56 protein-coding genes and 1 tRNA gene (1 of these 57 only partly in view) are annotated in these 57,671 nt (G+C 53.6%); 40 read left to right on the top strand and 17 right to left on the bottom strand.

Features of this window, described 5'->3' with window-relative positions; translation table 11 throughout:
* The 4 genes from LUQ43_RS03795 to LUQ43_RS03780 form a co-directional block, all read left to right on the top strand.
* Nucleotides 1-403, top strand: the 3' portion of a protein-coding gene (locus LUQ43_RS03795) for a type IV pilin N-terminal domain-containing protein (RefSeq protein WP_299963965.1). It extends 143 nt beyond the left edge of the window; only the last 403 of its 546 coding nucleotides appear in the window; its start codon lies beyond the left edge, outside the window; the stop codon is at nt 401-403.
* Between the two features lie 300 nt (nt 404-703).
* Nucleotides 704-1,918, top strand: coding sequence for a tyrosine-type recombinase/integrase (locus LUQ43_RS03790; protein WP_299963963.1), 1,215 nt, complete (start codon nt 704-706; stop codon nt 1,916-1,918).
* Between the two features lie 757 nt (nt 1,919-2,675).
* A complete protein-coding gene (locus tag LUQ43_RS03785) occupies nt 2,676-3,599 on the top strand; it encodes a hypothetical protein (protein WP_299963961.1) in 924 nt (307 codons plus the stop codon).
* Nucleotides 3,600-3,657: 58 nt separating this feature from the next.
* Entirely contained in the window at nt 3,658-4,329 is a 672-nt protein-coding gene (locus LUQ43_RS03780; RefSeq protein WP_299963959.1) for a hypothetical protein, read from the top strand.
* 73 nt (nt 4,330-4,402) lie between these two features.
* Here LUQ43_RS03780 and LUQ43_RS03775 read toward each other — a convergent pair.
* A tRNA-Ser gene (locus tag LUQ43_RS03775) sits at nt 4,403-4,474 on the bottom strand.
* Nucleotides 4,475-4,607: 133 nt separating this feature from the next.
* Here LUQ43_RS03775 and LUQ43_RS03770 point away from each other — a divergent pair.
* Nucleotides 4,608-5,234, top strand: coding sequence for a bifunctional precorrin-2 dehydrogenase/sirohydrochlorin ferrochelatase (locus LUQ43_RS03770; protein ID WP_299963957.1), 627 nt, complete (start codon nt 4,608-4,610; stop codon nt 5,232-5,234).
* A complete protein-coding gene (gene hemA / locus LUQ43_RS03765) occupies nt 5,227-6,501 on the top strand; it encodes a glutamyl-tRNA reductase (protein ID WP_299963955.1) in 1,275 nt (424 codons plus the stop codon). The genes LUQ43_RS03770 and hemA overlap by 8 nt, the downstream gene beginning before the upstream one ends.
* A gap of 48 nt (nt 6,502-6,549) precedes the next feature.
* On the opposite strand, the gene LUQ43_RS03760 is transcribed toward hemA, so the two are convergent.
* Nucleotides 6,550-7,218 (bottom strand): hypothetical protein, encoded by a 669-nt coding sequence (locus tag LUQ43_RS03760; RefSeq protein WP_299963953.1) that lies wholly within the window; start codon nt 7,216-7,218, stop codon nt 6,550-6,552.
* A 155-nt stretch (nt 7,219-7,373) separates the two neighbouring features.
* On the opposite strand from LUQ43_RS03760, the gene hemB reads away from it, so the two are divergent.
* From hemB to LUQ43_RS03735, 5 genes are read left to right on the top strand one after another with little or no spacing between them, the layout of a single operon-like run.
* Nucleotides 7,374-8,354, top strand: coding sequence for a porphobilinogen synthase (gene hemB, locus LUQ43_RS03755; RefSeq protein ID WP_299964056.1), 981 nt, complete (start codon nt 7,374-7,376; stop codon nt 8,352-8,354).
* Nucleotides 8,344-9,603 carry a glutamate-1-semialdehyde 2,1-aminomutase gene (locus tag LUQ43_RS03750; RefSeq protein WP_299963951.1) on the top strand — a complete coding sequence of 420 codons (1,260 nt, stop codon included), beginning with the start codon at nt 8,344-8,346 and terminating at the stop codon, nt 9,601-9,603. Before hemB ends, LUQ43_RS03750 begins: the two co-directional genes overlap by 11 nt.
* The gene (gene hemC, locus LUQ43_RS03745) at nt 9,594-10,478 is read left to right on the top strand and encodes a hydroxymethylbilane synthase (RefSeq protein ID WP_299963948.1); all 885 of its coding nucleotides are present in this window, start codon (nt 9,594-9,596) and stop codon (nt 10,476-10,478) included. The genes LUQ43_RS03750 and hemC overlap by 10 nt, the downstream gene beginning before the upstream one ends.
* Complete coding sequence (cobA, locus tag LUQ43_RS03740) at nt 10,475-11,233, top strand: uroporphyrinogen-III C-methyltransferase (RefSeq protein WP_299963946.1); 759 nt, start codon at nt 10,475-10,477, stop codon at nt 11,231-11,233. Before hemC ends, cobA begins: the two co-directional genes overlap by 4 nt.
* A 2-nt stretch (nt 11,234-11,235) precedes the next feature.
* The gene (locus tag LUQ43_RS03735; protein ID WP_299963944.1) at nt 11,236-11,691 is read left to right on the top strand and encodes a phosphate-starvation-inducible PsiE family protein; all 456 of its coding nucleotides are present in this window, start codon (nt 11,236-11,238) and stop codon (nt 11,689-11,691) included.
* Between the two features lie 450 nt (nt 11,692-12,141).
* Here LUQ43_RS03735 and LUQ43_RS03730 read toward each other — a convergent pair whose 3' ends face one another.
* Nucleotides 12,142-12,942, bottom strand: a complete 801-nt coding sequence (locus LUQ43_RS03730; RefSeq protein WP_299963943.1) for a hypothetical protein — start codon at nt 12,940-12,942, stop codon at nt 12,142-12,144.
* 25 nt (nt 12,943-12,967) lie between these two features.
* The gene (locus LUQ43_RS03725) at nt 12,968-14,224 is read right to left on the bottom strand and encodes an NAD(P)/FAD-dependent oxidoreductase (protein ID WP_363318478.1); all 1,257 of its coding nucleotides are present in this window, start codon (nt 14,222-14,224) and stop codon (nt 12,968-12,970) included.
* 387 nt (nt 14,225-14,611) lie between these two features.
* On the opposite strand from LUQ43_RS03725, the gene LUQ43_RS03720 reads away from it, so the two are divergent.
* Nucleotides 14,612-16,039, top strand: coding sequence for an MFS transporter (locus LUQ43_RS03720; RefSeq protein ID WP_299963941.1), 1,428 nt, complete (start codon nt 14,612-14,614; stop codon nt 16,037-16,039).
* A gap of 34 nt (nt 16,040-16,073) precedes the next feature.
* Here LUQ43_RS03720 and LUQ43_RS03715 read toward each other — a convergent pair whose 3' ends face one another.
* Nucleotides 16,074-16,361, bottom strand: a complete 288-nt coding sequence (locus tag LUQ43_RS03715; protein WP_363318477.1) for a DUF1922 domain-containing protein — start codon at nt 16,359-16,361, stop codon at nt 16,074-16,076.
* A gap of 279 nt (nt 16,362-16,640) precedes the next feature.
* Here LUQ43_RS03715 and LUQ43_RS03710 point away from each other — a divergent pair, with 279 nt between their 5' ends.
* Nucleotides 16,641-17,393 carry a coenzyme F420-0:L-glutamate ligase gene (locus LUQ43_RS03710; RefSeq protein ID WP_299963939.1) on the top strand — a complete coding sequence of 251 codons (753 nt, stop codon included), beginning with the start codon at nt 16,641-16,643 and terminating at the stop codon, nt 17,391-17,393.
* Between the two features lie 10 nt (nt 17,394-17,403).
* On the opposite strand, the gene LUQ43_RS03705 is transcribed toward LUQ43_RS03710, so the two are convergent.
* Entirely contained in the window at nt 17,404-17,568 is a 165-nt protein-coding gene (locus LUQ43_RS03705; RefSeq protein ID WP_299963938.1) for a preprotein translocase subunit Sec61beta, read from the bottom strand.
* Between the two features lie 45 nt (nt 17,569-17,613).
* Here LUQ43_RS03705 and LUQ43_RS03700 point away from each other — a divergent pair, with 45 nt between their 5' ends.
* The 6 genes from LUQ43_RS03700 (at nt 17,614) to LUQ43_RS03675 (ending at nt 23,803) form a co-directional block, all read left to right on the top strand.
* Entirely contained in the window at nt 17,614-18,663 is a 1,050-nt protein-coding gene (locus LUQ43_RS03700; RefSeq protein WP_299963937.1) for an amidohydrolase, read from the top strand.
* Nucleotides 18,664-18,692: 29 nt separating this feature from the next.
* Entirely contained in the window at nt 18,693-19,121 is a 429-nt protein-coding gene (locus tag LUQ43_RS03695; protein WP_299963935.1) for a universal stress protein, read from the top strand.
* 5 nt (nt 19,122-19,126) lie between these two features.
* Entirely contained in the window at nt 19,127-19,975 is an 849-nt protein-coding gene (locus LUQ43_RS03690) for a CBS domain-containing protein (RefSeq protein WP_299963933.1), read from the top strand.
* Between the two features lie 173 nt (nt 19,976-20,148).
* Nucleotides 20,149-20,790: an archaeal proteasome endopeptidase complex subunit beta gene (gene psmB, locus LUQ43_RS03685; protein WP_299963930.1), complete on the top strand. Its 642-nt coding sequence runs from the start codon at nt 20,149-20,151 to the stop codon at nt 20,788-20,790.
* Between the two features lie 35 nt (nt 20,791-20,825).
* Nucleotides 20,826-22,736, top strand: a complete 1,911-nt coding sequence (locus LUQ43_RS03680; RefSeq protein ID WP_299963927.1) for a beta-CASP ribonuclease aCPSF1 — start codon at nt 20,826-20,828, stop codon at nt 22,734-22,736.
* Nucleotides 22,737-22,747: 11 nt separating this feature from the next.
* The gene (locus LUQ43_RS03675; RefSeq protein ID WP_299963924.1) at nt 22,748-23,803 is read left to right on the top strand and encodes an MFS transporter; all 1,056 of its coding nucleotides are present in this window, start codon (nt 22,748-22,750) and stop codon (nt 23,801-23,803) included.
* A gap of 358 nt (nt 23,804-24,161) precedes the next feature.
* On the opposite strand, the gene LUQ43_RS03670 is transcribed toward LUQ43_RS03675, so the two are convergent.
* Complete coding sequence (locus tag LUQ43_RS03670) at nt 24,162-24,479, bottom strand: hypothetical protein (RefSeq protein ID WP_299963921.1); 318 nt, start codon at nt 24,477-24,479, stop codon at nt 24,162-24,164.
* Between the two features lie 307 nt (nt 24,480-24,786).
* On the opposite strand from LUQ43_RS03670, the gene LUQ43_RS03665 reads away from it, so the two are divergent.
* On the top strand, nt 24,787-25,422 hold the full coding sequence (locus LUQ43_RS03665) for a hypothetical protein (RefSeq protein WP_299963918.1): 636 nt from the start codon (nt 24,787-24,789) through the stop codon (nt 25,420-25,422).
* 227 nt (nt 25,423-25,649) lie between these two features.
* Here the strand turns inward: LUQ43_RS03665 and LUQ43_RS03660 are convergent, their stop codons facing one another.
* The 3 genes from LUQ43_RS03660 to LUQ43_RS03650 form a co-directional block, all read right to left on the bottom strand.
* Nucleotides 25,650-25,910, bottom strand: coding sequence for a hypothetical protein (locus LUQ43_RS03660; protein ID WP_299963915.1), 261 nt, complete (start codon nt 25,908-25,910; stop codon nt 25,650-25,652).
* 514 nt (nt 25,911-26,424) lie between these two features.
* On the bottom strand, nt 26,425-27,069 hold the full coding sequence (locus LUQ43_RS03655; RefSeq protein WP_299963913.1) for a class I SAM-dependent methyltransferase: 645 nt from the start codon (nt 27,067-27,069) through the stop codon (nt 26,425-26,427).
* A gap of 293 nt (nt 27,070-27,362) precedes the next feature.
* A complete protein-coding gene (locus tag LUQ43_RS03650) occupies nt 27,363-29,351 on the bottom strand; it encodes a S9 family peptidase (protein WP_299963911.1) in 1,989 nt (662 codons plus the stop codon).
* 368 nt (nt 29,352-29,719) lie between these two features.
* Here LUQ43_RS03650 and LUQ43_RS03645 point away from each other — a divergent pair, with 368 nt between their 5' ends.
* Both LUQ43_RS03645 and LUQ43_RS03640 read left to right on the top strand, forming a co-directional pair.
* Nucleotides 29,720-30,478 (top strand): queuosine precursor transporter, encoded by a 759-nt coding sequence (locus LUQ43_RS03645; RefSeq protein ID WP_299963909.1) that lies wholly within the window; start codon nt 29,720-29,722, stop codon nt 30,476-30,478.
* Nucleotides 30,479-30,619: 141 nt separating this feature from the next.
* A complete protein-coding gene (locus tag LUQ43_RS03640; RefSeq protein WP_299963907.1) occupies nt 30,620-31,204 on the top strand; it encodes a TATA-box-binding protein in 585 nt (194 codons plus the stop codon).
* Nucleotides 31,205-31,252: 48 nt separating this feature from the next.
* Here the strand turns inward: LUQ43_RS03640 and LUQ43_RS03635 are convergent, their stop codons facing one another.
* Complete coding sequence (locus LUQ43_RS03635) at nt 31,253-31,936, bottom strand: DUF2115 domain-containing protein (protein ID WP_299963905.1); 684 nt, start codon at nt 31,934-31,936, stop codon at nt 31,253-31,255.
* 127 nt (nt 31,937-32,063) lie between these two features.
* Here LUQ43_RS03635 and LUQ43_RS03630 point away from each other — a divergent pair, with 127 nt between their 5' ends.
* The 4 genes from LUQ43_RS03630 to LUQ43_RS03615 all read left to right on the top strand — a co-directional run bounded on the left by LUQ43_RS03630 (nt 32,064) and on the right by LUQ43_RS03615 (nt 36,858).
* Complete coding sequence (locus tag LUQ43_RS03630) at nt 32,064-33,554, top strand: 2-isopropylmalate synthase (protein WP_299963903.1); 1,491 nt, start codon at nt 32,064-32,066, stop codon at nt 33,552-33,554.
* Nucleotides 33,551-35,227, top strand: coding sequence for a biosynthetic-type acetolactate synthase large subunit (gene ilvB / locus LUQ43_RS03625; RefSeq protein ID WP_299963901.1), 1,677 nt, complete (start codon nt 33,551-33,553; stop codon nt 35,225-35,227). Before LUQ43_RS03630 ends, ilvB begins: the two co-directional genes overlap by 4 nt.
* The gene (ilvN, locus tag LUQ43_RS03620; RefSeq protein ID WP_299963899.1) at nt 35,224-35,727 is read left to right on the top strand and encodes an acetolactate synthase small subunit; all 504 of its coding nucleotides are present in this window, start codon (nt 35,224-35,226) and stop codon (nt 35,725-35,727) included. The genes ilvB and ilvN overlap by 4 nt, the downstream gene beginning before the upstream one ends.
* A gap of 207 nt (nt 35,728-35,934) precedes the next feature.
* Nucleotides 35,935-36,858: an IS5 family transposase gene (locus LUQ43_RS03615; protein ID WP_299963897.1), complete on the top strand. Its 924-nt coding sequence runs from the start codon at nt 35,935-35,937 to the stop codon at nt 36,856-36,858.
* A 169-nt stretch (nt 36,859-37,027) separates the two neighbouring features.
* On the opposite strand, the gene LUQ43_RS03610 is transcribed toward LUQ43_RS03615, so the two are convergent.
* A complete protein-coding gene (locus LUQ43_RS03610) occupies nt 37,028-37,738 on the bottom strand; it encodes a hypothetical protein (protein WP_299963895.1) in 711 nt (236 codons plus the stop codon).
* A gap of 1,390 nt (nt 37,739-39,128) precedes the next feature.
* Here LUQ43_RS03610 and LUQ43_RS03605 point away from each other — a divergent pair.
* From LUQ43_RS03605 to LUQ43_RS03595, 3 genes are all read left to right on the top strand, one after another.
* Nucleotides 39,129-39,347 (top strand): DUF2281 domain-containing protein, encoded by a 219-nt coding sequence (locus LUQ43_RS03605; RefSeq protein ID WP_299963893.1) that lies wholly within the window; start codon nt 39,129-39,131, stop codon nt 39,345-39,347.
* Nucleotides 39,347-39,754, top strand: a complete 408-nt coding sequence (locus tag LUQ43_RS03600) for a PIN domain-containing protein (protein WP_299963891.1) — start codon at nt 39,347-39,349, stop codon at nt 39,752-39,754. Before LUQ43_RS03605 ends, LUQ43_RS03600 begins: the two co-directional genes overlap by 1 nt.
* A gap of 84 nt (nt 39,755-39,838) precedes the next feature.
* Nucleotides 39,839-40,000 (top strand): hypothetical protein, encoded by a 162-nt coding sequence (locus tag LUQ43_RS03595; RefSeq protein ID WP_299963889.1) that lies wholly within the window; start codon nt 39,839-39,841, stop codon nt 39,998-40,000.
* A gap of 129 nt (nt 40,001-40,129) precedes the next feature.
* Here the strand turns inward: LUQ43_RS03595 and LUQ43_RS03590 are convergent, their stop codons facing one another.
* Complete coding sequence (locus tag LUQ43_RS03590; RefSeq protein ID WP_299963887.1) at nt 40,130-40,981, bottom strand: DUF3821 domain-containing protein; 852 nt, start codon at nt 40,979-40,981, stop codon at nt 40,130-40,132.
* Nucleotides 40,982-41,076: 95 nt separating this feature from the next.
* Nucleotides 41,077-42,138, bottom strand: coding sequence for a hypothetical protein (locus LUQ43_RS03585; RefSeq protein WP_299963885.1), 1,062 nt, complete (start codon nt 42,136-42,138; stop codon nt 41,077-41,079).
* Between the two features lie 355 nt (nt 42,139-42,493).
* Between LUQ43_RS03585 and LUQ43_RS03580 the strand changes: the two genes are divergently transcribed.
* The 3 genes from LUQ43_RS03580 (at nt 42,494) to LUQ43_RS03570 (ending at nt 46,562) form a co-directional block, all read left to right on the top strand.
* The gene (locus LUQ43_RS03580; RefSeq protein ID WP_299963882.1) at nt 42,494-44,947 is read left to right on the top strand and encodes an MASE3 domain-containing protein; all 2,454 of its coding nucleotides are present in this window, start codon (nt 42,494-42,496) and stop codon (nt 44,945-44,947) included.
* Complete coding sequence (locus tag LUQ43_RS03575) at nt 44,944-45,324, top strand: response regulator (RefSeq protein WP_299963879.1); 381 nt, start codon at nt 44,944-44,946, stop codon at nt 45,322-45,324. Before LUQ43_RS03580 ends, LUQ43_RS03575 begins: the two co-directional genes overlap by 4 nt.
* Nucleotides 45,325-45,656: 332 nt before the next feature.
* The gene (locus LUQ43_RS03570; RefSeq protein WP_299963876.1) at nt 45,657-46,562 is read left to right on the top strand and encodes a 4Fe-4S binding protein; all 906 of its coding nucleotides are present in this window, start codon (nt 45,657-45,659) and stop codon (nt 46,560-46,562) included.
* A 106-nt stretch (nt 46,563-46,668) separates the two neighbouring features.
* Here the strand turns inward: LUQ43_RS03570 and LUQ43_RS03565 are convergent, their stop codons facing one another.
* Complete coding sequence (locus LUQ43_RS03565) at nt 46,669-47,580, bottom strand: ATP-binding protein (protein ID WP_299963874.1); 912 nt, start codon at nt 47,578-47,580, stop codon at nt 46,669-46,671.
* Nucleotides 47,581-47,862: 282 nt separating this feature from the next.
* On the opposite strand from LUQ43_RS03565, the gene LUQ43_RS03560 reads away from it, so the two are divergent.
* Nucleotides 47,863-48,699 (top strand): hypothetical protein, encoded by an 837-nt coding sequence (locus LUQ43_RS03560; RefSeq protein WP_299963872.1) that lies wholly within the window; start codon nt 47,863-47,865, stop codon nt 48,697-48,699.
* A 103-nt stretch (nt 48,700-48,802) separates the two neighbouring features.
* On the opposite strand, the gene LUQ43_RS03555 is transcribed toward LUQ43_RS03560, so the two are convergent.
* Nucleotides 48,803-49,405, bottom strand: a complete 603-nt coding sequence (locus tag LUQ43_RS03555; RefSeq protein ID WP_299963870.1) for a TetR/AcrR family transcriptional regulator — start codon at nt 49,403-49,405, stop codon at nt 48,803-48,805.
* A gap of 153 nt (nt 49,406-49,558) precedes the next feature.
* On the opposite strand from LUQ43_RS03555, the gene LUQ43_RS03550 reads away from it, so the two are divergent.
* The 7 genes from LUQ43_RS03550 to LUQ43_RS03520 all read left to right on the top strand — a co-directional run bounded on the left by LUQ43_RS03550 (nt 49,559) and on the right by LUQ43_RS03520 (nt 57,441).
* A complete protein-coding gene (locus tag LUQ43_RS03550) occupies nt 49,559-50,896 on the top strand; it encodes an S-layer protein (RefSeq protein WP_299963868.1) in 1,338 nt (445 codons plus the stop codon).
* The gene (locus LUQ43_RS03545) at nt 50,886-52,100 is read left to right on the top strand and encodes an FtsX-like permease family protein (protein WP_299963865.1); all 1,215 of its coding nucleotides are present in this window, start codon (nt 50,886-50,888) and stop codon (nt 52,098-52,100) included. Before LUQ43_RS03550 ends, LUQ43_RS03545 begins: the two co-directional genes overlap by 11 nt.
* Before the next feature lie 2 nt (nt 52,101-52,102).
* Nucleotides 52,103-52,822, top strand: coding sequence for an ABC transporter ATP-binding protein (locus LUQ43_RS03540; RefSeq protein ID WP_299963863.1), 720 nt, complete (start codon nt 52,103-52,105; stop codon nt 52,820-52,822).
* A 173-nt stretch (nt 52,823-52,995) separates the two neighbouring features.
* The gene (locus LUQ43_RS03535) at nt 52,996-55,209 is read left to right on the top strand and encodes a PAS domain S-box protein (protein ID WP_299963860.1); all 2,214 of its coding nucleotides are present in this window, start codon (nt 52,996-52,998) and stop codon (nt 55,207-55,209) included.
* Nucleotides 55,210-55,421: 212 nt separating this feature from the next.
* Complete coding sequence (locus LUQ43_RS03530; protein WP_299963857.1) at nt 55,422-55,982, top strand: manganese efflux pump MntP family protein; 561 nt, start codon at nt 55,422-55,424, stop codon at nt 55,980-55,982.
* Between the two features lie 155 nt (nt 55,983-56,137).
* Entirely contained in the window at nt 56,138-56,680 is a 543-nt protein-coding gene (locus LUQ43_RS03525) for a shikimate kinase (protein WP_299963855.1), read from the top strand.
* A gap of 89 nt (nt 56,681-56,769) precedes the next feature.
* A complete protein-coding gene (locus tag LUQ43_RS03520) occupies nt 56,770-57,441 on the top strand; it encodes a PEGA domain-containing protein (RefSeq protein WP_299963852.1) in 672 nt (223 codons plus the stop codon).
* A gap of 43 nt (nt 57,442-57,484) precedes the next feature.
* On the opposite strand, the gene LUQ43_RS03515 is transcribed toward LUQ43_RS03520, so the two are convergent.
* Nucleotides 57,485-57,625, bottom strand: coding sequence for a hypothetical protein (locus LUQ43_RS03515; protein ID WP_299963850.1), 141 nt, complete (start codon nt 57,623-57,625; stop codon nt 57,485-57,487).
* Nucleotides 57,626-57,671 lie beyond the last annotated feature (46 nt).

Below are 57,671 nucleotides of genomic sequence, written 5' to 3'. Positions count from 1 at the left end.
CTTTAAATTTTCTGTTGAAAAAATAAATGGAAATCAACTTTGTATCAATGCAATGAATTATTCAAATAATGCCCCACTTTCTGATGTAATTTTTTCTATCGACACTTATGATTCAGATATCCTTTTGGCTGGTCCCCTTTTATCGAATGAATCTGGGCAAGTGATATTTGAGATTCCAAATGGCTATGATCGTGTCAATATTGTAGGGAATTACTCGGGATTACGCTCAACATATACCTATGATACTCGTTTTTATAGCGCATGGCTTTCTGATTATTTGGGCGCGCTAGGTATTGCGATAATTATTTTCATAATCACTGCAATTGGGGCAGTGATATCAAAAATTAATTGGAAAACATTCCTACAGAAAATACGAGAATTCTTTGATAGAGATACATTATGATTTTTTACCAACACTGATACAGTCAGTAAAGTTTCAATATTTTTTAAGTTTTCAAAGAAGTCTCACGATTGGAACTTTTCAATTCAAACCTATGGTGAAATTTGAACTCGCGACTTCCTCCGTACCAAGGAGGCACACTGCCGGGCTCTGTCACATGGGCATTTGTTGTTAATTTCCCAAACGAAAACCGCTTCTGCTCTCTCTTCAAGACTGACAAAAGAAGTGCGCCGACCGGGACTTTAACAAAATGTTAGAATCCCTTACATAATTTTCATATAGCGAAAAGGCCAACAATCATGTATGAAAGTGGATGCTTCGTTCAATCTGGTGCGAGAAGAGTATGCAGAAAACTCAATTCAGAGAGCACTGAAAGAAGAGCGATTCACTGAAAAAGATGCAGAACTTGTTAGGACATTCACTAATGAATTACAAGCCACCGCAGGTGTCTCAATATCCCGTGTCAATAAAATCACATTCACTCTTGTTGGCTGGCGCAAGGTGATCCCCAAGCCATTCAACCAGTGCACCGTTAACGACATCCACAAGGGCATCATGGACTTGAAGAAGACAAAATCACTCACGGGAAAAACATACAAACCAAACACCATCAGCGATTTCCTAAAGGTCCTCAAACAGTTCTATATCTGGCTTGCAAAAAACAAGTTCACAAAAATTCCCCGTGACCGGATAGAGGAGATTAAAGCACCGGGGCGGGACCCGATGACAACGGTCGCATCCGACCTTCTGACACCAGATGAGATAACTCAAATGATCAAGGGATGCAAGAGAGATTCAGACCGCGCACTTCTCCTTACCCTCTATGAAGGTGCGTTCCGAATCGGTGAAATTGGCCGGTTAAAGTGGGGGGATCTCAAGTTTGACGAATACGGTGTTATCGCCAATGTCTCATTCAAAACCGATAAACCCCGATACATACGGCTGGTCATGGCTCTTGATTATCTCTCCCGATGGCGTTCAATCTATCCCGGTACTCCCGAAGGAGACTCATTAGTATTTGTCAATAGGAATGGCGATCCATTGACCCATGCCCAAGTAAGACGACAAATTGAGAGAATTGCTGAGAGAGCAGGTATAACAAAACGGGTTAATCCCCATGTATTCCGACACTCACGAATTACTCACCTTGTGCGTGAGGGTGCAAGTGAGAGCGTTATCAAGGCCGTGGCATGGGGTTCACAAGATAGCAGGATGCTCAAAACCTATCTGCACCTGACCGGTCAGGATGTTGATAATGAGATGCTCAAACTGTATGGAATTGAAGTCCCTGAAAAGAAGAAAGAACGAGGATTAAAACCGCACCAATGCGGTCATTGTTCTACTATCAATTCCCCGACATCGACTTATTGTTCGACATGCGGCCATCCATTGACCAGCGAGGCCTCTCATAGTGTCATTGAAGGCAGTAACAAGATCCGCGAACTCCTTTCAGAGAGTCCGCAGGCTCAAACGGTTCTTCTCGAGCTCCTGAAAGAATTGCAGAGTCAACCGGCCTGATTCTTTTTTTACTTTCACTTCGTGCTATACGTTTATTAGGCAAAATATCCAACGAAAGTATTGGTATTACATAGAAAAAGAGGTAAACAGAAAACAATAGACAAGAATAGGAACTACTACAGGGTCTTTCTACTACAGGGTCACTTCTACAGGACATCTCTTACACCAGTCCGAGCCTTGAGGGGGCAATACCTCACCGAACCCGAGCCTAGGGCGGGCAACAGCCCATTTCTACCCGAGCCTGAGACGGGCAATAGTCTCAAACCGTCTGTCTTTTATTTCCGTGACTGATACTGCCGTTCTGTATCAATCTAACGTCTCTTTCTCGAAGGATACCAGGATGGCACCAAACCATGCCTCATCTGGCTCGGATAGAATGTAGTAGTAAAGACCCATACACGATTTCGAAAAACGTATTCCGTGCATTAAGCCCGCTTGACCAGCTCGCGGCTAAAGCACTGGAAAAGGTCGGCAAAGTAAAGATTGTTGAAAACGATGACGTAGCGCACGTTGGGTGATCCTCTTGAGTGGCAAAGAGGCTCATCCAATCAGCGGAGCGGATGCTCTCAACCATCCTGCCCAGCGAAGACCCGACGAGGCGTCTGAGCGGCCCCGAAGGGGAGGGGGGGATCACAAGACCGTGACGGGGGGCAGTCGGGGGCTGCCCCCCCGAGGGGCGGCGGCTTGCCGCCGTCCCTCCCTAGGCTCATATAGAATAAGTCACAGCAGACTGAAAGAAAGGTTCCAGCAATACCTGATGACAACCAAGAACTACGAGTTCCGGCTGACTGGAACCGGTCCAGAAGGAGAGGTTGCGATTACTCTCCCGTATATCCACCGATGGACCGGCATCTATCAAAAATCCGTTCTGGCAAAATTCTATGCCCTAGAAAACTGGATGAAGGATAACTCCGGCATGGTGACCATGTTCACCCTGACAACCTATCAGGGTTCAAAATCCCGGTTCAATGATGGATCATTCAGCCGCAAAGCCATAGGAAAGGACCTGGCAATCGAGGATTGCTTCAACCTCCTGAAAGAATCGCGTGGAAAGTTGCTCAACGTCCTGCGGAACCGATACAAGGGAATCAACTATGTCTGGGTCCTTGAACCACACGAGACCGGTTATCCTCATTGCCACCTCATCGTATTCCGCGAGTTCACTGAAGATGAACAAACGGCCATAAAACAGTTATGGAGTGAAAAATACCGCGCGGGATCTTTCGATAGAGGAATTGATGTAACCTCGAAAAAGACCGATGAATCCATTCACTCAATCCGGAATTACCTCATGAAATACATGACAAAGCAATTCGGGACCGGTGACGAGCCGTGGACTGATGGGGAACTCCTGTTCAATGCGATGGTGTGGGCTTCCTGCACGAGAATGTGGGGAGCCTCAAAGGAATTGACGGCTATAATGCAGAGACCAACAAAAGAATCCGAAGTAACTTGGGATACCGTTGAATTGGTGATACCAGGGGCGCGATATACGGTCTGGTCCCGTAATGATGGAACGATATTCCCGGATCTAAACAGAGAGATTGATGAAGATGATCTGACACTAGAAGGCGAGGTAACAAAATGGATATGGGAACGCGAGTTTTGGGCCGAGCGCGTTTGGCGGGAGCAATGTAAGATACAATCTGAATGGAGTAGAAGTAAGAGGACAGCCATATGAGCAATACAATTGAGATTGTATCAATATTTTTATCGCATATGACGATGACTTGCCAGTTATGTCCATCTGCGATTATATCAAGGAAGATACCGCGTACCACCGTTTGATTCTAGACATGACTTATACTAGAAACGAAAACTTGGCTTCTTACATTCGATTAACTGACGGCGCGATTTGGGGATTTCTTGGACTCGCTTTTTACAATTTATTTGACGTAAAAGGGTGCTCTAGTATAATTTTGTCATCATTAACGAATCTATTAATTTTCTTGTTTTTGTTTGTTATTTCGATGTACCTTTGGCGTAGAATTGTCATGAGTTATCAAAACGACATCGTTAAAGGCTATTGCCGAATGGCTCATTGCGAGTATAATTTGGGTGTTCCGTATAACGTATCGATTTCACAACATTTTATAGATAAATTGGACGTTTCACCAAAACCTCAAGATTTCCCTAAATTATTTCCCTTATTAAACCCTGAAAAATTCGAAGAAAAGACACATAAATGTTATAACATTTTTTCATGCTTTTTTAGCGGATTGGCGTTATCTGGAATTATCGTGATACTCTTCAATCAAAAAATAATCTCCATTTGGTATTGGATACTGTTGGTTCCTGTCGTAGCCATTATTTGGGTATTTTATTGGTATCCGATATTTGTCAGAAAAAAAAATGAAAATGAATTGCCTTGTGAAGAGGCATATGATTGTAAAAAGAGCATCAAACCATGAGTGTAAAAGTGCTGCTATGGAGAATTTGACTATTTTAAAAGAAGAACGCAGCGCCTTGAACATCAAGGCAGTATGCGCCGACCGGGACTCGAACCCGGGTTTAGGCGTTAGCAACGCCTAGTGATAACCACTACACTATCGGCGCAGTGTGCTCTACAATGTGTGTAGTTAAACGATTTAAGCGTATCGAATAATGGGAATCTCCTGCACCTTTTTTCAGGTATGAAGCAGATGAAAATCATAGGATTTTTGAGTATCATCACACTATCTAATATCAGATGATTCCCCTCTTTGTCGACTGTTCCGCACGGCGCATCGTCATCTTCGGAGGGGGGCGCGTGGCCGCACGGAAGGCCGCCTATTTTTCCGGCAAATCCGATCTCGTGGTCGTGAGCCGGTCGTTCGTACCGGCGTTTGACGATCTGGTCTTTTCCCGGCAGGAACTCGATCTCGCTGACGTATCCGATGCGAAACTCTCTGCGCTCGTCAAAGGTGCGTTCCTGGTGATCGCTGCGGTCTCCGACCCGGCGATCAATGACCGGATTGGCGGACTCTGTAAAGCGAAAGGGATCCTCTTCAACAACGCGGACGGGGAAGCGGGTGACGTGGTCCTGCCCGCAGTGACCGGTGGGGAGCGGTATACGATCGCGATCAGCACGCACGGGTCGAGCCCGGCGGTTGCCCGGTTCATCCGCGAGGAACTCGAAGATGAGTTCCCGGCGCTGGATACGATGATTGGCGTGCAGGAACGGCTCCGCGATGCGCTAAAGAATACGGAACCGGACCCGGCCCGAAGGAACGTGATCCTCCGGGACGTGCTGGACGATCCGGTTGTCTGGGAGAACCTCCTGTCCGATGAGAAAGCCGCATGGGATGACGTGAAGAAGAGGTACCTGCATGGCTGAAACCACGGCCCCGTTCGCGATTGCCGGCGTTAGCCATCACACGGCAAAGGTTGCCGACATCGAATCGTTCCGGTTCGCAAACGAGGAAGCGTTCCTTGCAGCGGCACGCGACCGGTTCGCCGGGATTATGCTCCTCCAGACCTGCAACCGCGTGGAAGTGATGGTTGAGGGCGATGCGGCCGGGCTCCGGGCATTCCTGGAAGAGCAGGGCCGCAAAGGATTCTTCGTGCACGATGGATCCGGCGCCCTGCGCCATCTCTTTATGCTGGCCTCCGGCATCGACTCGATGATCGTCGGCGAGGACCAGATCATCGGGCAGCTCAAGAAGGCGCTCATCGATGCGCAGGAAGCAGAGACTGCAACCCCGTTCCTTGAGACCTGTATCAACAAGGCGGTCCATGTCGGGGTCGAGGTACGGCGGCGCACGCTCATCAACCGGGGCTCCGTCTCTGTCGGGTCTGCCGCAGTCCAGCTGGCCGAGGCTGAGATCGGCACGCTTGCCGGCAAGCATATCCTTGTTGTGGGCAGCGGCGAGATGGGGCTCCTTGTTGCCCAGGCCCTTGCTGCCAAGAACCTGACCGCGATGTACGTGGCGAACCGCACCTACCAGCGGGCCGAGATCCTGGCGAAAAAGATCGGCGGGAAAGCAGTGAAATTCCCTGAACTGTACCATTACATCACGCTCTCCGATGTCGTGATCTCCTGCACTGCCGCCCCGCACGCGATCATCCACAAAACAGAGCTTGCTCATGCCATGCGGGAGCGCTGCTGGCCGGTGGAGGGGCATCCCCGCCCGCTCATCCTTGTTGACATTGCCCAGCCCCGGGACGTTGAAGAGGGGGCCGGCACGATTGACGGTGTCCGGCTCTACACGATCGACGACCTCAAATCGGTCAACGAGCAGACCATGAGTACCAGGAAAGCCGAGGCCGACCGGGCGCACGGGTTTGTCGAAGCCGAACTCGCCCTCTTCCTCAGGCACCTGAACCGGAAGACGGCCGACGGGTATCTTGCCGAACTCCATACCTGGGCCGAGACCGTCAGGATCCGGGAGCGGGAACGTGCCTTGAGCCGGATCGGGTGTGCCGATGAGAAGACTGCGGCGGTTGTCGATGACCTGACCCGGGTTCTCACCAAGAAACTGTTAACCGACGCAACCTTTGCCGTCCGCACCAGTGCCGAGGAAGGAGACCTGGTATCTGCCGAAGCCCTGGTGAAAGCCATCACCCGGGGCGATCGTATCCCCCCCCGTCCCCCGCAGGAATAATGCGTATACGGATGCACCGGGACGGATAAAAAAGGTTTTTTTTATTTCTTACGGGATCTTTGCGTATGCTGTCCGGGCAATGGCAGTTATCGCCTCTGCACTCGTGTGCGGTCCGGTCATACGGATCACTTCCATAGTCGTGCCCTTCGAGAAGTACACCATGGCGAAATCCTCTGTGGGCTGCGCTACGGCCGATGATGATCCTCCCAGGAGTGAATGGGTGTCAAGGGAGAGTTCCCGTTGTGCATTGATACTCATCTGCGATGGTGTTTTTCCGATGTATCCCCCGCTGTTCTCACCGAACCCGGGGGTGATGTTCGTAATGACGATGTCAGTTCCGGCCTGTTCCTGCTGGCTGATGAGAGCGACGACTTCAGGAATCCTCGTTACGGTGTAGGTGGTGAGGTTCTGGAATATCCTGTCCTGGCTTCCCGAGCTTGCGGAACTGTTGGTATATACTACCGAATACCCGCCCTGCCAGCCAAGACTAATGGCCATCGGGCTCATCTCCGCGGGGGTCCGTTCGGTGGTCGAAGTGAGGACATACCCGGCAGGTACTTCGGACGGGGTGAGTGCGAGAGATGCGAGCGCGGAGACCGGAGCCGGTGTTGCGGCAGCCTGGTCGGCAGGACTGGATGGAGTCGTGGTCGTGCACCCGGCTCCGGCAAGGAGTGCCATGACGATGACGACAAGGATCAGGGAATGAAAACGGTCCATACTAACCGGTCAACCCGGCTGAAAAAAAAGATATGCGTCCGGAATCCGGATTCACCGGGCCGGAACGATTGCCACACAGATACTGCAACCATAAATACGATGGATCAAAAAATGTATTCATCAGAACCTGCGAGATGGTGGTGGTTCACACGAGCATTTTTCCCAAACGCCGGATGAGGAGAGCACGGTCCCGGAATATCCAGCCGCTTCTCCGCGAGATCAGCCTCACCAAGAACGATCTGATCGCCCCCCTTTTTGTCGATGAGATGATCACAGCGCAAAAACCGATCGACGCGATGCCCGGGCAGTTCCGGTACCCGATCAACGGTATTGCCGGTGTTGCTGCGGATCTCTGGAAAAAAGGGATCCGGGCGGTTCTCCTCTTTGGCATCCCCAAAGTCAAGGATCCGGAAGCAACGTCCGCGTACGACCCGGAGGGTGTTGTGCAGCAGGCGGTCCGCCGGGTCAAGGCAGAGGTGCCGGGCATGGTTGTCATCACGGATGTCTGTGCCTGCGAGTATACCGATCACGGCCACTGCGGGATCGTGGGCAAGACCCGGAACGGCATGGACCTGCTCAACGATGTGTCCCTTCTCCTGATGGACAAGATCGCGATCAGCCACGCGAAGGCCGGCGCGGATATCGTTGCACCGTCCTGTATGCTGGACGGGATGGTTGCCTCTCTACGGACGGCACTGGACGATGCGGGATTCGATGAAGTCCTGATCATGTCCTACTCCACCAAGTTCTCCTCTGCCCTGTACGGCCCGTTCCGGGAAGCGGCCGGTTCCGGGTACTCGTTTGGCGACCGCTCGACCTACCAGATCACGCCCGGCAACAGCCGCGAGGCGATCCTCGAATCGCAGATGGACGCAGACGAGGGCGCCGACATCCTGATGGTGAAGCCGGCAGGATTGTACCTTGACGTGCTTTCGGAAGTGGCAACCATCGGCCTGCCGGTAGCCGCGTACCAGGTGAGCGGGGAATACTCGATGATAAAGGCCGCTGCACAGAACGGCTGGCTGAAAGAGAAAGAGACTATCCTTGAGAGCCTCACCTGCATAAAAAGGGCCGGGGCTGATCTCATCATCACGTATTTTGCAGGCGAGGTTGCCGGGTGGCTGGATGAAGCATAACGCAAGCCAGTCCAGCAGCGATCTCTTTGAAACGGCAAAGACCCTGATGCCCGGCGGTGTCAGCAGCCCTGTCCGTGCGATCAAACCGTACCCGTTCTACACGGAGCAGGCCGCGGGATCGCATATCCGGACGGTTGACGGCACGGATCTTCTCGACTGCTGCATGGCGTACGGCCCGCTGATTCTCGGGCACGCACGCCCGGCCATCAAAAGCGCGATCGAAGACCAGCTCAGTCGAGGGTGGCTGTACGGCACGCCCACACCGCTTGAACCGGCGTACGCGAAACTTATCACCGGAGACCACCCGGGCATGGACATGATCCGGTTCGTCTCCAGCGGCTCGGAAGCAACCATGGCCGCGATCCGGCTCGCCCGGGGCTTCACCGGTAAGAAAGATATCGTGAAGATCGAGGGGGGGTTCCACGGCGCCCATGATGCGGTGCTCGTCAAAGCCGGGTCCGGTGCGACGACGACAGGTGTCCCGGACTCTGCCGGTGTTCTTGCCGATCTCGTGGCTCACACGCGGCAGGTGCCGTTCAATGATCCCGATGCGCTGGAATCCCTGCTCTCGGCCCACAACGATGTTGCCGCACTCATCATCGAACCGGTGATGGGCAACATCGGTCCCGTGCTGCCGCAGGACAATTATCTTCGCGAGATCCGGGAGATCACGAAAGCCCATGATGTCCTCCTCATCTTCGATGAGGTGATCACCGGTTACCGCGTGGGTATCGGCGGGGCACAGGTGAAGTACGGTGTCCGGCCCGATCTCACCACGCTCGGCAAGATCATCGGCGGCGGTCTCCCCATCGGTGCCTTTGGCGGGCGCCGGGAGATCATGGAGATGGTATCGCCGCAGGGACCGGTCTACCAGGCCGGTACATTCTCCGGCAACCCCCTCTCGCTCGCGGCCGGCATGGCAACGATCACTTTGCTTCATGCGAAACCGGAGATGTACCGGGCGCTTGACGAACAGACCCGGGCGCTCGAAGAATCCCTTGGCCTGAAGGCCGGCGGTTCGTTTGTCCGTCTCGGTTCGATGTTCAAGTACTTCTACCGGGATGCACCCCCGCAGAACTACCGCGATGTGAAGGAGTGCGACACCGCCGCGTTTGGCACCTTCTGGAAGAAGATGCTCGCAGCCGGCATCTTCCTGCCCCCCTCACAGTTCGAGACCAACTTCCTTTCTGAAGCGCACACCGATCGCGATCTCGCCGCACTGGCACAGGCGTATACATCATGTCGATAAGAATCGGGACCCGGGGCAGCAAGCTGGCCCTTGCACAGACCGAGACGGTCATACAGAAACTCAAAGCGCTCGATATCGATGCCGAGAAGATCATCATCAATACGCAGGGCGACACCACCACGCATGTGCCGCTGCATGCCATCGGGGGCCAGGGTGTCTTTGTACGGGCGCTGGACGATGCGATCCTTGACAACACCATCGACTGTGCCGTGCACAGCATGAAGGATATCCCCGCGTACCGCCCGAGCGGCCTCTTCACGGCAGCGATCCTGAAACGCGATTCGCCAGCGGATTTTGTCGCCCACCGGGGGGAGCTTGGCCATGTCCGTGTCATCGGGACATCGAGCACCCGGAGGCGTGCCCAGCTTCTCCGGCACGATCCCACGATCACGATCAGGGATCTCCGCGGCAACGTGGACACCCGTATCCGGAAGATGAGCGGGGGCGAGTACGACGGGATCATCCTGGCCGAAGCGGGGCTCACCCGGCTCGGGATCCGGATCCAGGGCGAACGACTTCCCACCGACAAATTCGTGCCGTCGCCCAACCAGGGAACGATCGCGGTCGTCAGCAGGGCCGACCCGTCCCTGATGGAAGTCCTCTCGGCGCTCGATCACCCGGAGACCCGGACTGATGTTCTCATCGAACGGGCGGTGATGGAGCAGCTGGGTGGCGGCTGTTATACGCCGCTTGGCATCTACTGCCGGGCAGGTCATCTCACTGCCGAAGTGCTCTCGCTTGACGGGAAACGGACCGAGCGGACCGAGGCTGATGTAGCATCCATCGAGCAGGCACGGGCACTGGGACGAACATTCCGGGAAAAAGCACAGGAACTGATTGACGAGGCATACCGGCAACTGGGGATTACGCAATGAACGGCAAGGTGTATCTGGTAGGTTCGGGACCCGGATCTGAGGGACTCCTCACGCAGCGGGGACGGGAGGTGATCGACAGGGCCGATGTGGTGCTCTTCGATCAGCTCCCCGGTGAGGATATCCTCTCAACGCTCCCGGCCCGGGCCGAGAAGATCGACTGCGGAAAATACGGCGGGAAGCACACGCTTGAGCAGGATGATATCGAGGCGCTGATGGTGGACCGGGCAAAGAAGGGAAACCTAGTGGTACGGCTCAAGGGCGGCGACCCGTTCCTCTTTGGCCGCGGTGGCGAAGAACTGGAGACTGTCCGGGCGGCGGGCATCCCGGTCGAGATGGTGCCCGGGATCTCAAGCGCCCTTGCGGTTCCCGCCTCGGTCGGCATCCCGCTTACCCACCGGAAGTATGCCTCGCAGGTCACGGTCCTGACCGGCAACGAGGATCCGACCAAAGCGGAACCGGCGCTGGACTGGGAACTGCTGGCAAAGAGCCGCGGGACGATCGTCATCCTTATGGGTGTTGCCAACCTTGGAAAGATTGCCGGCGTACTGGTAAAGAACGGTAAATCATCTGCAACGCCGGTTGCCATCATCGAGCGCGGCCTGCGGAAGGACCGGCGGGTAACCGCTGGTACCCTTGCCACGATTGCGGGCGAGGCAAAAAAAGCCGGTGTGAAACCACCTGCCGTGATTGTTATCGGTGATGTCGTGAACCTGTATGATCCGTCACAACCTGACCTGATCCCATTTGAGGGATAGACATGAAATTCCTGGATTCCATTGATAAAATTGAGAAGGGTATCTATGCAGCCCTGATAATCATGCTTATTATCGTTCTCCTTGCTGCCGTTGTGGATCTCGTTATTGGCCTCTATAATGTACTGGTGAAGGTCACTCCCATCCAGGCAGAAGCCCACGAGATGATCACGTTACTCGGCGGGTTCCTGCTGGTCCTCATCGGCGTGGAACTGCTTGAGACGATCAAGGCATACTTCCATGAGAACACGATTCACGTTGAGATCGTGGTCCTCTTAGCGATCATTGCGGTGTCACGGAAAGTGATCATTATGGATCCCACTTCGATGAGTGGCTTCGAGTTCGGGTTCGAACTGATGAGCATCGGCGTCATCATTGTCGGTCTCGGGGCCGGGTATTACCTAATCAAGAAGGCCGGTATCACGATCGGGCCGGGCGGGATGCGGAAACCCGAAGAGTGAGCATTCACTCTTCCCGGATATCCCTTTTCAATACCAGAAATACTTCTGCACCAGCATTCTTTTTTCTGCGGCAGTTCATCAGCAACGATTTTGCAGTGCTCTGAATTTTTTCGCAATGAAGACGGAAGATACGGTACCATCAGCGGATATCGTGATGCCATTTCCCTGTACAGGAGAACACATCATCGCGATCATCGGGTGGTGCGGTGCTGTGCAGAAAAATCCGGACGGATCCCTTTTGCATCAGAGCTCCTGATCCTTGCAGTGAACGGTTCCCGGGCTGCCCCCGGGTCGGGACCGATCTGGTCTCTGCCCAAGAAATTCCTGCGGTCATTCCTGCCCGGGAGGATGGTTCTTTGGTTCCGGAGAACACGGGTCTCTTTTACTTCCCCGTTCAGGGTTGTGCGAGGTTGTGAAAATTAGGGATTGCAGGGGAATTGATCTGCCCGCTCATGCTTTTGTCGGGGGAGTCTCTGCCATTATTGCATCCTGCTCGTCAAAATACGTCTCAAGGAACACCAGCGTTTCCAGGTCCACATCCGCATAGGTGGTCGGGCCGAACTCGAAGGGGTTGTCCATGTCGCGGATCAGGAGCAGCAGGCCGATGAGCATCGTGCAGATGACCGCGAAGAGGATCGTGCTCTCGAAAAGCCCATCCATTTTGATGAAGAGCATCAGGAGGATGACGCCGCTCGTGGCGACTTCTGCGAGCGCATAGGCTGCGGGAATGAAATCCGTCCGGATGATCACTTCGATACGGTTACAGGTCTTGTCGATGAGACCCAGCTCGTTTCTCAGCTTGGCGACCAGGGGTGGCGCAAGGTTCTGGTACGCAAGGGTCCTGACATCGCCGTTCAGTACGTTTAGATCCCGGTTGACCTCCGCGAGACTGAACCGGTTTTCCAGGAGGCCATCCCGGATCGTGTGAAGAAGATTCCGGAGGTGTGTACGGAACACCCGGGCCGGTGCTTCATCTGCCAGCGGAAGCACCCGGCTGTCGTTATACAATGCCTTGAGAGAAGCCGCAAGATCTCCGCCAACCTTCTCGCTCTCCTTGAAGTCGGTAAACGTACCGGTGAAAATGATAGCAATCGTGAAGATCGCGCCCGTGATGAACGCGCCAACAACGGTGGTGATGGGGACCGTGTCGAACCCGAGAAGGTCGATAGCCGTCCGTATGATAAGGAGGACCAGCATCATGATCACGGCGGTGAACATGATGCCCCACTTCTTTCTGAATGATGGATCCATAGGGATATGTTTGCAGTCCGGGATGTTAGGCACTGCGGTTTGGGGGCTGGTTGCAGGCTGCCCGGATGCCCATGGCGGCGCAGTACCCGGTCGAGAATGCGGCCTGGAGATTATATCCCCCGGTGTCGCCGTCGATGTCCAGTACTTCGCCGGCAAAGAAAAGACCGGGCACACACTTGGATTCCATGGTCTTCTGGTTCACGTCATCGAGCGCAACGCCGCCTCGGGTAGCCATCGCAATGGAGAAATCGCCGAGACGGTCAACGGTCAGCGGGAACTCCGTGCAGCAGGCAATGAGAAGCGATCGCTGCTTTGCGGTGAGGTGAGCGCAGGTGAGATCATCGGGGATTCCCGAAAGCAGCAGGATCTTTTTGAGAAGCCGGTCCGGTACCGGGAACCCTGCCATAATGGTACGGACCAGCCGGGGGCCGTTTGCCTGCACGAGCCCGGTGAGTTCCCCGGCAAAGGTCTCACGCGTGAGATCGCCTGCGAATGAGATACGGATCACGTCGCCGGCCCGGATGTCCCGCGATGCATCGAGAATTCCCGGCCCGGAGAGCCCGGTATGGGTAAAAAGGATATCTCCCCGCCAGGTCCCGGCTTTTCTCCCGCTTCGCCAGACCGTGAACGGCAGGTTCTCAAACGAGATACCCGCCAGGTCGGCAAACGGGTACTCGCGGATAATGACGGGTGTGAGTGCAGGGGCTCTCTCCGTTACCGGCTGGTCAAGCGCTCCTGCCAGACGGTACCCGTCACCGGTGGATCCGGTCTTCTGGTAGGAAGCCCCACCGGTGGCAAGGACAATGGTCCTGGCCTGGTACTCGCCGTTTTCCGTGGTAATCCGGAACCCGTCCCCAGCACGTATGAGATCCTGGACCGGCTCACTATACCGGATACTTACTCCACGCTTTGTACACTCGTCCCGGAGGATCTCCAGGACGTCGTCGGATTTGCGGGTTGACGGGAATATCTTGCCGTTCTTCTCCGTCTCCATGCCAAGGCCGCGTTCATAAAAAAACTCCACAAGATCCTTATTGGAGAATGACATGAGCGCAGTTCGTAAAAATCTCCCGTGATTTCCATAATGCGTGAGGAAATCCCGGATCTCGCCGTCGTGGGTGATGTTGCACTGGCCGGATCCGGCCAACAGGAGTTTGGCGCCGGGCCGGGCATTCTTCTCAAGGATGATGACCCGGCATTCCGGAGCAGCTGCATGGATCGCGCAGAACAGACCGGCCGGCCCGGCCCCGATCACAATACAATCCGCTGCCTCCATATGCATTCTACCGGTGTATGCCGGTTCATCAGATATGAAGAATTCTGTTTGCCCGGTTCACGTTGTCCGGGGATATGGGCAACCCGCATAACCGCTCTGTCGCCAGGGAGAATGAGCGGTATAGAAACGAATCCATTGCGGGAATGACGGCTGCGGTGTCGTGGGAGGGATGCAGGAATCTATCGGTATCCGGAAAAACACGTCCGGCATGCCGTTTCCGGCCGGTTCCTCTCCCGGGAGATTACCGGGATTACCCGGCTCCCGACCAGTGAGACCGGCACGCAAGGTAACCGTGCGCGTTTTGAAATCCTTGTACCCCCGGCGTATTTACAGGACGGAACGGGATCTCTTAAGAACCAGGTATCTATAAACCGCTCTCATGAGCGGATTTTTATGGCGACCGGGCTTATAGGAGAATATTACAGAGCCGGTATCGCCATGATTGATGCACGGGAAAAGAAGACTATCCTTGTTGTTGCGGCCCTTGCAAGTTTTCTCGTCCCGTTCACCGGCTCGTCCATTACGGTGGCACTGCCTGCCATGGCCGCACAGTTCCATGCGGATGCAGTTACGCTGGGATGGATCACTTCGGCCTACATCATCGCTGCCGCCGTCTTCATTGTTCCGTTCGGCCGGTATGCCGATATTGTCGGGCGCAAGAAGATCTTCCTCATCGGCCTGTTGATCTATACCCTTGCATCGTTTGCCTGTGCTTTTGCCCCGGATGAGGCCCTGTTGATCGGAGGGCGTTTCATCCAGGGGATCGGTGGTGCCATGCTCTTTGCCACATCACTTGCTATTGTCACGCAGGTCTTTGGCCCGGGCGAACGGGGAGCTGCACTCGGCATCACCATCGCCACGGTCTATGCGGGTCTCTCGCTCGGGCCGTTCCTCGGGGGGATCCTCACCGACCATTTCGGCTGGCCGGCAATTTTTCTCGTCAATGTCCCGCTCGGCCTGCTGACCATCGCACTCACCCTGCATGGGATCCGGCACGAGTGGGCGGATGCTGCCGGTGAACTCTTTGACCGGTACGGGGCGGTCGCCTACGGCATCATGCTCTTCTGTCTCATCTACGGTATGCTCCTCTTCCCTGACCCGGCGGGTGTTGCATGGGTCCTCGCAGCGCTGGCGGCCGGAACGGTCTTTTTCTGGTGGGAGCACCGGACGAAAAGCCCCCTTATCGACCTGTCGGTCTTTTCCGGCAACCGGACCTTCGTCTTCTCGAATATCGCCGCCATGATCAACTACGGCTCGACCTTTGGTGTCGGTGTTCTCCTCTCCCTGTACCTCCAGTACATCCAGGGATTCCCGGCCGAATCTGCCGGGCTTATCCTGGTTGCACAACCGGTGGTCCAGATGATCTTCTCGCCCATCACGGGCAGGCTCTCCGATCGCATCGAGCCCCGTATTGTCGCGACCGCCGGTATGGCACTGACAACGCTGGGTTTGTTCTTCTTTATCTTCCTCGCCCCGTCCACACCGGTCTGGGTGATTGTTGCATGCCTAATGGTGATGGGGCTCGGGTATGGCCTCTTCTCGTCACCCAACACCAACGCTATCATGAGTTCGGTGGAGATGAAGCATCTCGGCATTGCATCCGGCATGAATGCCACCATGCGATCGCTCGGGCAGCTCCTCTCGATGGCCATCGCAATGTTCTGTTTTGCGATTATCATCGGCCCGGTCAGTGTCACCCCGGCAGTGTACCCCCAGCTCATGACGAGCGTGGTCATCGCGTTTATCGTCTTTACCCTGCTCTGTCTTGTAGGGGTCGTCACGTCCTTTGTCCGCGGGACAATTCACCCTGACGGGGCCTGACAGGGAAATAAAAAAGTACCAGGGTGCAGCGGAATCAATGCACCGGGCGGTGGCTCTTGTGCTTCAGCGCATTCGTATAGTGGTGGCGCAGTTCCTCCAGTTCTTCAGGAGTGAAGTCCTTTTTCTTGGTTGAATGGAGGTGTTTTTCCATCTGGCGGACGATATGCTCCGCTTCATGGTGGTCTTCGACATCGAGATACACCGGCGCCCTGGCCACTTCATAGGCATGCCCGCAGTGGGGACAGAGTTTCCAGCGCTGGAAATTGTCCACGTACGTAAATGTCCTGCATCCCGGGCACCGGATGATAGGGTACATGATCATGAGGTCATTCACGCGATCACCATAAAAATATATCGGCGCTTGAATGGTCGGGAAGTAGCGACGGATGAAAAGTGTATCCACCAATGAAAAGCTGCACAGGCACGGGGGGTTGTGGCCAATGATGGGGGGTGAGGCCCCCATTCCCCCTTTAGCGATAAACGCCGCCGCGGGGAGCCATCCTATCTCCCTTTTTACTTTTATTGTCCCACTCTTCCGGTTTTCCTCATTCCGCAAGCATTCCGAAATCCCTATATCGGCAGTTCATCTCATAGAGATGTGATGACAAACCCGATTCAGGTGATGGGTGTGCGGGGGCTTCCCCTTATCCATGCCGGTGACGACGTTGCGGCACTGATCTGCGAACGCATTCCGGTTGAGGAGGGAGACATCCTCTGCATTGCCTCTACCATCTATTCGAAATCGAAAGGCTATACCAAATCCCTTGCATCGATCACGCCAACCGAACGGGCTGTCCGGCTGGGGGGCATGAATGGCGAGGACCCGAGGTTCGTGCAGGCTGTGCTGGATGCATCTGCGGATATCATCATGGAACAACCGTTCATCCTGTCCGAACTCCCGTTCGGCCATATCGGTGTCCGGGCCGGTGTTGACCAGAGCAATATCGAGGATGGCATGGTGATCTTCCTCCCGCCCGAGCCGATGAAGGCGGCTGACGGCGTGCGGGAGCGGATCCTTGAACTGACCGGTAAGAATGTCGGGGCGATCATCACGGATACCTGCGGGCGTTCGTTCCGGCGCGGCCAGACCGGCAATGCCATCGGGTGGAGCGGCATGACCGCGATCCGCGACTTCCGGGGCGACACCGATCTCTTCGGCCACGTGCTCAAGATCACGGAAGAAGCGGTCGTGGACGAGATTGCCGGGTTCTCCAACTTTGTCATGGGCGAGAGCAACAACGGGGTGCCCGCGGTGATCTTCCGGAACTGTGGGACATGGACCGGCCATGACAACCTCTACTTCAGCGGTGAAGAGGATATCACGCGGCGCGTGCTGAAAAAAGAATGGTCGTAATTTTTCCGGCTTATCCGGGGAACACGATATTGAGAACCATGATAATGATGCCGATTGCTGCGGCTACGACCATGACGGTGATGGGGCTGATGTGGACAGCCCGCCGGTCCTCGCTCTCATAATAGTTGACGAGTCCTGCTGAGGAGAGTAATCTTCCACCTTGCTTCTTTGCCATGCAAATATATTTCTTTTTTCGACATATAAAGGAGAGAGACGCTTCATGATAAAAACGCCCGTTGTCCTCTCCGGTCTGGCATTTGTGGGTGAGGAGCTCGCGCCCCTCATGGCCGATATCGTTATCGAAGACGGGCGGATCACAGCAATTGAAGAGAATCCCCGTGCCCCGCCGGTATGGATCTGTCCGGCATTCTTCAATGCCCACACGCACCTTGGTGATACCCTGGCCATGGACTGCGGGGTCACGGGCGACCTTGCCGCACTCGTCACTCCCCCGGACGGCCTGAAACACCGGCTGCTCCGTGCAGCCCCGCGCTCGGATCTGCTCGCGGGAATGCGGGCGAGCATGGAGGGGATGATTGCCGGGGGAACATTCGGCTGTGCGGACTTCCGCGAGGGGGGCAGGGAGGGAGTCACGGCCCTGCGGGAAGCCGGTCACGGGCTGCCGTTCGTATCCTGTATCTTCGGACGCGAAGGAGGGGAGATGATCGGCGACGGTGCCGGGATCAGCAGTACCCGCGACATTCCCGACCTGGAACTCATCATCGGAGCCGCACGACGGGCGGGAAAGAAAATTGCATTCCACGCCGGGGAGCGGGATAAGGATGATGTGGATGCAGCGCTGGCATTCGACCCGGACTTCATCGTCCATGCCACCCATGCGACCAGAAAGCAGCTCCGTCTCTGTGCCGAGAAACAGATTCCCCTAGTCGTCTGCCCCCGGTCCAACTGGACCCTGGGCGTTGCATCCTCATCACGCCATCCCCCGCTTGCGCTGATGGAGGAACTCGGCTGCACGGTCTGGCTGGGGACCGATAATGTGATGTTTGTTCCGCCGGAGATGCAGGGAGAGATGGCGTTTGTCTCAACGGTTTACCGGATGAATCCCACTGCCATTCTCCGGTCCGCCGTCGCGGGATCCGTTCTTGCCGGCTCGCCATTTTTTATCAGGGCCGGTGCGCGGGCAAATCTGGTTTTGATCGACCCGGAAAAAACCGCGCATAAATTCAGCCGCGATCCGGTTGCATCCATAGTTAAACGGCTTTCTTCTGCAACGGTTTCCAAAAGGGTTTTTAATCCTGACGTCTTATAAGACGGGCATGTTTGTTGTGGGTGATTACTGTGTTTACTAATATCCTTGTAGCACTTGATGGATCGCCGGCCGGGCAGCAGGCCCTTGACCGCGCAATTGAGATCGCCAGGGCAGGAAACGCAAAGCTGCATGCAGCGTATATCGTTGAGACCGGCCTCTTCTCCTCCCTTCCTGCGGATAACACCGTGGAAGTCATGTATAATGTCCTCAAGAATGAAGGCGAGGCGGTCCTCGACAAGGCCAAGACAGAATCAGCCGCACACGGCATCCCCCTTACAACCCATCTCAAGTCCGGTCATGCCGGCAGCGAAGTAATTGCCCTTGCCGATGCAATAAAAGCGGATCTCATCATTGTAGGTTCCCATGGCAAGAGCCAGACGGACCGTCTCCTTATCGGCAGTGTCAGCACATTCGTTGTCACCCACAGCAGGGTATCCACCATGGTGGTGAGATCATAACAGAAATGATTGTCAGAGACTACATGACGGCCGACGTTGTTGACGTCGAAATCCCGGGAAACCGCGATGATGTCCTGAAGATCCTCAAGCGTACGGGGATCTCCGGTGTACCGGTCAAGAAGAACAAGAAACTTGTCGGTATCATCACACGAAAAGACCTGCTGCGGAAACCCGAAGAGACCCAGCTCGGCCTCCTGATGACCTCAAAACCGATCACGGTCGGGCCGGACACGGATATCCATGACGCTGCCCGCCTCCTTGTCGAAAAACGCATCCGCAGGCTCCCGGTTGTCGAAGACAACCAGCTGGTAGGTCTCCTTTCGGTCGCTGATATCGTCCACGCCCTTGCGCAGCTCAAGATCAAGGACGAGATCAAGGACACGTACACCAGCAAGACGTTTGCCCTCTGGGAAGAGACGCCCCTGCCGGTAGTCGGACGTGTCATGGAGATCTCCGGTGTCGATGCAATCCCGATCCTGGATGCCGAGAACAAGCTCCAGGGCATCATCTCCGAACGCGATCTCATCCGGAGTTCAAGCATTGAAGACTCTGTTGGTGTCTCTGACTTTTCCAACGGGACTGATGATGACGAGTGGACCTGGGAGAGCATCCGGGACAACCACACGATCAGTTTCGGTATCTCGCGGGTGCAGCTGCCGAACCGGCCGGTCAAGATGGCCATGGTCAAGAATGTGGTTGCGGTTCCGCAGAATGCAGAAGTGAGCGAGTGCGCCCTGAAGATGCGCCGCGCCCGCGTAGACCAGCTGCCCGTCGTGAACGGCGACAAGAAACTGGTTGCCATGCTCTATGATCGGGAGCTTATCCGGGCTTTCTGTAAAGAAGAGCCTGAATAACCACCTTTATTTCTGAACGAGCGCGCGAATAATCAAATACCCTTGTTATCGACAGAATAGCAAAAAATGCTCACTACTGCGCCGATAGCAACCTTTAAGTTTTTGAATATCACCAGTACTTTCAAGCGCTTTTATCATATTTTAGGCGTTTATTAGTTTTTTGGGGTGTCAATATGCCTGAACAGTTACAGGAGTCCATGAAGGGTACCACCACCATCGGCATTGTCTTTGCCGGAGGTGTGATCCTCGCAACCGAGAAAAGGGCGACCATGGGCAGCATGATCGCAAGCAAGAAAGCAAAGAAAGTGTACCAGGTCGCAGACCGGATTGGCATGACCACGGCCGGCGGTGTCGGGGATGCCCAGCAGCTTGCCCGCATCCTGACGGTTGAATGCAACCTCTACCAGATCCGCAGGTCCCGCCCGATCACGGTCGGAGCAACGGCAACGCTCCTGTCCAATTACCTCAACCAGAACCGCTACTTCCCGTACTATGTCCAGCTCCTTGTCGGCGGCGTTGACGACCACGGTCCCAGCGTCTATTCCGTGGATGCAATGGGAGGGGCAACAAAGGAAGAAGAGGTTGTCTCAACCGGGTCCGGATCGCCGATGGCATATGGTGTGCTGGAAGACCGGTACAAGCCGGAGATGACCGAGGCAGAAGCAATCGAACTTGCGGTCCGCGGCCTGAAATCGGCAATGAAACGCGATTCTGCATCCGGCGAAGGGATCCAGGTTGTCGTGATAACGAAAGAGAAATTCCAGATCCTCACCGAGGATGAAATAAAGAAATATCATGTCAAATCCTCCGCATAATCCTTTTTTAAGACAACATTCAGGACGACTTTTTTATGCAAATTGAAGAACGGCTCAAGGAGCTCAAAGATAAGATCAATGAGAAAGTGCCTCACGGCATTACGGTAACGCAGGTCGAGTTTGAAGGACCGGAACTGGTCATCTATACCGATGACCCCAAACGGTTCGCGGACGAGGCTGACTTAATCAAGATCCTTGCCCGGGACCTGCGCAAGCGGATCGTTGTCAGGCCCACGATTCTCGAAGACCCCGAGAAAGCATACAATGAGATCAAGGCTGTTGTGCCGGAGACCGCCGGTATCACCGATATCTTTTTTGATGCTGACACCGGCGAAGTGCTCATCGAGGCCGAGAAGCCGGGCGTTGTGATCGGCAAGAACGGTGCAACGCTCCGTGAGATCACGAAGCATATCGGCTGGACCGCGAAGGTTGTCCGGACGCCCCCGATCGAGAGTTCCACGGTCAAGCAGGTCCGGCAGTACCTCCGGTCCGCGAACGAGGAGCGCAAACAGTTCCTCCGCACCATTGGCCGGAGGATCCACCGTGATCTTCCTTCCCGCGGCGATGAGACCGCCAGGAAGGACCAGTGGGTCCGGGTCACCACGCTCGGCTGCTGCCGTGAAGTCGGCCGGGCCGCGTTCCTTCTCTCGACCCCGGACAGCAAGGTGCTGATCGACTGCGGTGAGAAACCCGACAGTTCCAGCGCAACCCCGTATCTCTATGTCCCGGAGATCCACCCGCTCTCCCAGCTCGATGCGGTGGTGCTTACCCACGCCCACCTCGACCACTGCGCCCTCGTACCTCTCCTGTACAAATACGGGTACGAAGGCCCGGTGTACTCGACCCCCCCGACCCGTGACCTCTCGGTCATGCTCCAGCTCGATTACCTCGATGTGATCAACAAGGAAGGCCGGAAGATCCCGTACAGCTCGAACGAGGTCAAAACCTATATCCGCCACTCCATTGCCCTCAACTACGGCAGCGTGACCGATATTGCGCCGGACATCAAGCTGACGTTCCACAACGCAGGCCACATTCTCGGCTCGGCAATCGCCCACTTCCACGTTGGCGACGGCATGTACAATATCGCCTTCACCGGCGACTTCAATTACGCCAAGAGCCGTCTCTTCAACCCCGCGGTCAACCAGTTCCCCCGGCTCGAAGCCCTCTTCATGGAGAGCACGTACGGCGGCAGCAACGATTTCCAGCAGCCCCGGGTGGATGCCGAAGCCCGGCTCTACGAGACGATCAACGCCGTTCTTCAGCGGGGCGGCAAGGTGATCATCCCCGCCTTCTCGGTAGGCCGGTCGCAGGAAGTCATGCTCGCCCTTGAGGAAGGCATGCGCCTTGAGAAGATCCCGAAGGTGAAGATCTATCTCGATGGTATGATCCGCGAGGCAACCGCGATCCACACCACGTATCCCGAGTACCTCAACAACGATCTCCGGAACCAGATCTTCCGCGAGGGCATGAATCCCTTCCTTGCCGAGTGCTTCACGCAGGTGGACAGCCAGGACCTCCGCGAGAAAGTGATGGCCGGCGACCCGTGTGTCATCATCTCCACGAGCGGTATGCTCAACGGCGGCCCGGTCATGGAATACCTCCTGAACCTTGCGCAGGATGAGAAGAATGCCCTCATCTTTGTCGGGTACCAGGCCGACGGGACCTACGGTCGCCGGATCCAGAAAGGCTGGAGAGAGGTGCCGATGGGCCGGAAGGGAACGATCACCATCAATCTCGAGATCGTCACAGTCGACGGGTTCTCGGGGCACTCCGACCGCCGGCAGCTGATGAACTACATCGGCCAGATCTCTCCTCACCCGGAGAAGATCTTCTGTATCCATGGCGATGAGAATAACACGATCGATCTCGCGAGCTCAATCTACAAGCGCTACCATATCGAGACCCACTCCCCCATGAACCTCGAGACCTACCGCATGGTATGAACCGGTTGCTGTTGAGATCCCAGGTCACTCTTTTTCTCGGCGTCTTCTCCATCATGGCGTTGTCGAACGCCATCGTCCCGGTCCTGACAACGTTTTCCCCGGCTTCCTCGTGGGAAGGGGCAATTTACGCTGCCTATTTCCTCGGCGCATTCATCAGCACGCTGCCATCCGGGATCCTCACGGACCGGTACGGCCGGACCCTGATGATGCGCTTCGGTCTTGTTCTCACGGTCACCAGCGGGATCATCCTCTTCACATCGGTCGATCCCGTAACTGCGCTCGCGGCCCGGTTCCTGGAGGGGATCGGTGCCGGGCTGTTTGTTCCCCCGGCCCTGGCCGGTATCAACCGGGAGGTGGAACATGCGAAGATGAGCGGGTATTTCATGGCGCTCATGAATGCCGGTCTCGTTCTCGGCCTGCTCCTTGCCGGTGTGCTTGCTGCATGGCTCGACCAGCCGGTTGCCGGCATTCTCCTGTTTACGGTCTTGGCAGGCATTCCGACAGCTGCCAGCCTGATCGCCCGGGAACCGGAGATTCCCGGGGCTGATCATCTCGATGCGGGGGCATTTTTCCCTATGGTGAAAGAGTACCGGTGGATCTGGTATTCGTCCATTGTCCTGATCGGGATCACGGGTGTCGTTACCTCCCTTTACCCGAAATATTCCGGCGCGGAACCGGATATCCTGGGGTACTGGATTGCCGGTATGAGTGTCGCCACGATCGTCGCGGTCCTTCTCATCTCGCGCTTCTCCGTTGACGATATCCGGTTGATCCGCATTTCAGCAATCGCGATGGCAGCCGGGGTCATGATCACGCTCGTCCACCCGGCAGGTTTCCTTGTCATCGGGTTTCTCGCGGGGCTTGTCATGATCGCCCAGCTGGGATTTTTGTCCCGCATCCGCGATCACCAGGGAATTGCCATGGGACTCTTTTCCACCACCAGTTATCTTGGCATGGCCGTACTGCCCTTCCTTGCCGGGCTGGTGGCGGATGGGCCGGGATTCTTTACCGCATTCTGCGTTTCGGCGCTTGCTGCGGTGACGGTGGCGGTTGGGGTAAGGAAGTAATCGTCCGGTTGGTGACATACTCATGACCGGAGCGGTTGGGCGATTGGTGGGGATGAGATAAAAAGGGATTTCATCGTGATCGTATCTGAATACCGGCAGGAGTTTTGTATCAAACGGGGATTTAAGGGATAAGGCGTCCAGATTTTCCGGCAGATTTTTTACTGGGTTTGGCAGTGGATTTTTTTCGACAGGGTAAAAATGCCGGAAAAAGTTTTTGAAAGTTCCGGAAAAATTTTCTGCCCGTATAAGAAAATTTACCGGGCCCGGGTCAGACAGGGTACCGCTGGAGCAGCAGGGCCCGTATGGGGGGAAAGACCGGGTATTTCCCGGAGGTCCCGTGAAAAGCCCCGCCGGCCCGTCACCCGTCTGTACCGTCGTCCGGCCAACAGCACGAGTAGTACGTCACACCGCAAAGTGCATAACACTGGTAACACTCCTCGCTGGACTGGCCGAACCACTGACATTGCTCGCGACAACCATAATTCCAATAGCAGTCCATCTCCCCGGCCTCGCAGTATTCATCGGAACAATCTCCATTTTTCGGGGGGACTGGGGTGTTATGCAGACTCGTTGCCCACGCGTTGACACCGGCAACGACGCTGCCGGCAACCGACAGACAGACCATGAACAATACCAGTCGGGTGAACGGCGACATTTCCGAGTAAGATCCAGACATGAACCATCCCTTCCTTATTATTTTTTTATTGAATCGTGCGAATATTTAAGTGTTTATTATCTGGGAAAAAAGGAGGGAAAATTTTCCAACCCGGAACAGGTAATCCCGTGATGATCCGGGAAGATCCATCGTTTTACATCCGGAATGAATCGTCAGATGGGGAGAAACACGGTGCAGGTAATCCAAAAAAACCTGCACGAAATTCCCCGGCCTGCCTGTGCGAAGAGCAAACAGGATTATTCTTCAGCGGGTCCCCCGGATAAAAACCGAAGATTAATAGATTGTCCGAAACAGACCATCACTTCCTATGAAACGTTCGTCATGTACGATAATTGTCCTTTTTGCAGTAGTTCTTGCCCTTTTTGCAGTCCTTCCCGGATGCTCATCCCCGGCAACGTCGGCAGACACTCCTGCATCGGTCCCTTCAGCACCACCGGCACCGGAAAAGACCCTCTCGACTCTCGAACCCGAACAAATGATCCTGGGGCTCGCTGACCTTCCCGGGAATTATACGCTTGTGAATTACGGGGAGCGGAATGTATCGAAGATACAGCCCTGGATGCTCAACGCGGGGTGGAAGAAAGGAAATTATGTCATGATGCAGAAGAACGAACCTGGATCTTCGGTCCACCCGGCCATCTGGCATTATGTTTACAAATTCCCGAAAGAGAACGCCTCGCAGGTGGTATCCTGGCAGGCGGACGGGCTGGTTGTTTACGATGCCCAGGATGATAGTAACCATACCTATACCGAGCTTGCAGCCCCGGGCATCGGCAATACGAGCCGGGCCGTGAGTATGGCCGACAAGAATAGTCCCGAAATGATGACTGTGATTGTATTCTCAAAATATGATGTGTACGAAGAGCTGTGGTGCAACGCTACTCCTGTGGATTACGAGAACCTCAAAAAGGTGGCAGCCATTGCTGCAGCAAAGATACGATAACCCTTTTTTTAAAAATATGCAGACGAAACTCCCCTGCAATCCACAACTAAAGGATATCCTGTGGCGTACTGTATCCGAGTGGCACACCCTTCACGCAGCAGGTGTTTCCGGTGTTCTCTCCCTGCTCATTGTACTCAGGCACGGGCCGAAAACTCCCGATCCCTTTCAGGTTCAGGTGCAGGGATTTTTATTCGGGAAATAAGTAGAGGGGGAGGGGGCTGTTGCCATTATATCGGACAATATTGTAATTGGTCAGCCGGGAACATCTCATCACAGGTTTTTCGGTTATTCACTGACAGGCACAGGTCATACTGGCAGCAGACACCGCAGATACCTTGTTCATTCGTCGGGGCCTGCAGGTTCTTCTGGTGCGGCAGGTCCACGGCAACATAATGTACGCTTGCAAGGACTGCGCCGGCAACCGACAGACAGACCATGAACAGTACCAGGCGCATAAGCGGGGATTGGGGAGATGTTGTTTCAGCCATGGGGATAACCTTTCCTTTGATTTTTATTTATAGGACAATTGTATATAATTGATTCGTTTTTGGAATAAAACAGGGAAAAATTTTCCACGGGAAAAAAGAGTGACCTGGCTGGGAGACCTGCACCCCCGATCCTGCCCCTCCGGGCCCAATGCAGCCCCGGATCGCAACTTTCCGGAACAAATTGACCGGCCGGTTTCGGGACTTTTTAAGAGAAGTGTCACAGAAAAACCCGATGCACCCCTCTTTAGCGGAACGGACAGATATGCATAGAGAAAAACCGGCCTGTGTAGAACCTGTTTCCTTTGAGGACAGGTTGCAGCAACATGATTCAGGACGCGGGACGGGTGGGAAGATGCCCGGCGCGGGCAGGATACCCGGAATGAAATTGCTGCCGATCAGGATCAGGGAAATGTATAGGTACACAATGATCCGGTAGGGAATTGGATTACTGCGTGAGAGGATTATAATCCGGTATTAATTCCCTGAGCCAAATCAGAAGGTGCTATAGTGAAAATTATATTTTTTCCGCTCGGACATAGAGTCCCGAAAATCCCCCGGCATGGGTCGGATCAACAAGATGCTCAATATCCAGAATTTTAAATCCACCCTGAACGATAACCGGAGTGAGCGACTGACGGGTATAGAGTATTGTACCCGGGGCCCTGAGCCTCCCGAAGGTGCGGTATTGCCGCATGACTCCCCGCAGTTTATCAGGAAGAGTGAGCCCTTCCGTTGTAGGTACGGCAAGGATAAGGTTTCCACCGGGTTTGAGGATCCGGTGCATTTCGGCAATGGTCACAGGACCGTTGGCAAACTGAAAGACCAGTCCCAGAAAAGCGGTGTCGAAGGATGCAGAGGGAAATGACGTCTTCTCGCAGTTCGCATGCAGGACCTCAATAGGGAAAAGCCCCTTGATCTTTTCACGGGTCAGATCAAGCATCTTTTCTGAAATATCTGTAGCTGATACGCTCGTTGATAACTGCGCAAGAACCGGGGTAAAAAAGCCAGTTCCGCAGCCGAACTCAACGGTCCGGCCCAGTGGTTCCTCCTTTTGTAACCTACCAAGGATGATTTGCCGCAGGTTGTTCCCAAAGATATGATCGATTCCTTCATCGTACCCGCGAGCGGTCTTATCCCAGTATTGTACTCCCGTCACCATCACCCAGATAATCAGTCTTGAGAAAATTTCAAGGTAATCGTTCTCCCGTGTTCTTCAGATCTCTTCACCATGAATTCTTCTCCTTATTAAATTTCAAACAGGTATTCTTACGGAATCCAGAGAGAAAGCCCCTACCATTTCAACAGGAATATTTCCATTAAGAGGAACGTGGAGGAGATCGCTGTAAAACAGCCCATAGAAATATCCTGGCCGGCATGGTGTGTGTCATGCTGATCGCTGCCGGCTGTACGAGCTCCTCATCATCGACCAAAACAACAACCGGTAAAAAAAGATCAGGTGTTTCCCATCACATACTGATTCATCCATGCGATCTCCCGGAGCCAGAGGTCACGAACCTGTTTTGGTTCGGTCGGGAAATGTCCGGCACGCGGGTAGGTGATCAGTTGCGTCGGGATGCCGCGTTTAGTCAGTCCGGCATAGAACTCCCTGCCCTGGCCGGGCGGAACCTGTACATCTTCCTTGCCGGTGATAATGAGCGTGGGGGTCGAGACATTCCCGATATGCCGGACGGGCGAGCGATCCGAATAGTAATCCCAGTCATTCCAGTATGCGTTCCCGAAATAGAGCGGCGTCATATCCAGACCTATCCGGGTCCCTGCATGGCTGATGGTATTTGTTATGGGAGCGATTGCGACAGCCCCTTTGAACCGGCTTGTCTGCGTCACGGTCCATGCCGTCATGTACCCGCCATAACTGTGCCCGATGATCCCAAGCCGGTCCGGGTCCGCGATTCCCCGGGCCACCATCTCGTCGACACCGGCCATCAGGTCCCTATAGTCCCCGCCTCCCCAGTCATGGTAATTTGCCCATGTAAAGTTCGGGCCGTACCCGGTCGAGCCCCGGATATTGGGCCGGAGGACTGCATACCCGAGCGAGGAGAACGTGGCAACCGGGAGGACAGCCGCAGTCCCGGTGTAACTGTGCACATAATTGTCCGATGGCCCGCCATGGGGGGCGACAATGAGGGGGTACGCTGTGCCCGGCGTATAATTGACCGGGTAGGTGAGCAGCCCCTCAATTTCGGTGCCATCGTACGATGTCCAGCGGACAGTCTCGGTCTTCCCGAATTTTTCCGTGGGGAGATCGCTGTTGAGCCGGGTCACCCGGTCGGGACTGAACGTATTGGACGGGGTAATGTAGATCTCGGATGCACTATCCGTATCTTCCGCGGTATAGGCAAGGACTGATTTCCACCGGTTTTCAGCAAGTGTCCCGATGGAACCGCAGGTGAAAAGTTCTATCTTCCCGGATCCATCTGCCGCGATAGCATAGACCGATACCCGGGTCCTGTTCGATTCCGGTACATACAGGTACCTGCCATCTCCCGACCAGAGAAGTTTGTAACTGAGCAGCAGCGTGGCCGGGATATCGAGATCGCGTGCAATGATCCGGCTGTTGCCACCTTCAGCGGGAATTACGGACAGGGCCTGGTAGGGAATGGGGCCGATCGTGCTGTAGGCAATCGTGTTTCCGTCCGGGGAAAACACGGCCTGGAAGTAACTGCCCGTATCCGGTTGCGGAACGAGGTTTTTCATCGTTCCGGTTGCCGGGTCCAGATGTGAGAGGGTCGTATTGGACGAGAGCATATCGGTATTTGGCGCAGTGATAGTCGCGATGGATTTTCCGTCCGGCGACCAGTCCCAGCTGACAATGCTTGTTGTGTCCGGTGTCAGGAGCCTTACCGTGGGCCGGTTCTGGACCGGGGAAATATCCGAGACAAGGTAGAGGCCGGCCCGGTACGTATTGGGGCCGGAAACGATCACGTCCTGTTCTGTTTCAGCAGCACGTTTCTGTTCGTCTGTCAATGGCAGCATGGCCGAGTACGTGAGCCGGTTCCCGTCCGGTGCCCAGCTGAACTGCGTGACTCCCGTCTCCTGTGTTGTCAGCGTGAAGGCCCCGGAGCCGTCGGCGTTCATCACCCGGATCTGGGGGAGGCCGGCTTCGGTGCAGAGCGCGGCAATCATCTGTCCGTCCGGTGACCAGGCGGGACCTGAACAGGAATCCGTATCATTGGTGAGCTGCCGGGTACCGGTCCCATCGGCATTCCCCTCATAGATCACCGATTTGGACACGCTCACGGTGTCGTTCACTGTCGTTTTCTGGACTGTATATACGATTCGTTTTCCGTCCGGTGATGGATCCAGGGACGGGATTTGTGCAATACTGAATGTGTCAGCGATGGTCCATGAAGCCTGCGCATCGGCAGGGTTCCTTGTTTCTGCAGCCGAAACGCCCGGAATGCCGGTGAGAACAAAAAGCATCAGAACACCGGAAAGGAGAATAATCTGCCATGAGATTTTTTTTAAAGGCATACTATTTTCGTCAGGATGCAGGACGGTAAAAATGTTATGAAATGTTTTTTTACGGGTCGCTGCTGCCAGAATTTCACGGCAACCCGGCAACCGCGTTTGCTCGCTCTAAAAAGACCCGGAAAAACAAAAATATCCGGTATGAAAAATTTACAGCCCGAAAAAAATCCGGATGTATTTCTAAAAGGTTCCGGAAAATGCATCCGGAACTATTTTGCGTTTTGGACAACGTGAGATCCATTATTTTAAAAAATAAGTTGAAAAAAATCATCCGGCTCCGGCACAATACATAACCGATCCACCGGCAAATAATTCTCCGCATGCTCTTCTGGATCTGCTGGATTGCCAGTCTCACCCTGGTCACGCTCGTATCGGTGTATATCCTCCGGCATTACCGCCAGTACGCGTTCCCGGCCCTGGTCGGATTTTATGTCATCTACCTTGCTGCATCGCAGATCCTGGCAGCCCGGATCCTCGAATTCAACCTCCTGTCCATCGTTCTCTTTGCGCCGGCTTCCGTCCTCATCTACCCGTTCATCGCCCAGGTCATCGATATGATCAATGAAGTGTACGGCGTGACCATGACGCACGTGGCAATCCTGATCGCATTTGTGACACAGGTTCTCTGGGTCATCTTCATCACGATGGTCAATTCCTTCCCCGCTGCACCATTTTTCACGTACGAAGACGCATGGCAGGCGCTCTTTTCGATGAGCATCCGGATCACGATCGCCAGCTGGATCGCATTCCTGATCTGCTCGAATGTGGATGCGTTCGTATTTGACCGGATAAAAAAGCGGTTTCTTGCCCGGGAGAAAGCCTATAGCCGCAGTACCATGACAAATCCCTGGGTATGGCTGCGTTCGAGTGCCAGCGATGCGATCAGCCTCACGCTCGACTCGGTCATCTTTGTCGTTATTGCATTTGCCGGGCTGATGCCGGTCATCCCGCTGATGATCGGCCAGATTGTCATGAAGAACCTCATCGGATTTGCCTACAATATCTGGTTCGTCTGGTACAAGTACATGCTGAACAAGGATGCGGGGACGGGTCCTGAAATTTCCGTATCCCCCCCATGAAAATCCGGAATCAGCGGTAACCGGGCAAATTTTTGTCTCACCTCCGGTTTTTCAGTTTTCCCTGACGATACCGGACAATCTTTTACGGCCCTCACGTCAGTGAAGTTATTAATAAATAGGTACTTCCGGCCAATTTATACCATGAAAAAAAGTGAGACCAGTACATTAAAAATCCAGAATATCGTCTCTGCCGGATCGATTGCAGATTCTATCGATCTGGAATCCATTGCAACTACTATTAAAGATTGTACCTTTTCCAAAAAGAAATTCCCCGGCGCTGTATACCATATCCAGAACCCGAAATCCGCAGCACTCATCTTTGCCTCGGGCCGTATTGTTCTTACAGGTCACCACCGGTCTGAAGATATCCCTGTATCGTTACAACTCCTCCTCGAAAACCTCAAAGCGGCTGGAATCTCCTGTAAGGAAAATCCAGAGGTCAAAGTCACCAATATTGTCTGTACCTACGATCTTGGATTTCCTCTCAACCTGGTAAGAATCACCATGGCGCTGATGGATCATGAACAGATCGAATACGAACCGGAAGCCTTTCCCGGACTGGTCTGCCGGATTTCTGAACCCAAGGTTGTATTCCTTCTCTTCTCATCGGGAAAGATTGTTATTACGGGTGGAAAAAATATGGATGAGATCAAAACCGGGCTCAATATTCTTCTCGAGAAACTGAACGTGCTCGATACCAAAATCCAGAAAATTGAAAAATTTTAAGAAATAGTCAGACGCTGATGGGCAATATCCCCTGTTGCGTGGTGACAATCACCCGTTGAAATTGTGGAACTGGTAACAGTTGTCAATAAATTCCTGTTTTGTCCGTTCTGTTGGCCGGGTTGCAGGCCGGAGATACCCGATTGTCGGGGTCTGGCGGGCCGGGCAGTACGGGCAGAGAGCCGCATCCACATCACCGGATTTCTCCTTCACCGGGCAATAATATATCCCGTCCGTGAACTCGACTTCGTCTCCACCGGGGAATGGCATGCCAACCGGGTGACCGGGAACATTTTCCACAAGCATGCAGTAGCCGGCAAGGAGATATTTCAGGAACCTGAGCTCCGATGCATCCCCCCCGTCATTGTTCCGGCACTGCCCGGCAACCATGTCCCAGTACTCCCTCTGCCCGGGAGAGAGTGGTTCATGCAGGGTTTTGAACAATCCCTGCTGGTCGGCAAGCCGGATTCTCTGGTAGGTTCCAAGCAGGTGTTCGGTGATCTTTTTAGTCAGCCGGTCGCGATATTCGGGTGTGAGATCCAGAACTTTTGCTTCAAAGTTCCGCTTCATCCGCTGGATATCGAAAGGCGTATGTGCCAGCACGAGCCGGGCGATCTGCCTGCCCAGCTCGCCACGGGTCGGTGCGAGCCGTAAATTATGACACTCGGCTACAACCTGTGAACAGGCTTCTTCCACCCCGGGGAGATTCGTGCGGTCAGAAAAGAAAGGGGTCATACACCAAACAAAATTTCCTGATATCAGGTTCCTGTGGCCGGCATATAAAAATTTTCTACGGAACGGGTGGTGCAGGAATCATTTTTATATTCTTCATTCCTACGATTAGTCATGGTGATTGCCATGAGTGAATGTTTTATTTGTCAATAACCTGCGCTTTTTAGATACCACATTACGGGACGGGGAACAGACTCCCGGCGTCTCGCTGGACACAGAACAAAAATTTGAAATCGCATCACGGCTTTCGGACATCGGTGTCGATGTTATCGAGGCTGGTTCTGCCGCTGCATCGGATGGCGAGCGTGAAGCAATCAGAAGGATTGCCGATGCCGGGCTGAAGTCAGAGATCTGTACTTTTGTCCGGGCTCTCCGGATCGATATCGATTATGCTGCCGACTGCAATGCAGATTCGATCCACCTCGTTGTGCCCGTCAGCGATCTGCACATCGCAAAGAAGATGCGCAAGACCCGTGACGAAGTGGTCGCGATGGCGATGGATGCCGTGGAGTACGCGAAGAGCCGGGGGCTCATTGTCGAGCTCTCCGGAGAGGACGCGTCGCGGGCGGACCAGGAGTTCCTCCGCTCGATCTTCACTGCGGGCGTTGAACACGGTGCGGACCGGCTCTGCTTCTGCGATACCGTGGGATTGCTGACACCGGAGAAAGCAGCGGCGTTCATCCCACCGATCGCGAAGATAGCCCCGCTCTCGATCCACTGCCACGATGATCTCGGCTTTGCGGTTACGAACACGATGGCTGCGCTGAAAGCCGGCGCCTCCTGTGCCCACGTGACCGTCAATGGTCTGGGAGAACGGGCGGGCAACACGCCCTTTGAAGAAGTGGTGATGGCCCTTGAGGTGCTCTACGGGTACACGACCCGTATCCACAAGGAGAAGATCTATCCTCTCTCAAGTCTTGTCGCCCGGCACACCGGTGTCCCGCTTGCGGTGAATAAGGCGATCGTGGGCGAGATGGCCTTCACGCACGAGAGCGGCATCCATGCACACGGGATTATCCGCGAGCCCTCCACGTATGAATCCGTGAACCCGGAGATGGTGGGCCGCAAGCGCCGGATCGTGCTTGGCAAGCATTCCGGCACCGCCTCGGTCGAGGCTGCCCTGCACGAGATGAATTACAAGGCCGAAGAGAAACAGGTCCGGGAAATTGTAAAACGGATCAAGCAGCTCGGTGACGCAGGAAAACGGGTCACCGATGCGGACCTGATGGCTGTTGCCGATGCCGTCCTTGCAATCGAATGCAAGCCGGTCATCAAGATGCGGCAGTTCACGGCCACCTCCGGCAGCCACATGATCCCGACCGCTTCCGTCACGCTGGTTGTGAACGGCGTGGAGATGACCGGGGCAGCGACCGGTGACGGTCCTGTCGATGCGGCAATGCAGGTCCTGCGCAAATGCGTGGGCGACGTGGCCGATATCCGGCTCGAAGAGTACCATGTCGATGCCATCCAGGGCGGCACCGACGCCCTTGTCGAAGTGACAGTAAGATTAAGTAAAGACGGGAAGATAATTACTTCACGCGGCGCCCGCACCGACATCATTATGGCAAGTGTCGAGGCGATGATCGCTGGCATGAACAGACTACTGAGGGACAGGACATGAAAACCGGGGCAAAAATCCTCGTCGAATCACTCCAGCGCGAAGGGACCGAGATCATCTTCGGGTATCCCGGCGGAGTGGTGCTGCCGATCTATGATGAACTCTACGACTCGTCATTACGGCACATCCTTGTACGGCACGAACAGGCTGCAGCGCATGCCGCGGACGGCTTTGCGAGGGCAAGCGGTCGTGTAGGCGTATGCCTCGCCACGTCAGGGCCCGGTGCCTGTAACCTCGTTACCGGCATTGCCACGGCCTACATGGACTCGGTCCCGATCGTAGCCCTTACCGGGCAGGTCCCGACAAACCTTCTGGGGAACGATGCCTTCCAAGAGTCCGACATCACCGGCATCACGATGCCGATCACGAAGCATAACTACCTTCTCAAAAATGCCGGGGAGGTCAGCCGGATAGTCCAGGAAGCGTTCTATATCGCAGGCACCGGGCGGCAGGGGCCGGTCCTGATCGATATCCCCAAGGATGTGAGTACCGGCCTGTCAGAGGACGTGAAACTGCCGGAGAAGGTCTCCCTCCGCGGCTATAATCCCACCTACAAGGGCCACAAGCGCCAGATGGAGAAAGCACTCGAACTGCTCGATCATGCAGAGCGCCCGCTCATCTATGCCGGGGGAGGCATCATCTCATCGAACGCATCTGCCGAACTGGTGGAATTTGCCACGCTCGCATCGATCCCTGTCACGACTACATTGATGGGAATCGGATGCATTCCCTGCAACCACCCGCTCAACCTCGGCATGCTGGGGATGCACGGGACCGAATATGCAAATTTCGCGGTCACGGAATGCGATCTCCTGATCTCCATCGGTGCACGGTTCGATGACCGGGTAACCGGCAAGCTGGAGACCTTTGCATCCCATGCAAAGATCATTCATATCGATATCGACCCTGCCGAGATCAGCAAGAACAAGCATGCCGATGTTCCGATTGTCGGGGATGTCAGGGCTGTATTGCAGGATCTGCTCTCGCTGATGAAGAAGCGTGAGGCCCGCGAGCAGTGGCTCAAGAAGATCCGGCACTGGAAACAGCATCACCCGCTCAAATGCCCGACGAATGGTGCACTGCACCCGCAGTTCATCATCCGGACCTTAAGCGATCTCGTGAAGGACAAGGCCGTGATAGTCTCGGAAGTCGGGCAGAACCAGATGTGGACGGCACAGCACTTCTGCTTCCACAATCCCCGGACCTGGATCACCTCGGGCGGTCTTGGCACGATGGGCTACGGGCTCCCTGCTGCGATGGGGGCGCACTTCGCCCGCCCGGATGTCCCGGTCTTCGACATTGCCGGTGATGGCAGCATCCAGATGAACATTCAGGAGTTCGGTACCATTGCAGCCGAGAAGATCCCGGTGAAGGTCGTGATCCTGAACAACATGTATCTCGGCATGGTCCGGCAGTGGCAGGAACTCTTCTACGATCACCGGTATTCGTTCACGGAACTCCCGCCGGTTGATTTCGTGAAGATCGCAAATGCTTACGGTATCGAAGGGATGCGGATCGAATCCCCGGACGAGGTACTTCCGGCACTCCAGGCATCGCTTGACTGCGACGGGCCGTTCGTGATGGATTTCCGGATCGAGCGCGAGGAGAATGTCTTCCCCATGGTTCCGGCCGGTGCTGCGATCAACGACATGATTGGAGGGCATCCGCAATCATGAAACCGCACACGTTATCGATTCTTGTCGAGAACAAATCCGGTGTACTCTCGCGGGTCACGGGACTCTTCTCCCGGCGCGGGTTCAACATCGAGAGCCTTGCGGTCGGTCCCTGCGAGGAGCCGGACATGAGCCGTATCACCATCGTCGTTATTGGCGATGATGAAAAGATCGAGCAGGTGATGAAGCAGCTCAACAAGCTCATCGATGTGATCAAGGTCTCTGACCTGACCGACAGCGAGCGGGTCGAGCGGGAGCTTGCCCTCATCAAGGTGACGGCCGAACTCGGGACATCCCGTGCCGAGATCATGCAGATCGCATCCATCTTCCGGGCATCCATTGTCGATGTCGGAGCAAAGACGCTGATCCTCCAGGTCATCGGTGATACCGACAAGATCGAAGCGATGGAGAAACTCCTGCGCCAGTACGGGATCAAGGAGTTTGTCCGGACGGGGACTGTCGGGATTCTCCGCGGGGCGAAGACGGTGACGAGCGGGAAGTAAATTTTTTTGAAAGGGAATTTTTTAGAAATGCTTCATTAGAAATAAAAAAATTGCGTACAAACCCAGAGTCTTTCCTTTTTCATAAAAAGACTCCACATGACCAAAGTGTTGGGGTTACGGAATAAATTGCTCTGTAGAACTCCTAATTAAAACTAGGTCATACCGACGACTGAAAGATCTAAGGTACTATGTCTCCTTTTCTTGATTGTGAAGTCAAATAGAAAGGAGACAATAAAGAAATCAGCGAGCCGGAATATCAGGTTTATCCAAGCAGCCATTTCAATCGTAAAGTCAACACATCTTAATCCATATTCCTGTAAATTTTCAAAGAAGGTCTACACCCAACATCAGCTACTCATCCTGGTTTTGTTTAAAGATTTCTGCAACCAGCACTACCGGGAATTTATTGAAGATGTCGGAGACATGGAGGGAGTTCTGGAGATCCGTGATCTATCCGAAGTACCACATTTCACGACGCTCCAGAAATTTTTCTGTCGGATAAAAACCCTTTATCTTCGGTTGACCTTCAGAAAAACAGTGAACCTGTTTTACACTAACGACGACAATATTCCGATAACGGCTATCGATTCATCCGGTTTTACGAGCGGGTACTGCAGCCACTATTTCTCTGAACGAACCGGCAAGATCCGCAAACATTTCCTGAAAACCTCGATCTCAGTTGATACTGATCAACAGGTGATTACAGGATTTGTTGCCTCGAACAGCAGAGTCCACGATACCCGACATGCAGTGAAATTACTTCGACAATGTCACAAAACTCGAAAATCCGATTGTTACGTCATGGACAAGGGATACGACTCTGAAGCGATTCACCGGCTGATCCGGGAAGACCTTCACGCCAATTCTGTTATCCCGATCCGTTCTTGGAATAACGAAATTATCGGAGGTACTTATCGTCAGGAAATGGCTCAACAGTTCAATGACACTATTTATCCTAGACGACAACTCGTCGAAAATAAATTCTCTGTCTTGAAAAGAAAGTTCAGTGGTGATCTCAAAGCTCGAAGATTCCTGATGCAGATAAAAGAAATCGCTACCAAAATGATTGTCTGTAACATTCACAGGTTCTTACTATTTCTCGCCATTGAGGTTTTCTACAGAACAGAATAAATGGTAATGGCATATGTGTTATCGCCTTCACAACAATCCCCACAAGGAAGTATGCCCTGATTATTCCAATCACGTAAACTATCGGGCTACCATCACCATTCATAAAATTTTTATCGTGCTAGTAAAAAAGTCAACCAACAATAATAAACGTCATTTTTGACAGATTGAATCATCGAGTCAGCACTATTACACCAATCATACCAAGAATCACTGCTACAGAGACAGAAATAATCCCGCCGAAAAATTCTGAACCGATTCCATACATAGCGATTGCCATCGAACCAGCAGCAAGAATCAGAGCGATAGCAGTCAATCCGATAGTCTTCTTCTGAAGACTCTTTGTCTGATTAATATTTTGTTGGGTGATGTGAGTGAGATATCCCATGAGATAATACGGGTTGTCTTTGAAGAGTTGAAAAATCTCTTCTTTTTTCGTTGCTGAAACCTTCCAAGCGATAACAGATTTACAAAATTCATCGATGTCAGTTTCGGGAAATTCGGTTGGTGATGACGGAATTCTTTCTTCTGTAGATGATTCCGGTGTGATCTCGGATGTGCTTTCAACTTTCGAGATGTTGATTATTTTTGAGTATCGTAATATTGCGATAAATGCCACCATCGCCACTATAAACGCTAAAATTCCCGCCAAAAAGGATAGTGTTAACCCATCAATGATGATACCGGTACCGGCGATAATGAAACTTTTCGGCATGTAGGTTGTAGTCGTGACATTCGTAGTGAGATTGACAATTGAATAACTGTGAGATTCGCCATATGTCTGATAAAAAAAATTTGCAAATGCTGAAATAAAGGCGAACATCGAAACAAAAAGAGCCAACAGGGAAATGTTTTTAGAATCGTTAGTTTGTTCGGAGATCATCGATGATCTACAATATTTATGGGTCATCCAATAATAAATCCCATATATCAAATATCGAAAAAAGTACTGTCATGGTCTAGGTGACAGATTCCGGAATGTGGCGGGGATGTCATTGCCGCGATTTTTCAGTCCCTGATCCGCCGCGGGGGCGCCCCGTCGGGGGCGGCGGCGTTCATCGCAACCGGGGGTATGGGGGCATCGGCCCCCATCCTGGGTCATCGAAATTTCTTTGCAGAAATTTCATCCGCACATCGTTACCGATACTTCATTTGAAATTTCCAAAAAATTTTCAGCATACGAGCCAACTCCCCCCAATCCCCCCTCCCATCAGAACTGCCGCCACGGGCAGGCAGTTCTTCTGGCGGGGGGTTCCGTGGCAATACCTCTCCATCGAAGAACATCTCCCCGGGGGGATGAGAGTCAGGCAGGAAGATCGTTATCTCAAATATGGCTCCTTTTGGAAAACGGGGGTCATTTTTGGCGTTTCTCTTCCGGCACCCTCTTTCGGGCAACCCTGGTCCCGGGCGAATTCGCACAAAAACCAGACTTTAGGGTTCTGGAAACAGGGTTTATTCGGGGTTTTCACGTCGGACCAGAAAATTTCGCTAATAGAACCCTTTTACTTCTATCGGAGGGTCTTTTGTATGGTACCGTAAGTGCCCGGAAAGGAGGGGCGATCTTCCGGATCAGCTGATCCATCCCCATCCCGGGGCCTCTCCGAGACACAGCGGAGCAATAGAGTTTTTTCCGGGAGATGATCCTTCCCGGATCCACCGCGGGGCGCCCCGTCGGGGGCGGCGGTGTTCATCGCTCCGGAGGTATGGGGGTATACACTTCCCCCCTCCCGCGGGAGGCATCTCGTAAAATCCCTTTGCCCCATTGTCTTTGTTGGAACAGGTTCCTGACGTACCCCAATAATCCCCGCCCCGTTTGCCACTTTAGCATTGGCGCGGGCCGTAGTGATCACCGTGCGGGATCCTGTGAGTACTCGGTCGGGTCCGTGCAGTAGCCGGTCGGATACCGCAAGCGACCGGGGATGTCGGGATTGGGCGAGGTGACGCGGGGAGCGTGTCGGGCAAATGTCGGGAAGGCGGCTGAGAACCCCGGGAAGCGTGGTGGGTGTAGCCAGGAACGCGGAGGGATGTGGAATCTGATGAGAACATGAAGAATGGCGACGCGAGGATTAAGGTATGACTGTGAGGAAAGGATTTACTGACAACGAAATTGAGAAAATAATGCTTGAAGGGATGAATGTCGTGCTAGGCGGGAGTGATAATGGATGAGATTGTGAGAACAAGCCGGTGATGATCCAGACAATTTGTGGCATTGCGCATTGATGGCTCATGCGAAAGAATTGTATTTCCCAAGAATCCATAGAATATTGAGTATAATGTCATCATCATTCAGTTCCGTTGAAGAAAAAATCCAAACCCTGCCACCGGAATTACGTGCAGAAGCAATTCATTACATCGATGAACTCGTGAAGCGTTCGAAAAAGAGATCTTCTAAATCGTTCCGGTGTGCTGCTGAAGGGACTCTTGCAGATCTTGGCACCAGGTACTCGTCCGTAGATCTCCAGCATAAAGCTCTGGAGTGGCGGGGAGCCTGATGTATCTTATTGATACCAACATTTTTCTGGAATATATTCTCAGTCGCTCGCATGTGCAGGAAGTGAAGGATTTTTTTTCACGTGCTGATCTTTCCAAGGTTCATGTAAGTGATTTTTCATTACACTCTCTTGGTGTGATTTACTTGCGGGAGCACAAGTTTTCAGAATTCCTGACGTTTGTGAATGAGGATATTATGGCGAGCGGTATCCACGTTTTATCTCTTGTACCGGACGACTTTTCAAAGATCACCGATGCTGCCAAGCGATTTCATCTGGATTTTGACGATGCTTACCAATATGCGTTGGCAGAACGGTATGGGCTTTCTATTGTAAGTTTTGATAAGGATTTTGACCGGACTGAGAGGGGACGAGTGGTCCCGGAGGATTTGTTCCGGAGTTCTCAGTGATATTCCGGTTTTTTGTTTTTTTCCAGCACAAGTTTAGGATCTGGCGATAGGATCAGCGGATTGGTTTTCGTATGATCCCGTTCTTTGAACCAGAAACGAGCAGTAATCGTATGTATCGCGGAGTACCTGACTGAACTTACGCCACGGGAAATGCAGGAGCGGTTCAATGCAGGAACGTGGGTGCTTGAAGAGCAACACCGGCTCGCGATCTCTACTCTTATCCGGGACCTGCTGGATCTGGAATAACCGGAATTTACCGGTTCGATCTCCCTTGCCAGGTATCGTGGCATCTGAGCCTGAACATGCTTGTTGTTATCCTGTCAACTGGGATCTTCGGGCTGCCGTATCCACATGTCCGATAAGAATAATCTCGGGTCAGGATCCTGTTCTGTTCGTTCCTGACCGGGAGTTAAGTACCGGCATCCAGACAATGAAGGCGACCTTATCCGTGGTTCCGACGTACCAGGGTCCTTCAAAATCCAGAAAGTCATCGGGGTTTACAGAAAAATTTCCCGAATCATGAATGATTCGTTGTACATCGGGTGTGGAATTCCCTGCGTTTCGGCCATTTTTATACCATGAGATAACCTGCCCGGAAGAAACCCCGGCACTCACGTCCAGGCAACGTTCACCAAGGAATATATCCCCACCGGCCGGGACAGAGAACCGGTTACTATCGCATGATTGTGTCTGGATAGGAGTGATTGTGGTGACCGGGGTATTCCGGTAACCGGAGAGATCCGGTTCCGTTTCATTCCCCCCGCATTCCACAGCCTCACCGGACCTGCCTGCGTCGTTAAGCGTAATACACTTCACGTGCCAGATTTCCGCATCCCCGGGACTGATCAGGAGAGCCCGGTCATAGTTCCGGACTGCCTCATCGTAGCGTTTCATATTGTGAAGGGCAACCCCTTTTGCCACCCATGCCTCGGAAAAATTCGTATCGATTGCAAGAGCAGCGTCAAAAAATTCAAGCGATTCATTGTAGCGGGCATACTGTGTCGAGTACGCCAGTCCTTTGATGAACAGCTCTTTTGCTTCGGGAGACGTTGTTGAAATCCCGTCACTGCTGAATGAGATCGCCAGTGCCGATCCGCCGTACTGTATCTGCGGTTCGCCCGGGGTAGCGGGGGGTGGACCGGTCACCGTGAGATTCGTGTCCCGGGTAACGCATCCGGCCAGCAGGAGAAAAACGATAAGGATACCGTCAAAAAAGATCCGTCTCATAAAGGGAATATCAGGATTTTTGGACCATTATATCTTACTAAATAATTTTTCTGGTTTCATGGAACGGATCGATGGGGTGAACGGTTATCCTGAACTCACTGTCGTGGACTCATCCCGGGGATTACCCGGACGGTTACCGGGGAATAATCGCCACCCCCGGTGGGCGTCCTCAGCTGGACGCTGTAACAATAATCCCCTGGCATGGCTGAATGATCAACAGAAAACGACAGTGTTGCGATGTAGTTTGCAAAACTTCTGGCCGTGAACAGGTCAGGCTTCACGCTTTCGTGGATTCCAGCCGGTTTTTTGGGGAGTTCGTCCGGGCGCAGCGGCCCATGATCCGGCTTGCAGGGATAGGTTGTCAGGTTTACCGACACCATGCCCGTATCGCGTTCGCCGGTCTGGATGAGAAACGGCACAGAACCGGATCCTCCCTGGGGAATTACAATGAGGTCCTGGCAGTTCCCTCCCATCCCATGGAAGAAATGCCAGAGACCAGCACCGGCCATGGTCGAACCATCATCCACGTCTACCCGGATCCAGTCGTCGGCTACGGCATCCGGTGACCCGTCCACATCAGCATGGAGGTACAGCCAGATATTATGCGGATGGGAATCGGGTTGCAGATGTACGGTCACGGTTGAATTATACGTTCCCCCCGGTTGTACTGTGAAACTATCCGGTTCGATCGACACCGTGAAATTAGGGGGCAGGGGACGAGGGCTCGTTTCGTACAACCCATCGACCCGGAAGATTCGGTACTTCACCGTTCCCGGGTTCATCTGACGTGCGTAGAACGTATAGGTGACAGATCCGGACGGCTCACTGACAGGGAACCGGGTTGTTCCGTTGTACCCGATCAAGGATATCAGGAACGGGCTCCCGTGAAAACCGCCGACCGGGTGCGTGAGCAGGCTAAGAGTACAGTTCGTGCAACCAGGCTGGAGCGCCGGGCTGATTGTTCCGGCATCAAAAGCGGTCGTTCCGGTATCGGCCCGATCGCACTGGATTTCCAAATTTTCCGTTGGGTTGTGCGAGATCTCCGGTATATCGGTACTCAGTTCCGTTACGGTCCGGTTTGCCGGCTCGCTGGTCGTGCAGCCCGAAAGCAGCGGGAGCACGAGAAGAATGAAGATCGTTCCTGCGAGAATATACATTGGTGAAATTTTCATGGCGGATGGCGAATCTGAATATTTTTTATTGGGAATTATATTTTTATAAATGTTCTTATTTTTATTTTTGGTACAAATGAGACGTTACTTCCCTATCGATGTTGCCAGATCTCTGCCAAGTATTATGGGAAGTCTCCGCCTTCGCTCATAATTTACCGGTACCTGGCCCGGAGCCCGGGTACCGGGCACTCCCTGTCGGCAGAATGACAAAAGGATTATGAATTTCAAAAAGACCGCAGGAAAGAACATCATTCATTCCCGGTTCAGCCCGGACAAATCGATCATTTAAAGCCAGCACCTGTCATATCCGGATTGCATCAGCACCCGCGGTACAACAAAAATGACTCCCCAACCGGACTCTTCCGTCTCCCAGCCATCCGGCACCCCGACCGGCACTGTCGGAATCGATCTCCGCGAATACCTCATCCCGCTTGTTGTCGTGATCTTTGTCACCGTATTCCTCTGGCTCATCAGCCTCTACAACTTCGCACTCTATCACACAACCGTCGAGTTCACCACCATCGCCATCTCGGTTGCAATCTTCCTTCTTGTCTGGAAATCGCGGAAGATCATCGACAATAATTACCTCCTCTTCATTGGCGTCGCCTTCGTCTTCATCGCGATCCTCGACTACCTCCATACACTCGTGTACCAGGGTGTCGGGATATTTCCTGACGGGGGAGGAACGCTCTCGACCCGGTTCTGGATTGCGGCCCGGTACATGCAGGCCATCACGCTCCTTGTCGCCCCGCTCTTCATCCGCAGGAATCTCCGCCTCGATCTCGTAGCGATCGTCTACCTTGTGGCAGATATCATCATCATCAGTTCGATCTTTGTTTTCAGGGTCTTTCCCGCAACCTACATCGAGGGCCTGGGTCTCACACCGTTCAAGATAGTCAGCGAATACGTCATCTCTCTTCTCCTGATCGCATCGGTCGTTCTCCTTTACCGGAACCGGGACGCATTCGATCGGCAGGTGCTGAACAATCTTGCGATCGCCATCTTCCTGACCATTGCTGCTGAACTGACCTTCACGGAATATGCAAGTTTCGTCGACGTCTTCAGCCTGCTCGGCCACGTGTTCCGGCTGCTGTCGTTCTATTTCTTCTACCGTGCCATCATCGAAGTCGGCCAGGAAAAACCCTACAATCTCCTGTACCATAACCTGACCGAGAGCGAGAAGAAATACCGGGCGCTCTCCGAACTCTCGCCGGATGCGATCATTGTTACCCGGGACGGTCTTATCCGTTACGTAAACGGGGCCGGTCTCCTCATGTTCGAAGGATCCGGTACAGATTCTATCATCGGTAAGGATTTCATGGACTTTATCGATCCTGACGATCGGGCCGTCTCCGCGATCCGGATTACCTCTGTGCAGGAAGAGATGGGAAACGCCCCGCTTCGGGAACTACGGGTGATTGCCGGAGGAAAGTCCATAATGGCCGAGGCCACTGAAGGGCCGATCAGCTGGGACGGGAAGGACGCCGTACAGATCGTGATCCGTGACATCACGAAGCGCAAGATTGTGGAAGAGGAGAACCTCCGTGCCCGGGAAGAGTGGGAGCGGACCTTCGATACGGTTCCCGACCTGATCGCGATTCTCGATACGAACCACCGGATCATCAGGGCAAACAAGGCAATTGCCGACCGGCTCGGAACCCTGCCGGAGAAATGCATCGGGAATCTCTGCTACGAGACCGTTCACGGCACATCGGTCCCGCCGGAGTTCTGCCCGCATGCAAAGACCTGTACTGACGGGAAGCAGCACATCTGCGAGATGGACGAGCCCGCCCTTGGCGGAACCTTCATCGTGAGCACGACCCCGCTCTCCGGCCCGGAGGGGAACCTGATCGGCACGGTCCATGTTGCACACGACATCACGGACCGCAAGAGAGCCGAGGCGGAACTGCTGGAGAAGAACCGGGCCCTCAATACGGCAAACGAGGAACTCTTTGAGATCCATGAAAAACTGAAGGCAACGAATGAAGATCTTGTCGCGAATGAACACCTGCTGGTGGTCAGGAATGAAGAACTGACATCTCTCAACGAAGAACTTACTGCAGCGCAGGAGGAACTGCACCGGCATGTCGGCGAACTGAACCGGAGAGAGGAGGAATTGCGGCAGAACGAGTCCCGGCTGAAAGATGCCCTGGCGGAAAAAGAGATCCTGCTCTCCGAGATCCACCATCGGGTCAAGAACAACCTGACTGCATTCATCTCGCTCCTGAGCCTTGACGGTACGTACGAGAAGACCGATGCCGGCCAGGCGCTCAGGAAAGATCTCCAGAACCGGGCCCGGAGCATGGCCCTGATCCACGAGACCCTGTACCGGACCGGCAGGTTCTCGAGCGTGGATATGGATGTCTACCTCACGACCCTGATCGGCCAGGTTGCCGGATCGTACGCTGGAAATATCCCTGTCAGGACCCTTGTCGATGCCAAAGGCGTGGTTCTCGATCTTGCCCGGGCCACAACGGCCGGCCTGATCATCAACGAGCTGGTGACCAATTCGTTCAAGTATGCGTTCCCGCCGGGATTTGATTGCATGGCCGTACGGAAGGAACCCTGCACGGTCCGGGTCATGCTCGCCCGCGAAGAAGGGACCTATTGTCTCAGGGTGTCGGATAACGGCTGCGGAATGTCTCCGAAGATCGATATCGCTTCCACCAGATCGCTGGGCCTCAAGCTGGTGAACTTCCTTGCCCGCCACCAGCTCCGGGCGGATATTGAAATCAGTACTGAACAGGGTACGGAATTTATTTTCCGGCTGCACACTATCAATGAGGATACATGACCGGCGAAACGATCCTGATTGTGGAGGATGAGGGCCTTATCGCTCTCCACCTGACTGAATTGCTGGAAAACGCCGGCTACAACATCGCCGGCCCGGCATATTCCGGCGAGAGGGTGCTCCGGGATATCGCATCCGCACCGCTTCCCGACCTGATCCTGATGGATATCGCCCTTGCCGGATCGCTCGACGGGATCGAGACCGCACGGCAGATTCGCTCGAAGTACCCGATCCCGGTTATTTTCCTTTCCGCGTATTCAAACCAGAACCGGATTGACGAGGCACATGCCGTCTCGCCGTTCGGATATCTTACGAAACCGGTGATGCAGGACGACCTGCTTGCAGCGATCCGCGGGGCGCTGGATCGGACAGCTGCCTGAGACGGGTCCAGTGTTTTTAATCCGGATTCCCGGGTGAATTTTACTTCGTAGTATCATCCGGAACTCTTTTCCCATTTCGTCATGTCAAAAACGGGAACCTGGTGAAACGATTATTCCAGAAAATCTTGCATAGGTATCAAATCCGGCAAAGACCGGTTTCAGTTACCTTGATACGGAGACCTGCACCAGCCCGGCCAGTACCGTGCCGGCCGGGCCTTTTTGTAGAGTTCTAAAAAAAACCGGAAAAAAATCCCGGGATCTGACAGTGACAAGGGTGCCCCGTCCGCAAGATTGATTGCCAGCCCGGCGCATAACGAACGCGGGAAGATGCTATGAAACGGAAGATCATCAGTATCGATGAAACAAAATGCACGGGCTGCGGCCAGTGTATCCCGGACTGCCCGGAGGGTGCACTCCAGCTGATTGATGGAAAGGCCCGGCTGGTGAGTGATCTTTTCTGCGACGGTCTCGGGGCCTGTATCGGTACCTGCCCTGAAGGGGCAATCGAAGTTATCGAGCGGGAAGCGGCGCCGTACGACGAGAAGACCGTCATGGAAACGATTGTGAAGCAGGGAGCACCGGTCATCAAAGCACATCTCGAACATCTTGGAGGTCATGGCCAGACAGCGTACTATAATGAAGCGATCGAGTTTCTTATCGAGAACAATGTTCCCATACCCGACCATAAGCCACCGGAGAGACAGAAACCGGTACCGTTCGGGACCCGTTCGGCCCGGATATCCCCGGCACCGGTCTGTCATGCCGGACCGCATGAACCCAACCCGTTTGCCGGATGCCCGGGATCATCTGCTCGGAGTATCCCACGGGAAAGCCACCCTGCGGGTCCCCGCCAGCCTTCCGGCACCGGCCCGTCCGAACTCCGGCAATGGCCGGTCCAGCTTGCGCTCGTGAATCCCTCGGCCCCGTACTTTGATAATGCCGATCTGCTCATCTCCGCGGACTGTGTCCCGTTCGCGTATCCCGGGTTCCATGCTGAGTTCCTGAAAGGCCGGATTCTGATCATCTTCTGCCCGAAACTTGACAAGGACATCGAAGGATATATCGAAAAACTTGCTGCGATCTTTTCAGGGCACACCATCCGGTCGATCACAATTCTCCGTATGGAAGTCCCCTGCTGCGGGGGAGTCCGGTATATTGTGGAAAAAGCGCTTGCAAAGGCCAGAGTAACGATTCCGCTTACGGAAAAAATAGTAACCATCGAAGGAACAACCCAATGATCGGGACGCATCATCCCCATTTCCAGGGACCCGCTGGAATTCCTGCACGGGCCAGGAATAATATACCGTAAAAATATGCAGTAAAAAAGATTGTATCGGCCCGGTATCAGAGATTCCTGAACACTTCTTTTGGTACGTTGATCTCGAATTTTGCGCCTTCACCTGGCGTACCGGTTTCAAAGATGGAGATCCCGGTGACGCCAAGGGTCTCCCGGATCAGGAAGAGGCCGTACCCGGCATGCTTGCGGCTGCCCCATTCCTTGGGAAAGAGACCGCCCTTGAGTTCCTGTGATATGCCGACGCCGTCGTCTTCGCAGACAATGGTGAGCCGGTCATCCACTTTCTTCCGGTAAATACGGATCTTCGAGAGTTTGCTTCCGCCGTATTTCATTGAATTGCTGATCATATAGTAGAAGACTTTCTCAAGGAGCGGGTCGGCATAGACTTCCACATCATGGATGTCCATCTCGAAACTGACATTGCCGAGATCCAGTCCGACCTTTGCCCGCATGACCGCATCGGCAAGATTCTGCCATGCAGGCGGCATAGCCCCGATATCCTGGTACTCCTTGGTGAACTTGATCTGCCTGCGGATACGGTTTATTGACTCTTCGACCCGGATGATCTCCGGTGTCCTGTCGGCATGTTCGAGATCCTTGTGAAGCTGGGTCACTTCGTTGAGCATATCATACCGGGTAATATTGTTGAGAAACATGAGTTTGGCATTGACCCGGTCCATCTGGGTCCGTGTCGCAATGATCTCACCGGACACCTGCGTCAGCTCATTCCATCTCCGGTATACAATGAAAATAAAACCAAGGATAAGGAAAATAACCGCAATGATGAGGGCACTTGCGTACTGTGCAGCGGAGGTTTCAAGGACACTGAGCAGTACCCCGGTCAGGTTCATAAAATAGGCCGCAATATACACGATCACCGCAAGGATAGCAACAAGGAGAATATCCTGGAGGACCCGGAAATGCGGTGATTGCGTCTTTTTTACGGAATCATCACTCATACTGGTATATCCTCCTGTCAAGGATTATCAACTTTGTCAATATTTCCTGCCGTTAAGAGGGAAACACGGCATTTCCCTGCGGGAATTTTTCCCATCACGCTGTTTTCCAGGCCATTAACCGTCCATGAAAAGTCGCATACCTTGAACTCACAGGTTCAATGATCGGAATTTCCGGTACATATATTTCCCGGGCTGCATGAATTCAATTTATACCCTGATATGGATAGTGAGGAGGCAGGACAACTGACTATAACCAGTTGCCGGATACGGAGGAAATAATCCATGAAAATACTTACACGACCTGTCATGGTGCTGATGGCACTCTGGTGCATTGCCGTTATGCTTGTACCATTTACCGTAGCCCAGGAACAGGGGCAGGCTGGAATGCAGGGTGCCGCAGGAGCCGGCCACACAACCGGGGGACAGGGAAGCATGAACCAGATGTCCGCCCCGCCATCCGGTAATTCCGGAGCATCCGGTTCTCAGTCCGGGACCAGCGGACAGAACAGTGGAAACACCGGACAGATGCAGACGCCGCCATCCGGAACCAGGGGAAACACGACTGCTTTTGGTGGCCCGGGCAATGGCCAGAACGGCGGCAACATGACTGCCCCCGGCAGGATGGGAGGAGATGGCATGCAGGGCAATGGGAACATGACACCGCCGGACTTCCAAAACCAGACCGGCAACATGACACCGCCAGCTATGATGGACGGATCGGGCATGCATGAAGTCGGGAATATGACCCCGATGAATTTCATGAACCAGACCGGCAATATGACTCCACCGGACATGATGGACGGGTCAGGCATGCATGAAGTCGGAAATATGACCCCGATGAATTTCATGAACCAGACCGGCAATATGACTCCACCGGACAGGATGGATGGGTCAGGCATGCATGAAGTCGGGAACACGACACCCCCGGAACCACGCGGAGAGACCGCAGGCAACACCACTGCACAGGCAATGGGACCGGGTTTCGGGCAGGGTGACAGGAACCAGACACAGACTTCCGGGGATCAGGTTGTCCCGATGCAGACCCAGCAGCAATCAAAGGAGGATGTCATTGCCAGCCTGATAAGCCAGCTCCAGGCATTGTTGTCCGGAAAGAAGTAAGGGAACGAGACCATCGATATGAATCTCTGTTCCCGATGACCGGGAAAGAGAACCATCTTTTTTTATTTTGTTTCTTCATGGGATGAATACGCAAAAGCGGTCTTTACTGCCTGACAGAATCAATCCCCAGGATTCGCTCAGCTGACTCGACCCAGACACGTTTTGATGTTGCACCGTCTTTTCTCATCATATGCGTGGTAAGAGCTAGTCCGATGGTCATACAGTAAATGGCCCGGGCAGCATCATCGAGATTTGTATCTTCCGGGATCTGCCCGTTCTTCTGGTACCGGGCAATTTTACTCACGAAAAAAGCGATGTTCTCTTCATAAAGGACAGAAATTTTTTCCACAAACACAGGATCTTTGGGAATATTTGCCATTGCCTGGATGAAAACCGGAAGGAACGATTTTGGATGCAGGAAGATATCATTGCCCAGGTGATCGAGCGCTGCATGGATGTCATCTTTATCCAACAGGGTCACAATGGCATGGTCCCGCATCATGGTGATCATCGCAATGATCACATCCTGCATCAGGGTCATACTGTTTGGAAAGTATGAATAGAACGCCCCTTTGGTGACGCCGACTTTCTGGGCGATTGATTCGAGCGTCAGGCCTCCCCATCCATCATCTACCGCGACTTCGACCGCTGCGTCAATGATCTTTTTCTTTGCATCCTTGCGGTAATCCGCATTGATCCGTGGCATATTCCTGTATCTCCTTATACCGGATGTCTATATTCACCTTGCGTTTACAAAATAAATAGTTGTTCAGTAAACTAAACATAAGTTTATTTAATTGAACGAATGTACACTTTGCAGGGACATGAAACCCACACAAGCCCGGAAATTCCGGAGGAAATGGCGATTCACGTGGAAGAAAAAGGACAGCAGGGATTCAGGCAGCGCAAGGGGAACACCGGAACAGCAGCAGGACGGAAACGATCGTTGACCCGGGTATTTTTTACCATTGTTCTCCTGCTCCCGTTCATCATCATATCGTCATCAGCAAGTGACCTGGGGGAGAGCACCACCAATCCAACGGTCATTATCACGAACTATGAAGTGACACCGGCTGTGCTCCTGCCCGGGGACATGGGAACCATAACGCTTACCATCAAGAATACCGCGGAAAGTGCTTCGGTAAAAGAGAACACCGGCATTGTCTCGGGCGGAACGTTCGCCTCAACAAAGAGTTCCGATATTAACATCTTTATCGAGAACGTCCACCTTGAAGAGAATGGCATCGAGGTTCTGACCGGCGACTTCGACCGGCTCGGAGAGTTAGGGCCCGGCCAGTCAGTCCCGGTCACGTTTATCATACGTGCCCCGTCAAAGAACGGTATTTATTTCCCGGAAGCATGGATCGATGTCAAGGACGGGCGGAGCACCCGGTACCCGCTCACGGTCAACGTGAACACCGATATCTCAACCCAGAAGAAACCGTCACTCTCCGTAACGCAGGAACTGCCGGACCGGGTTGCACCCGGAGAGGACGGTACCGCAACGATCATCATTGAAAATACCGGACTGACCCGGGCAAGCGATATTTCGCTGGTGGCAAATTCTACGGTAAAGTCACTCGTTCTCACGAGTTCCGGCCGGTATTATGCGGAACATCTTGAACCCGGGGAGAACATGACGTTCGACATGAACATAGCCACGGACAAGAATACGCCCCTCGGTATCGACCCGGTCGTGCTCTCCATCACGTACCATAATCCAGATGGGACTCCGGAAAAGCAGACCGAGATCATTGGTATACCGGTCAAAGGCCGGGCTGAAATTGCCGTATCGTCAGTTACTACCGACCCCGTACGACCGATCCCGGGATCACCGTTCACGCTCATCATCCGCGTGGAAAATACCGGCACAGACCAGGCCTCGTCGGTCCGGGCCATTCTCGACAGCTCATTCACCGGCACAAAAACAGCCTTCATCGGTTCTGTTGACAAGGACAGCGATGCCCCGGCCATCTTCTACCTTCAAGCAACAAAAGACGGATCAGTACCGGTCAACGTGACGATCAGTTACACCGATGATTTCGGTTCCCACATGGTCAGCGAACAGGCATCGGTCATGACATCACCATCATCCGGACTGCTCCCGGTTGCGGCTGCGGTCCTGCTCGTTGCGATCCTGGCCGGAGCTGCCTACTGGTACTTCCGGATCCGACCGGGGAAGGCACATGCAGAATAACGGGGGATATGGCGTCTCGCTCTATCTTGCCGTGCGGGCGATCCGGCGCGGCAACCGGGGCACCCTCGCGCTCACCATCCTTATCATTGCGCTCGTGGTCGTGCTGATGAACTTCCTAGCCATGATTATCGGGGGAGTCGTTACCATTTACAACCAACAGATGATTGATTTCCAGTACGGTCACGTGACCATCGAACCAAAGGACAAAGAGACGTTTATTGCCAATGCCGATGGTCTCGTCAGGCAGCTGCAGCGGGTGCCGGGTGTGACAGGTGTTTCGGCCCGTGTCAGTACCGGGACCACCCTTACGAACACAAAGAACGGGAAGTTCCAGACAAAGTCGTTGACGGCGTTCGATCCCAAGGATGAGAAGGGCGTGACCCTCTACCAGCAGAAAATCATCGAAGGCGATTATCTCTCGCCCGGTGATACCGACCAGATCCTGATCGGGTCACTCCTGGCTGGCAACGAGGACGAGTCGCTGGACAAGATGCCCTCGTTAGGGGGCGTAAAAGTGGGCGACCGTATTGAGGTAGCGTACGGTAACGGGGTAGTGAAGAGTTACCGGGTGAAGGGCATCTACGAGACCGAGGGCGCATTGATCGACTCCGGCGCATTTGTCACACGAAACGAGATGGATTCCGTCATGCACACGGAAGGCATCGCTACCGAGATCCTGGTGCGGGGCACGTCATCAGAAGACGCCAGCCAGCTCAAGTACACGATCATGGATTATGGTGTGGAGGAGAAGGTGAAGACCTGGAACGAAAAGGGGAAGGGAATTTTAGGCGACGTAATCTCCAGTATCTCACTCATCAATACGATTATGACGTTTGTCAGTCTCGTAGTCGCAAGTGTCGTGGTCTTCATTATCACCTTCATCAACATCATCAACCGGAAGAAACAGATTGCAATCCTCAAAGCAATCGGCATTAAAAAGAAAGTGATTATCGGCAGTTATATGCTCCAGGTGATCTTCCTCTGTACCTGCGGCATGATCACCGGGATCCTGATCCTGAACGCGATCTGCATGGTCCTGACAGTCAACCAGCTCCGTTTCCCGATGGGCTACATTACACCCATGATTAATTACAGCGGTGTCGTCACGAGTATCCTTCTGCTCTATGCGGTTTCGCTCGTCTCGGGCTACCTCCCGGCCCGGCAGGTCGTAAACGAGGAGATTCTCGATGCGATGAGGGGATAACGATGATTAACGTTGCTGACCTGAAGAAGATCTATCTGCTCGGGAACGTCGAAGTTGCAGCACTCCGGGGGGTCTCCCTGGATATCCGGAAAGGAGAGTTCGTCGGGATCATGGGACCCTCGGGAAGCGGGAAGTCCACGCTCCTCCACCAGGTGGGACTCCTCGACACGCCATCTTCCGGCCACATCCTGATCAATGGCACCGATGTCTCGCAGCTGGATGACGAAACCCGTACCCGTTTCCGTCTCCTGCACCTCGGGTATGTCTTTCAGGATTATGCGCTGGTATCCGAGCTGACGGTAAAGGAGAACGTGGCAATCCCGGCGATTATGCAAGGCAAGCCGCTGGCAGAATGTTACGCTGCTGCAACTGCGGTGCTGGAGAAGGTGGGACTGGAAAGACGGCTGGACCATCTCGTCTTCGAACTCTCCGGTGGTGAGCAGCAGAGAGTATCCATCGCCCGGGCACTCGTGAACCGGCCCGCGATCGTCTTTGCGGATGAGCCCTGCGCAAATCTCGATACAGAGAACTCACGGACGGTGCTGGAACTCTTCCGGGCCGTGAACCGGGATCTCGGGCAAACGGTGGTGATGGTCTCGCACGAACCGTGGCACAGGGAGTACTTCGACCGGATTATTTTTATCCGGGACGGAATGATGGACCTGGAACGGATTGCATACGAAGGAAAACATGAAGGTCTTCCACGACAGGAGACCTGCTGACCCTTTTTTATCCGGAAGTAAACAGATTATAGTGGGAAGCGTTACTGAACCTGATTTGCATATCGCCCTTATGGTCTGCCTTGCGAACCTTATGGTCATGAATCGGGGATCCGGTTAACCATATCTATAAACGAGCCGGCATCCCATTGCCCGGTATACCCCCGTAAGGAGGCATGTCCGTGCAGTTCCTCATCAACCCAGACACGCTCGTAAATTTTATTCTCTGTGTCCTGATTGTGGTAATTTGTATCATCGGATATCTCAGGATCCATACGATAACACCCCTTGTCATCGGAGCCGGATTTTTCCTGTTCGGCATTTCGCATGTCGCAACGCTCCTTGACCGGGGTACTTCCCTGGAACCAATGGTTACTTTTTTACGGGTGATCGGATATATCGCAATCTGTAGCGGAATGTACCTGGTCATCCGGGAGATCATCCTCCGGATTAAGACAGAGAATGAGCTTACGGCTGAACGGCTCGGGCTTGAGCAGCGCGTTAACGAACGGACTAAAGAACTTCAGGAATCCAACAGGGTTCTGATCGCGTCTGATGAGAAACTACGCGAGAGTGAGAAGAAATACCGCACGCTTTTTGAAAATATGCTTGAAGGGGTTGCGTACTGCCGGTTGATCTATGATGCGACGGGCCGTCCGTCCGGCTGGATATATCTTGAGGTCAATGATGCATTCCGGCGAATCACCGGCATCGAGGATATTACGGGTAAACGAATGCTTGAAGCAATGCCGGATATTCGCGAACAGATCCCGGAACTCCTTGATTGGTACGAGCGCGTTGTATCAACAGGTACTCCCGAAGCAGTTGAGACGGAATTCCCGTCATTGAAGACATGGCTGAAAATCTCGGTATTCAGCCCGGAAAAAGAGCATTTTGTTCTGGTAATCTGGGATATCACCAAACGCAAACAGGCAGAACGCGCACAGCAGGAAACAAGCCGGCACCTTGCCGATATTATCGATTTCCTGCCTGATCCGACCTTTGTCGTTGATATAACCGGGGAAGTAATTGCATGGAATCATGCCATGGAAACGATGAGCGGAATCCCGGCAGGGGATATACTGGGCAAGGGAACCGGGTCTACGGTTACGTGGATACGGAATTACCCCGGACCTCTCCTCATCGATTATACCCTGCGCCAGGATATAGAGGGAATAAAATCTGCCTTCCCCAATGCCCGTTTCGAGGGAAATGTGACACGGATCATGATGACGGTTACCCGGGTCGACCAGGTACAGTTCTCCCTCTGGGTAAGTGCAACTCCCTTAATAGACAGTAACGGAACCGTTACCGGTGCTATCGAATCCCTCCGGGATGTTACTCACCTTAAAATGATTGAACGGGAACTGCGGGAATCGAATACCTATCTCGATGCGATCATCAACACCATCGCCGATCCGGTATTTATCAAAAACCGGAGGCAGCGCTATGTCACCGTAAATGACCGGTTCTGCCAGTACATCGGGCATACGAGAGAAGAGTTGATCGGCAGGACTGGGTATGACTTTTTCGCAGAAGATGAAGCAGTGGTCTTCCAGATAACCGATGAAAATGTATTCCTGACCGGCGTGGAGAATGAGATTGAAGAGAATATTACCGATTCCCAGGGGAAAACCTATACGGTCAGCACCAAGAAATCCCGGTATATCAATGCGGCCGGGGAGGAATTCATCGTCGGGATCATCAGGGATATCACGAAGCGGAAAGAGACCGAACTGGCATTGCAGCAAGCGCTGGAAAAACTGGGCATGCTCTCCTCCATTACGCGTCATGATATCCTCAACCAGCTCACAGGATTGCGTGGCTATCTCGGGCTCGCGATGAAACAGGAAAAAGACTCTGAAATTATCAGATTCTTACAAAAAGCAGATGAATCCGGAGACGCGATCCGCGAACAACTGGAATTCGCCCGGGATTATGAGGATCTCGGGATCCAGGCACCCCGGTGGCAGGATGTTGCAGCAGTATTCCGGTCTGCCGTCTCCCAGCTTCCGCTTGATGGAATAGATATCGATACCGGGGTGTCCGGACTTTTTATCCATGCAGATCCGCTGATTGGAAAAGTGTTCTATACGCTCCTCGAGAACACCTGTCGCCACGGGGGAGCTGTAACGTCAATCAGCTTGTCCAACGAAGAGACCCCGGCCGGGCTTGTTCTCACGTACCGTGACAACGGAACCGGTATCGCTGCTGAAGATAAAAGCAGGCTCTTTACGAGAGGATTCGGGAAACATACCGGCCTTGGCCTGTTCCTTTCCCGCGAGATCCTGGCGATCACCAGCATGACAATTTCCGAAAGCGGTGAGCCGGGCAAAGGAGTACAGTTCGAGATCTCAGTGCCGGTTGGAGCATACCGGTTTGTCCCATGAGTATCAAATCCCCGTTGTCTCCGGAATGAATCTCCCTCCTCCCGGTAAAATGCCCGGAGAGCTCGCCCGGAGATAATCCGGCAATTCTGGACTTGTCAACACCTGCGGCGAACATACTCAAAATTTCCGGAATTTCCCGACAACTTTTCTTCAGTAAAATATCCTCGTTAGAAAATTATTATCGCACCTGACCGTTAATAATAATGAGATTCATGGATCTCATTACTCCCATCCTTATCGGCATCGGACTCTCCATGGACTGTTTTGCGGTCTCTCTTGCTGTCGGCACAACAACGAAATCAAAACTCCTGTATACCGCGCTCATCATCGCACTCTGTTTCGGGATATTCCAGGCGGGCATGACCCTGCTCGGGTGGGCGCTTGGCACCGGGTTCACCGGATTTATTGCCGGGTTCGATCACTGGCTGGCATTTCTCCTGCTCGCAATCATCGGTGCAAAAATGATTCATGAAGGGTTTGAAACCAGCGACGAGGAGACGATCAGCACGCTTCAGTTCGTTCCGGTGATGGTCCTTTCACTTGCCACGAGTATCGATGCACTCGCAGTCGGCATATCGTTCGCATTTCTCCAGGTGAGCATTCTTGTGCCCGCCCTTATCATCGGAATCGTCGCATGCATAATCTCATTTGGCGGGGTGATGTCGGGTATGCAGCTCAAATCCCTGCTCGGAAACCGGATCGAGATCGTGGGAGGACTCATCCTCATCGCCATAGGGCTGAATATTCTCTTCACGCATCTTACCGTCAGTTAATTTTTAATTTTCATACATGAACCGGGAGACTTTTCCCGGGGTCCGGTAAATAACCGGCAACACCCGGTTTATCCATGAACCGGGATTCGGGCTGATTGAAGAAACAGCGTTTATACTTCAAAAACCAGACATGAATTCCTGAGACACGCAAAACCATGAACAATATCATTCTTATCGGGCTCCCCGGTGCTGGCAAGAGCACTATGGGGGTTATTCTTGCAAAAACCCTGGGCATGAAATATACCGATACGGATATTGTAATACAGGAGACTACCGGACGACTCCTGCAGGAGATCATTGACACCGATGGAACGGATACGTTCCTTGAGATTGAAGAGAGAACGATCCTGGCCCTGGACTGCCATAATACGATTATTGCCACCGGCGGCAGTGCTGTTTTCAGCAGGAAAGCAATGGAGCACCTGAAATCCGGGGGATGTATCATTTACCTGAAGATCTCCTTTGACGAGATGATCGAACGGCTCAGCAACATCAGGACCCGGGGAATTGTCTTGCATAATGGAGAAAGTCTCTCTGAAATGTATAACGAGAGAATCCCGCTGTATGAACGATATGCGGACATAGCCATCGATTGTTCCGGGAATCATTTTGAGGCGGCTGTCGAAAACGTTCTTGAGGCAGTCTCCCGGCCCGGGCACTCGTGCGTAACCGGATTCCCGGCCGGAAATCAGGATTAACTGGATATAGGGGCACTGCCAGTTGTTGCTTATCCAATCCACACGGCACAAAGGATATACACCAGAAGATCCTCCACAGATGATCAATCATGCGCCAGAAAATCCTCCTGCTCCGGAGCCTTGCCCTTATTCTTCTCGTGCTGGGTATCGCCGCTGCAGGATGCAGCAGTCCCGCCCCGTTGCAGGAGACCGGGTCGATCATGATCATATCCACCCCACCCGGCGGGGAGATCTATCTCGACAATGAATATCACGGCACTACGCCGGCCACTATCACCGGGATCCCGACCGGCAACCACACCATCGAGATCCGGAAAACAGGATACAATACCTGGTCTGCACCGGTGACCTCTTCAAAAGGAAGCAATGAAACCTTCGCAGCCCTGCTGACAAGCGTGCCTGCCACACTGCCGGTCACCTTTGCGACGACAATGATTCCCTCCGGGGAAAAAGATCTCCCACAGATCCATGTTGACGGGTACTGGACGTACCCGCAGGGAAGGAGCAGTACTTCCAACCCGGTACCGCTGATCGTGCACACTGAAGCATTCAATGTCGGGTCAGCCGGCGCACGTGAAGTAACCGTATCAGCAAATTTCTATTACACAGGACGAATGATATGCTGGAACACCCTGTATCTCGGGACACTGGATGCTGGGGGGCATGTCAGTACGGACAGTGAAGTCTCGTGCTCACTGCCATCATCGCTTACCGGTTCGGACCTGGAAATCCGGTTCGAAAACCTGGTCGTGACCCCATAAAAACGAGATGTGCCGGCTATAGGCGGGCACCCGTGTGAACCGGCTAGGGGGTTATCGTTCTTGTGAACCCGCACCGCTTGCAGCGATAACTGCCGTCAGGTTTCAGTACGATATTGGGATCCTGGCATCGTTCACAGACCGGGCGATCCTGTTTTACCCGTGTTGCCTGAGGTTGTTTTTCCATGGGAAGTACTACCGGGTTCACGCTATAAAGAAGTATCCGGGGAGTA

This window comes from Methanoregula sp. (genome assembly GCF_028679125.1).
GTDB lineage: Archaea > Halobacteriota > Methanomicrobia > Methanomicrobiales > Methanospirillaceae > Methanoregula.
This window is presented reverse-complemented; position numbering and strand designations above follow the sequence as displayed.

Coding starts and splice junctions, on each gene's coding strand:
- LUQ43_RS03790 (WP_299963963.1), top strand. CDS start 704: ATGAAAGTGGATGCTTCGTTCAATCTGGTGCGAGAAGAGTATGCAGAA.
- LUQ43_RS03785 (WP_299963961.1), top strand. CDS start 2,676: ATGACAACCAAGAACTACGAGTTCCGGCTGACTGGAACCGGTCCAGAA.
- LUQ43_RS03780 (WP_299963959.1), top strand. CDS start 3,658: ATGTCCATCTGCGATTATATCAAGGAAGATACCGCGTACCACCGTTTG.
- LUQ43_RS03770 (WP_299963957.1), top strand. CDS start 4,608: ATGATTCCCCTCTTTGTCGACTGTTCCGCACGGCGCATCGTCATCTTC.
- hemA (WP_299963955.1), top strand. CDS start 5,227: ATGGCTGAAACCACGGCCCCGTTCGCGATTGCCGGCGTTAGCCATCAC.
- LUQ43_RS03760 (WP_299963953.1), bottom strand. CDS start 7,218: ATGGACCGTTTTCATTCCCTGATCCTTGTCGTCATCGTCATGGCACTC.
- LUQ43_RS03750 (WP_299963951.1), top strand. CDS start 8,344: ATGAAGCATAACGCAAGCCAGTCCAGCAGCGATCTCTTTGAAACGGCA.
- hemC (WP_299963948.1), top strand. CDS start 9,594: ATGTCGATAAGAATCGGGACCCGGGGCAGCAAGCTGGCCCTTGCACAG.
- cobA (WP_299963946.1), top strand. CDS start 10,475: ATGAACGGCAAGGTGTATCTGGTAGGTTCGGGACCCGGATCTGAGGGA.
- LUQ43_RS03735 (WP_299963944.1), top strand. CDS start 11,236: ATGAAATTCCTGGATTCCATTGATAAAATTGAGAAGGGTATCTATGCA.
- LUQ43_RS03730 (WP_299963943.1), bottom strand. CDS start 12,942: ATGGATCCATCATTCAGAAAGAAGTGGGGCATCATGTTCACCGCCGTG.
- LUQ43_RS03725 (WP_363318478.1), bottom strand. CDS start 14,224: ATGCATATGGAGGCAGCGGATTGTATTGTGATCGGGGCCGGGCCGGCC.
- LUQ43_RS03720 (WP_299963941.1), top strand. CDS start 14,612: ATGGCGACCGGGCTTATAGGAGAATATTACAGAGCCGGTATCGCCATG.
- LUQ43_RS03715 (WP_363318477.1), bottom strand. CDS start 16,361: ATGATCATGTACCCTATCATCCGGTGCCCGGGATGCAGGACATTTACG.
- LUQ43_RS03710 (WP_299963939.1), top strand. CDS start 16,641: ATGACAAACCCGATTCAGGTGATGGGTGTGCGGGGGCTTCCCCTTATC.
- LUQ43_RS03705 (WP_299963938.1), bottom strand. CDS start 17,568: ATGGCAAAGAAGCAAGGTGGAAGATTACTCTCCTCAGCAGGACTCGTC.
- LUQ43_RS03700 (WP_299963937.1), top strand. CDS start 17,614: ATGATAAAAACGCCCGTTGTCCTCTCCGGTCTGGCATTTGTGGGTGAG.
- LUQ43_RS03690 (WP_299963933.1), top strand. CDS start 19,127: ATGATTGTCAGAGACTACATGACGGCCGACGTTGTTGACGTCGAAATC.
- psmB (WP_299963930.1), top strand. CDS start 20,149: ATGCCTGAACAGTTACAGGAGTCCATGAAGGGTACCACCACCATCGGC.
- LUQ43_RS03680 (WP_299963927.1), top strand. CDS start 20,826: ATGCAAATTGAAGAACGGCTCAAGGAGCTCAAAGATAAGATCAATGAG.
- LUQ43_RS03670 (WP_299963921.1), bottom strand. CDS start 24,479: ATGTCTGGATCTTACTCGGAAATGTCGCCGTTCACCCGACTGGTATTG.
- LUQ43_RS03665 (WP_299963918.1), top strand. CDS start 24,787: ATGAAACGTTCGTCATGTACGATAATTGTCCTTTTTGCAGTAGTTCTT.
- LUQ43_RS03660 (WP_299963915.1), bottom strand. CDS start 25,910: ATGGCTGAAACAACATCTCCCCAATCCCCGCTTATGCGCCTGGTACTG.
- LUQ43_RS03655 (WP_299963913.1), bottom strand. CDS start 27,069: ATGGTGACGGGAGTACAATACTGGGATAAGACCGCTCGCGGGTACGAT.
- LUQ43_RS03650 (WP_299963911.1), bottom strand. CDS start 29,351: ATGCTTTTTGTTCTCACCGGCATTCCGGGCGTTTCGGCTGCAGAAACA.
- LUQ43_RS03645 (WP_299963909.1), top strand. CDS start 29,720: ATGCTCTTCTGGATCTGCTGGATTGCCAGTCTCACCCTGGTCACGCTC.
- LUQ43_RS03640 (WP_299963907.1), top strand. CDS start 30,620: ATGAAAAAAAGTGAGACCAGTACATTAAAAATCCAGAATATCGTCTCT.
- LUQ43_RS03635 (WP_299963905.1), bottom strand. CDS start 31,936: ATGACCCCTTTCTTTTCTGACCGCACGAATCTCCCCGGGGTGGAAGAA.
- ilvB (WP_299963901.1), top strand. CDS start 33,551: ATGAAAACCGGGGCAAAAATCCTCGTCGAATCACTCCAGCGCGAAGGG.
- ilvN (WP_299963899.1), top strand. CDS start 35,224: ATGAAACCGCACACGTTATCGATTCTTGTCGAGAACAAATCCGGTGTA.
- LUQ43_RS03610 (WP_299963895.1), bottom strand. CDS start 37,738: ATGATCTCCGAACAAACTAACGATTCTAAAAACATTTCCCTGTTGGCT.
- LUQ43_RS03605 (WP_299963893.1), top strand. CDS start 39,129: ATGTCATCATCATTCAGTTCCGTTGAAGAAAAAATCCAAACCCTGCCA.
- LUQ43_RS03600 (WP_299963891.1), top strand. CDS start 39,347: ATGTATCTTATTGATACCAACATTTTTCTGGAATATATTCTCAGTCGC.
- LUQ43_RS03590 (WP_299963887.1), bottom strand. CDS start 40,981: ATGAGACGGATCTTTTTTGACGGTATCCTTATCGTTTTTCTCCTGCTG.
- LUQ43_RS03585 (WP_299963885.1), bottom strand. CDS start 42,138: ATGTATATTCTCGCAGGAACGATCTTCATTCTTCTCGTGCTCCCGCTG.
- LUQ43_RS03580 (WP_299963882.1), top strand. CDS start 42,494: ATGACTCCCCAACCGGACTCTTCCGTCTCCCAGCCATCCGGCACCCCG.
- LUQ43_RS03575 (WP_299963879.1), top strand. CDS start 44,944: ATGACCGGCGAAACGATCCTGATTGTGGAGGATGAGGGCCTTATCGCT.
- LUQ43_RS03570 (WP_299963876.1), top strand. CDS start 45,657: ATGAAACGGAAGATCATCAGTATCGATGAAACAAAATGCACGGGCTGC.
- LUQ43_RS03565 (WP_299963874.1), bottom strand. CDS start 47,580: ATGAGTGATGATTCCGTAAAAAAGACGCAATCACCGCATTTCCGGGTC.
- LUQ43_RS03560 (WP_299963872.1), top strand. CDS start 47,863: ATGAAAATACTTACACGACCTGTCATGGTGCTGATGGCACTCTGGTGC.
- LUQ43_RS03555 (WP_299963870.1), bottom strand. CDS start 49,405: ATGCCACGGATCAATGCGGATTACCGCAAGGATGCAAAGAAAAAGATC.
- LUQ43_RS03550 (WP_299963868.1), top strand. CDS start 49,559: ATGGCGATTCACGTGGAAGAAAAAGGACAGCAGGGATTCAGGCAGCGC.
- LUQ43_RS03545 (WP_299963865.1), top strand. CDS start 50,886: ATGCAGAATAACGGGGGATATGGCGTCTCGCTCTATCTTGCCGTGCGG.
- LUQ43_RS03540 (WP_299963863.1), top strand. CDS start 52,103: ATGATTAACGTTGCTGACCTGAAGAAGATCTATCTGCTCGGGAACGTC.
- LUQ43_RS03535 (WP_299963860.1), top strand. CDS start 52,996: ATGTCCGTGCAGTTCCTCATCAACCCAGACACGCTCGTAAATTTTATT.
- LUQ43_RS03530 (WP_299963857.1), top strand. CDS start 55,422: ATGGATCTCATTACTCCCATCCTTATCGGCATCGGACTCTCCATGGAC.
- LUQ43_RS03525 (WP_299963855.1), top strand. CDS start 56,138: ATGAACAATATCATTCTTATCGGGCTCCCCGGTGCTGGCAAGAGCACT.
- LUQ43_RS03520 (WP_299963852.1), top strand. CDS start 56,770: ATGCGCCAGAAAATCCTCCTGCTCCGGAGCCTTGCCCTTATTCTTCTC.
- LUQ43_RS03515 (WP_299963850.1), bottom strand. CDS start 57,625: ATGGAAAAACAACCTCAGGCAACACGGGTAAAACAGGATCGCCCGGTC.